The following is a 57,671-nucleotide window of genomic DNA, read 5'->3' as shown; positions in this document are numbered from 1 at the left end:
GTGGTGTTATTGAATATTAAACATCGCCTCTTCCCTGTGAAAAAAAATGCACCACCGAGTGCGTTATCATCCTTAAACATGTTGTTGTCGTGGATCATCACCTTTCACTTCGTGTGTTTTGCGTGGATATTTTTCCGCAGTCAAACGGTGGGTGATGCTTTAGTGTTAATCCAGCAACTCTTTAGTGCGGGGGCTTGGGCGTCATTGCAATCTGAAGGCTTAACGCTCTTTATGTTCTGGGGACTTTTCTTACTTTATCCTTGCTTTGTGACCTTAAAGGATATTGTGGCTCGTCTGGAGAAAAGAGTACCGTGGTATGTTTATCCGCTACCCCTTGCATTGATCCTCACGATTATTTTTATGCTGTCTCCTGATGGAGTGCCAGGATTTATCTATGCCAGCTTTTGATTTCGGCTCAAACTTAAAAAAGACAGCAAAAGTTGCCTTAATGGTGCTGTTCAGTACCTTTTTGCTAATTTGGCTAAACCAAACATCACTAGAGCGCTTTTGGCAACAACAGTATCATCGCCCTGCTCCTTGGTCAGGCTTATCCCATTACTATACTTGGCAAGTCGGAGGGCAACTGCGCGATGGCGTATTTGTTGCGATAGAAAGCTATGGGGATTATCTACAGGTTCATCACCCTGATAATCAAGCAAAACCTATAGTGCAAACTTCAGCGCCAGAGCAACTTCCTGAAGGCTTTGCGGTTGGCTTACATTTTTTTAATGGGTATACACGACCTGCGTCTCAATTAACGCAACGCTTTCCACAATTACTGCAACGTAAGCAAGCTATGAATGGATTACCTTACCATTCCGTTACTGACGTCTCTGATGCCGCATTAGAAGCCTTAAAACCTATCGTCCAAAAAACAGAAATTATCTTATCACCAGAAGATAAAGTGTTATTTGCGGGCGATTCAATGATGCAAGGTGTTGCACCATTACTTAAGCGCCAACTGCAAACGGATTACAACATCAGCAGTATCGATTTAAGTAAACAAAGTACAGGACTGGCCTATCCACGCTTTTTCAATTGGCCACAAACCATTGCGACACGCTTAGCCAGTGATGACACAATTAAATTACTGGTGGTTTTTTTAGGTCCTAACGATCCTTGGGATATGCCACCTGATGGCGGTGGGCGTTACTTAAAATTTGCCAGCGAAGCCTGGGAATCGACTTATCGTACACGTATAGCAAGCATTATCGAAAACGCCAGGCAGAATAATGTCACGGTTATTTGGGTTGGGCCACCCAATATGCGCAAGCAGAAGCTATCAGAAGGTATGACATATCTGGATAAACTTTATCGTGAAGAAGCAGAAAAAATGGGTGAAATTTACCTTTCTGTCAATGATATGTTTAAATATGAAAAAGATATTTATTCTGATTATATGGGCGATGGCAGCAGTCGTGTTAAATTAAGAGCGGGTGATGGCATTCATTTTAGCTTAAAAGGTCAGCAAATTATTGCTCAACACGTATTCTCACGCATTCATCTTCAAGAAGAAATGAAAGAAGATAATGCAGTCGATGATGTAAAAGATAAAAACACGGTTATTGTAAATGAAACAACTCACGCACATCCTTGAGCGTAAAACCTTAGTTGGTAGCTCAATCATACTGGCCTTGGTGTCACTTTTAGTGGCTTGTACCCAAGATGCAAAGAAAACAGTGACGTTCCCCACTCCCTCAGTGTTACCCGCTGATGGTTCAAGACAACTTTATAACTATCACGATCCTCACTTTGCTGGCTTTGTTAAAAAATTACAGCAAGGCCGTCAAACCGTGCATATTGTTCAGTTAGGTGATTCTCATACTGCAGCGGATTTTTTCAGTGGTAAGTTACGTGAACGTTTTCAAACTGACTACGGTAATGGAGGAATTGGTTTTATTCCTCCCACTAATATCGCAGGCCAACGTATTGCTAACGTACAGTATCAGAGTGATAAGAAAGCATGGACACTGATTTCAAGCAGAAAAGATAGCGATCCTGATTTCCCATTAGGGGGGTTTATTAGTGAACCTCTCGCTAAATGGGCAAAATTACAGTTATCTGAGAAACCGGTTACTCAGCAACATTATCAATTACAGGCACTTTATAAAGCCCCAACTGCGGCACAAATGAATGTACAATCATCAACAAATAAAATCCTTTCACTGTCGCAAACTCAAGGTAAATGGCAGTTTTCAAACCCGACAGCCATAACATTTCCTGTCAGTATTACTGTCAGCAAAAACCAGCCTGTTAAATTAGGCGGTTGGTTAATTAGCAACCAACAACCGGGTGTCATGCTATCCTCATTAGGCATTAATGGTGCCACAATTAATATGATGGATAAATGGGGCTCACAATGGACTGAAACATTAGGCCAATTAAATCCTGATATGGTGATTTTGGCTTATGGTACTAATGAGGCGTTTAATGATACTTTTGATTTAAGTGCTTATCGCCAACAGCTTACTGATAAAATTCACCAAATTCGTCAACAAGCCCCCAATAGTACGATTTTATTAATCGGGCCTTCTGATTCAATCAAGAATAAAGAAGCGCCTGATTGCCGTTCACAACAGCCTCAATGGCTTAGTGATATTATCAGAATTCAAAAAGAAGTGGCTCAGCAAGAGAAGACCCTTTTTTGGGATTGGCGCGATTATATGGGGGGGGAATGTTCCATAAAAACGTGGGCCATTAATGATTTAGCAAGACCTGACGGTGTTCATCTTTCTCGTGAGGGATATGAAAGTAGTGCTAATACACTTTATAGTCAACTCACTACATTAATGAATAAAAGTTAAAGTCGGATATACCTGATCCACAAAAAGGAGCTGATGGCTCCTTTTTGGTTTTTAAATTAATGCGTAAATGAGTTCAATAAAACATCTACATACTTAATCACGTCAACGCTCGCTTGTTCCATTCGCTCAATATATTGCGTTACTGCGTCTTGATTGCCATCTATATTCGCCCTTAGTGCCAAACGCCCACATTCATGAACTAACTTATGAGGTTCTTCTAAGCGACGAAAGGCATCAGAGCCCGTAAATTTCCGACCATCACCTTGATAATACCATTTACCTAAACGGCACTCGGTGTGTTGATTAACACAGTGTTCATCATCATTATTGAGTAAATGGATATAAATAGCTTCCTTCCATAAAACATGATCCAATTTGACCGTATTAAAAAATTGTTGCATTGAGATAAAGGTAAAAATATATTTAAGCTCATGAGCTTGCTCTGATAATGACGTTAGATCTTGATGCCCTTCTTCAACCAGTTTTTTAACGAGTTGAACTTGCTCTTGGTTTTTTTCTGTCGTTTCTTTAACCGGAATAAAACGAGCACCTAAATTATTATTAATGGTTGCTATAGAAGAGGCTTGCTGCTGAATTTCTAATGACAACTTTTTCATCTCTTGGGCTAATACTGAGAACCCCGCCCCTTCACGTCCTATATGCCCTGCTTCAATGGCTGAATTAATAGATAAAAGATTCGCCTGACTGGAAAGCCTATCAATATTACTGGCACTGTCTTTAATTTTCTTTAACCAGCTTGAGAAGTTTTCTATCTCTTCTCGGTTATGCGTAAAATGTTTATCAACTTCATTGAGAAATTGAGCTAACGACCGAGAATTATCCAACATCTTGCTAAAAAGATGCTCCATTTCATCCAGCAAATTTAGCTTGTCTTGTAACTTATTGCTTGATGCTAAAATCGAATCACGAATAAGAGTGATCGTGTGGATATTACAATCCGTGTGTTTAATAAAAAGTGAATTATAGTCAACCATAAAATAACAATCCTAGCCTGCCCATTAATCGAGGATCCTCTAGATTAATGAGAAACAGCGCTTTTTCTGTCATATTTTAAGGGCATTTATAGCAATGAAAAAAAACGCGTCAAAAAGACGCGCTAATTATTTGAAAAATAAAGCTTAAATTTTATAGAAAAGCGAAGAAAATCATACCGACGATCGCGCCTGTTGTGCCAAGGATAGTTTCCATCAGTGACCACGTTTTTAAGGTTTGCACTTCAGTCGCACCCGTAAATTTACCAAATAACCAGAAACCCGAGTCATTAACATGGCTAAGGATAATAGAGCCACCCGCAATACAGACAGATAATGCGGCCATTTGAGCACCACTGTAACCCAACTCATTAATAACTGGTAAAACCAAGCCTACAGCAGTTAAACAAGCCACAGTAGCTGAACCTTGAATAACACGTACCGCGCCGGCAAGAATAAAACACGCGATAGCAATTGGCATGCCCGCACCAATTAAAGCATTACCTAAAGCAGGGCCAACCCCTGAATCCACCAGCACTTGTTTAAAGACACCGCCCGCCCCTGTTACTAATAAGATAATACCTGCGGGTTGGATTGCGGCGGAACAGATTTCCATCACCTTCTCTTTACTCATACCGCGACGGATAGCTAAACCATAAATAGCCACTAAACAAGCGACAAGAATAGCAATAAAGGGATGCCCTACAAATTCAAGAATATTGTATAGTTGAGAACCTTCCTCAACAAAACGTGCACCAATGGTTTTGCATCCCACTAACACTAAAGGTAATAACACAAGGGCAAGACTAAAACCAAAAGAAGGCATTTTGCTTTGACCTAAACTCGGTTCAGCCAAATCTTTAGGTAATTCTAACGTAACATAACGGCTAATAAAGTTACCGAAGATAGGGCCAGCTAATAACATGCCCGGAATTGCCGCACATAAACCAATTAAAATCATCCACCCAAAATCAGCATTCATTTGGTCAGCTAATAACATCGGTGTTGGCCCCGGTAATAAGAAAGCAGCAGCACCCGCAACACCTGCAAATAACGGGATTGCCATTTTCACCACATTGCCCCCAGTACGACGGGCAACGGCAAACACAACACCAATTAACAAGACAACGGCAACATCAAAAAATAGTGGTAATGCACAGATTAAACCTGCGATACCTAATGCATAATTTGCACGTTTCTCACCAAAGTATTTTAATAATCGGACTGCAATTTGGTCTAGTGCGCCAGTTTCATGTAGCACCTTACCAAACATTGCCCCCAGTGCGACAACGATAGAAAGGAAGCCAAGTGTTCCTCCCATTCCGTTTTGCATGGTTTGCGTAATTTGCTCTAATGGCATACCAGAAAAAATACCCGCGCCAATAGCCACAATCATTAAGGCAATAAACGCATGTAAACGGGCATACATAACAAAAAAGAGTAATAATAAAACAGAGCCAACCGCAGTTAGCACAAGGGTTAATGTACTCATACCGTTTCCCCTTCAAAAGTCCCTTGAGTGACTGAATTTATCTTATTAATTGCACTTTCAATCACATCATCAAGTGGCATTGAAATATCAATTTCATACACATCGTTTTCAGCTTTTGTTGGCGCTTCTAAGGTTTCAAATTGAGTCACTAACATTTGAGGTTTAAAGAAGTGTCCTTTACGTGCTTTTAAGCGACTTTCAATTAACGCATAGTCACCTTTTAGATATAAAAAGTGCAGGCATTGATTGCCTTCTCTTAACCTATCTCGGTACTGTTTTTTCAATGCAGAACAAACGATTAGCGAAATACCGTTGGTTCTTTGCATGGCAAATGCCGCATCGTTTAAAGCGTGTAGCCAAGGTTTACGATCATCATCATTTAAAGCGTGGCCTGATGCCATTTTAGTAATATTTGAGCGAGGATGAAGGAAATCGCCGTCTAAAAATGCCGCACCCGTACGTTGTGCCACACCACTTGCGACCGCTGATTTACCGCTACCTGATACCCCCATTAAGATAAAAACATGGTGTAGGGATTGGGTATCGTTCATAGAATGCTCCTTTAAGACCAATAGTCAGTCTTTTTTGTAATGTTACCCGTAACTGTTACGGGTAACATATCCGAAGTGGTAAGGTAAATACAACAACCAAGATCAATTAAGAAGTGAAAATGTGAAGCGACTCTCAAATGAAAGTAAGATGATCTACAAACTGACAACAAAATATTTGGTTAACAACCCAATTTCTAATTACTAATACACCGTAAACACAAGCAGTATGGCAAGAAAAAATAGAGGACTATCATAATAAAAAGCCCTACTGTTAATCACTTAACAATAGGGCTATTAAGATAGTAAATCACTGATGCTAAAATATTATTTTATTAAATACTTTCACCAGTGATAATCCGAAAGCCAACATCAATCACTTGGCCTTTGGCTATTTTACCTTTCATTCGTTTAAGCAATAAATCGGCAGCCTGTTGTCCCATTTCATCACGTGGTGTAAAAATACTGGCAAGGCGAGGTGTCATCACTTGCCCCACATCGTGACCATGGAAACCTGAAATAGCAATATCATTGGGGACTGAAATCCCCACACGCTGACATTCAAAAATAGCCCCAATCGCAATATCATCATTCGTGCAATAAAGTCCATCTAAATCAGGGTATTGCTGACGAGCCGCATAAAGTAGCTCCGCCCCTAAAGAATAAGATGAACTCTTGGGTGTCATTACACTGCCTGTTGGTAACCCCGCCTGTTGCATCGCTTTTTCATAGCCGTTTAAACGCATTAAGGTTCGCTCATCCTGCCTTGCACCAAGATAAATGATGCGTTTACAGCCACGTTTGATCATTTCACTGACCATTTGTTGTGAAGCGTCAACGTTGTCTAATCCCACTGCCGAATCAAAACAAGGCGAAACGCTATCCATAATTTCTACCACAGGAATACCGGCAGTTTCTAACATTTTTATTGTTTTTGGTGTATGCGTTCTTTCAGCAAGAATAAGTCCATCAATATTATAAGAAAGTAATGACAGTAGACGCTCTTCTTCTTTTTCTGCTCGATAACCATAGTGTGCCAACATGGTTTGATAACCGTATTTATCAGTCACTGATTCAATACCACGAATAACTTCTGCAAACACTTGGTTGGTCAAAGAAGGCAGTAATACCCCAATCGCATGACTGGTTGAATTAGATAAAATATCAGGAGCGCGGTTAGGAATGTAATTAAGACTCTCTAATTCACGCGCAATTTTTTCTCGTAAAGCTTCAGAGACTTGTTCTGGGTTACGCAAAAAACGACTAACGGTCATTTTGGTGACACCAACACGTGAAGCTACATCCTGTAATGAGGGGCGTTTTTTCTTCATTTTATATCGCAACTGTCCAAAAACATTCGTATTAATACGCGCTTTATTTTTCCAATAACGCTGATTATAGCCTTACGTTATACACTATTTCGAATAAAGTTTTTCAGATGTGTACTTAGATTTGATTTTGACTGATGATCCCTTGACTTAAGCCAAAGGAAATATAGTATTCTTCGCTATATAATAAATGAAACAACGATACTAATATAAAACAATAAGCAGTGTGAACTTATGGCTATCCACAGACGACAATTTCTAACTTACTTCACCACGATTGCAGCATTATCTGCACTTCCACATTCGGTAAGAGCCGCAATAACTTCACGTATTGCGGCACAATTTGGTCACATTCCGGCATCCACGGCAATTCATCGGGTGATTAGTGCAGGCCCCCCTACAGACCAACTATTACTGGCATTAGCGCCTGAAAAATTATTAGGTTTTTCATCACTTAACTTAGAAAAAAGTCCCTTATTTGCCGATGATTTACGTAAATTACCGCGTTTAGGCCGCTTATCAGGGAGAGGAAGCACACTTTCTTTAGAAGCATTAATGACGCTAGAACCCGATATTATTATTGATAGTGGCAATGTAGATGAAACCTATCGCTCATTAGCAAAACGCGTTTCTGATCAAACCGGTGTCCCTTATGTGCTAATTGATGGCACATTAAAAGATAGCCCTGCACAGTTACGCCAAACAGGAGCTTTACTAGGGGTTGCAGAAAGAGCTGAAACGCTGGCACTGATTGCTGAGCAATATCTTAGTGAGGCCGCCTTGTTTGCTTCTGAGCAAAAAACAAACTCACGTTTTTATCTTGCTCGGGGTGCAAAAGGATTACAAACAGGTGCGAGGGGCTCTATTCACACCGAAGCAATTGAAATCTTAGGCTTTGAAAATGTGGTTGATGTACCAGATTTCACCGGATTAACGGATGTTTCACCAGAACAACTGTTGATGTGGAACCCTGAAATTATCATCACACAAGATGAAAATGCCTATCAGCAAATTACACAAGCCCCTGTGTGGCAAAGTATTCAAGCCGTTAAAAATAACAAAGTGTTACTGTTTAAAGGCTTACCATTCGGCTGGTTAGATGGTCCTCCGGGTATTAATCGTTTAATAGGAATGCGCCGTTTACAGAGCCATTTTGACACTCGAATAGAAAAACAGGCAGCACAAGATCTGCAAAATTACTTTGCTCATTTTTACCACACGCAATTAAGTGCTGAACAATGTCAGCCATTGCTGGAGTATTCATGAGTCAATCAGCCCGTATCACACTTTTATTGGCGTTATTTTCAATCACCGCCTTAATCGCCATCACAAGTGGTAAGTATTCACTTACTACCAATGAACTGTGGATGCTAGTGAGTAATAAATTAACGGGTAATGTGGAATACAGTCGAACGGAGACTGTCTTTTGGCAAATAAGATTTCCCCGTGTTCTGGCAGCAATCTTAATTGGTGGAGGATTGGCGATTGCAGGTGCAGCTTATCAAGGTATGTTTCGCAATCCCTTAGTATCACCTGATATTCTTGGGGTTTCATCTGGTGCGGGTGTAGGCGCTGTTTTAGGTATTTTTCTTGGGCAATCCATGTTGTCGATTCAACTTTTTGCCTTTGCGGGAGGGTTAGCGACCGTTGCCCTAGTTTACTTTATTGCAAAACTTGCGAAACAGCACGACCCAGTACTTTCTCTTGTGTTAGTGGGTATTGCTATCAGTGCATTATGCGGCTCCGCAATTTCATTAATGAAAATATTAGCTGACCCTTATACTCAATTACCTTCCATCACTTTTTGGCTTTTGGGGGGACTTTCAACAATCACCGCTTCAGATTTATTTTCTGTTGCACCTTTAATGTTAATTGGCTTTATTCCACTGATTTTATTGCGCTGGCGTATGAATATACTCAGCCTATCTGATGAAGAAGCGAGAGCATTAGGACTAAATGTCGAAGTTACACGGCTTATCTTTATTTTGTCAGCCACATTAATCACTGCCAGTGCAGTTTCTATCGCGGGTATTATTGGGTGGCTGGGCTTAATTGTCCCTCATATTGCAAGATTGTTAGTGGGTGCCAACTTCAGTCAACAGCTCCCTGTTTCCTTGCTTGTAGGTGCCATTATGTTGTTAATCACTGACACATTAGCTCGTACAATCGCCAATATTGAACTCCCATTAGGTATTTTAACCTCTGCCATTGGTGCGCCATTTTTCTTAATGCTGTTACTCCGAACAAGGAAAAGTGGATGATAGTTGCACAAGCAAGCCAACTCACTATTGGTTATAGAGGCAAAGCGCTCATTAAAAACCTTTCCTTTAATATCGAACAAGGGCAGATCATCTGTTTATTAGGTGCCAATGGTTGTGGTAAAACCACCTTGATGCGAACGCTATTAGGGCTAATACCGTGTATTGATGGTGAGATTAATATTGCGGGTAAAACACTAAGTGAGTGGTCACCAACAGAGCTTGCTAAAGTGGTGGCGTATGTTCCTCAAGCCACACATATCCCCTTTTCTTTTAATGTCATTGATATGGTTGTCATGGGACGAGGGGCACATCTCTCCTTTTTCTCTATGCCTAGCTCGCAAGATAAAGCAATGGCAATGGAAACCTTAGAAATGCTCTCACTTTCTCATCTTGCTCACCGAACTTTTGATACCTTAAGTGGCGGTGAAAAACAGATGGTCTTGATTGCACGCGCTTTAGTGCAACAACCTAAGTTGCTGATCATGGATGAACCTGCAGCTAGCCTTGATTTTGGTAATCAAATCAAACTACTTACCCAAGTTAAGTCACTAAAAACGTTAGGGATCAGTGTGTTTATGTCTACACATCACCCTCAACATGCCGCCTCTTTGGCGGATGAGGTTATGTTACTGACACCCCATAGCCCTGTTTTGCAAAGCAGTCCTGACGTTTTGCTGACACCCACTAATTTAGCGCACCTTTATGGTGTACAACCAACCGATATTCAGGCGCATTTTCACGCCTACTCTGATAATAAAAATGACCATAGGCAAGAATATGAACACAATTGAAACCACCGATTTTGCTGAACTTTATAAAAACCACATGATACAGGCTGAAAGAACCAAGAAAGAGCCAGAACATTGGGATAAACGTGCTGAAAAAATGGCAGAAACCTGTGCTAATCCTAACGATCCTTATCTAATAAAATTTCGTGAAATGATGGATTTTACTGGTGCTGAAACCCTATTAGATGTGGGTTGTGGCCCTGGCTCGATTAGTATTCATGTAGCAGACAAATTCAAAAAAACCATTGGTATTGATTACAGCACAGGCATGTTAGCCGTTGCTAAACGCAGAGCCGAACACACGGGCATCCATCACGCTGAGTTTATCACTTGCTCATGGGAAGATAGCTGGGATGCAATCCCTCGCTGTGATATTGCGGTGGCTTCACGCTCGACGTTAGTGATGGATTTAAAAGCAGCACTCTTAAAGCTGAATCGCCACGCAAAATTACGTGTTTATACGACTCATACAGTTTCTCCAACCTTTGTTGATCAACGTATTATCCGCTTATTAGGTCGTGATGTTCCGACGCTTCCAACATACATTTATGCTGTGAATATGCTTAACCAAATGGGTATTCACCCTAAAGTGGATTATATCCGTAGCCGTAATTGCCAGAGTAATTTCAATAGCCTTGAACACTTTATTGAGGGTATTAACTTCTCTGTAGGGCCTTTAAGCGAAGACGAAATTGCACGCCTAACAACTTACTATCATGAAAGCATTAAAAAGGGGGTTTCACTGATTTCGCCTACTCGTGATTGGGCAATGGTTTCTTGGGATGTCGTCCCTGAAAGTGAGTTAACCCTATGATTTATTACCCTGATGCCTTTCTTGATAATTTATTAATGGAAGATATCCAGTATGGTGATCTCACTAGTCGCGCGCTAAATATTAGTCACCAATTGGGCATAATGACCTTTACTCGCCGTGAAGCGGGTTGTGTCAGTGGGATCACGCTAGGTTGCCGTTTATTAGAAAAGTTAGGATTAGGCGTAAAAGCACACTTACAAGAGGGTGATTTTGCCAATGCAGGTGATTGCTTAATCACCGCAGAAGGTCGTGCCGATGCCCTGCACCAAGGCTGGAAAGTGGTACAAAACGTCCTTGAGTGGAGCTGTGGCGTCAGTGATTATATGGCAAGCATGTTAGAAATTTATCACCGCTATCAACCCAAAGGGCAAATTGCGTGCACACGTAAAAATATCCCTAATACCAAATTGCTGGCAACACAAGCCATACTGGCTGGCGGTGGCGTTATCCATCGCCAAGGCTGTTCTGAAACGATTTTACTCTTTGCTAATCATCGCCACTTTTTATTAGAACCAAACAATTGGGCACAACACGTTAAGCAGTTACGTCAAGCCGCACCGGAAAAATGCATTGTTGTTGAGGCGGATGATATTGAACAAGCAAGAGAAGCGTTAAAAGCACAGCCTGATATTTTACAGCTAGATAAATTCTCGGTTGAAGATATTGCACAGTTACAACGAGAAGCGCCCCACATTGCGCCTCATTGCCACTTATCTGTGGCTGGTGGGATTAACCTCAATACTATCGAGAAATACGCACAAACAGGCATTAGTTTAATGGTAACGTCGTCACCTTATTACGCACCGCCAACGGATATTAAAGTGCGTCTTTATCCAAAAATTAAATAAAAATAGCTAGTTACGAGCAAGTGAGTATTTACATATTTAATCAACAATAAACAAAATTAACACCGCTCTATGTAAGGAAAGTGTTGTCATGGCATAGAGGAATATCTTTGCAGGGCTTCACTTATTTGGGTTCGTTGCTTTGTTTAATAACAAGACCGAGTGCTTACTGAAGGGTAAGTACTCTTTTTATTTATTTTACGCTTATCGTTATATAAATAATTATATATTGATTATAAATTGAGATTGGAATGATGAAATTAAAACCTCTATGCTACTGTCTATCTTTTGCTCTACTGCCAAGTATTGCACTTGCTGACTCCACTTATGGGCAATCAACGCCTGACTTATTAACGGTTTGGAGTAGCCCGATTGCGGCAAATCCAGATGTGTTAACGCAAGCACAAATGCTTGAACAAAATAAAGTCAATGCCGCACAAGCTATTGCAACATTACCCGGTGTTGTGATGCAAAAATCAGGTAACCGTAATGAATACACCATTAAAGTGCGTGGATTTGATAGCCGCCAAGTGCCTGTCTTCTTTGATGGTATTCCAACGTATGTCCCTTACGATGGTAACTTAGACTTAGCGCGTTTTACCACTAACGATCTAGCCAGTATTGAAGTCAATAAAGGTTATACCTCATTACTACAAGGCCCTAACTTAATGGGTGGCGCAATTAATATCACTACTGCGACGCCGAAAAAACCATTAGAAGGAAGCATTGCTTACTCTCAAGGTTTTGCTCGTGGTGCTGATTATGCCCATAACATGAGTGCCCGTTTAGGAGCACGCAATGATCTAGGCTTTATTCAAATCAGTGGTAGCCAATTAAAACAACGTTTTACTCCAATTCCTGGTGCGGATGAAAATAATGCAGCTGCGGGTACTCATGGACGTCGTGATAATTCAGCAACTGATGATAAACGTGGCATGATCAAAGTCGGTTGGACGCCACGCGCTTCTGACGAATATACTCTGACTTATGTAAAACAAGACGGTGAAAAAAATAGCCCACCAAATACTTCTGCTAATGCAAAAGGTAAATATAAATATTGGGCATGGCCGGATTACAACAAGGAGAGTTATTACTATAGTGGTATCACTCAAATTACTGATGGTATTAATCTGCAAAGCCGTGCATATCACGATAAGTTCGAAAATACTCTCTATATGTACCCTAAAAAAGGCAATACCGCGGACTATAGTCACTATGACGATTACAGCACCGGTGCTGCATTACAGTTAGGTATCGATACACGTGAAAGTGATCTCCTCTCTTTTGCCGCTCACTGGAAAGATGACGTTCACCGTTCTCAAAAAGAGAAAAATGGTGATTGGATGCGTTATAAAGACAGAACATGGTCTTTAGCGACAGAATATCAATGGGCAGCAACAAATGATCTCGATTTAGTGGGTGCAATTAGCTACGACTGGCGCGATAGCGTTGATACTGACAAAGGCGCTGATGATAACAAACAAACCGCCTTCAACTGGGAAATGATGGCGAAATATTCATTAGCTAATAATGATAACGTTCGTTTCTCTGTGTCTGATCGTAGCCGCTTCCCGACACAAAAAGAGCGTTACACCACTGAAAAACCCAAAGATGGCTCAAAAGGGATCATCAATCCAGATTTAGATCCTGAACGCGCATTATCTTTTGACTTAACCTATGAAGGACACATTACGGATAAATGGGGTTATCAAACCAGTATTTATTATAACCGTGTTAGTGATGCAATTATGGCGCACACGGTTTATCGTAATGGTATGCCCTTCTTCCAAAATCAAAATAGCGGACGCGTTGATTATGTTGGTCTTGATTTAGGAACTAAAGGTAATGTGACAGATTGGTTAGAGCTTGGCTTAAACTACAGCTATATCCATAGCGATCCTAAACAAATTGAACATATTGAAGGTTTACCAAAACATAAAGCTTATCTGTGGATGACGTTTATTCCTGTTGAACAACTGCGCTTTACCATTATGGAAGAAGCTCAAGGCTGGACTTATAACCGTATTGATGAAGATGACAAACTAGCGGGTTATGCTAAAACTGATCTTCGTTTAGATTATGACGTTGGTTATGGTATTTCTGCTAATGCTTCTATTAATAACCTATTTGATAAATCTTATGAGTACACTCAAGGTTATATGGAAGATGGCCGTAATTACTGGCTAGGTATTGAATATAAATTTTAATTATAGACTCTAATTTAAATTATTATTTATAAAATTAAGAGCTGATATTGATACTCTATCAGCTCTTTTCTATCCCTAAAATAAGCTTATTTTCCATAATATCACTCTATATAAAATCAAAAACGAAGAAATCCTTTCGCCATTTCTAATAATGTATTCATTGTACTACTCACTATTTTAACGAAATTATCATAATTACTGTTTGCTGAACTGTATTTTTTAGAAAGCTCATCAAGGTTAGTATTAACTTTTTTTTCTAATGCATCTAAAGATTTCTTGAATAAATCAAATTCCGTTTGTAATATATCACCTTTATTTTTAGTTCTCTTGCTTAGCTCTTGCATAAATTTATCAAAATCAGAAAAATCAATTTTTGCAATAAAGACAACATCGATATTAGGTTCAATCGATTGTTCATTCCTGCTTGAACTTATACCATTTAATTCCTTTAATAATTTATCAATTGAATTTAATGCTGCTTCTGTATTTTCTTTATTATTATAATAGATTTCGGTTCCATTTATTGTTCTAAGATAACTTCCATTATCATGATGTTCTAAAAAAACTCTAAGATACAATAAAGATTCATCTGGTAATAAAGAGTCATATTTATCTTTAATTTTATTAATTTCGTCATAGAATGATTTAAAATCCACATTAATATATCCATCTTTACTTCCTGCTTTTGTATATTGATTTAATGCAGATAAAGCCTCTCGTAGATCATTAACATAATTCATATACTTAGAAAAGATATCCTTTAAAACATCTAAATAGTCACTTTTTCCCGCAGTAATAGATTGTTTTACATCATTAAAGAGATCATGTAATGAATCCGTTGGATAGCCATTGTTTGGCTGGGTATTTTTTATAGCTTGAGAGACGATATTAATTTCATTTAGACTATTTTTTTGACTAATATAGTTTTTTACATATTGTTCATCTAGATAAAAATCTTTTTCTTTTTGAGATAAATTTTCTAATTTTTTATTTCCTTGTGGATCGTTAAGAAAAATATATTGATACTCTTTTTTTACATCCTCTAATAAGAAACGAGAACTATTTAAAAACTCACCTTGATTATATTCTATTATATTAGATGATTGAGATTTTAAGTTTATTTTATTATTACATTGAGAAGTATTAGAATCAATAACAGTAGCCATAACATTAACCTTTTATATTAATTAAATAAAACAAGTCGTTTTAAACAAGAATTTAAAATTACATATTGTGTTAGCATTGTTAGGGAATTCTCTAAAAAAATTAATTTTAAATATATAAAATTTAGAATCGCAAAAAACCTTTTGCCATTTCTAATAAGGTGTTTATTGTACTGCTCACTATTTTCACAAAATTATCATAATTACTGTTTGCTGAACTGTATTTTTTAGAGAGCTCATCTAAATTAGTATTTAGCTTCTTTTCTAAGGCATCAAGTAATTTTTTAAACAGATCAAACTCTGTTTGTAGTATGTTACTCAGTAATTTTTCATTGTTTTCCTCTCTCCATTTCTTCACTTTTTTATCAGCATCATGTTCATGCGCTTCATCTCTTATTTCTCTTAGTTTTCCTGTAGAAATTTTATAAAAGAAATCTTTTTTAAGATTATTTATATAATCACGTCTTTTTTGTTGTAATTCTTCTTCTGTGATCTTTTTTTCTTTCGATTCTTTTTCTTTTATTTTATCTGAAAACTTATCAAGATCGTCGAAATTAATAGAACCTATAAAATCAAATTTAATACTTCCCTCTGATGAATGATCTTCTTTTTTTATTGTGATCCCTTTTATATCTGTTAATAGTTTCTCTATTGCATGCAATGCGCTATCAATTTGGTGTTCATTTTTATAATATATTTGATGGTTATCAATTTTTCTAATATAACTACCCTCGCTTTTAGTTTCAAATAAGGCTTGAATATGAAAAAAATTTTTATCTCCTAATTTTTCATTATATTCTTTTTTAACATTCTCTAATTTTTTTCTAAAGTTATGATAATCAACTAAGATGTACCCTTCTTTTTTACCTGCTTTAGTATATTGACTTATTGATGTTATTGCTGTTCTTACGTCCCTGACATAATCCATATAATTGGAGAAAATAGATTTCAGTACATCCAAATAATCATTTTTACCCACAATAATGGTTTGTTTTACTTCATAAAAAAATTCACTTAATGAATCCGTAAGATACCCTTGATTAGAAAGAGTATCTTTTATTATCGGTGCTAATTTATTTATAGAGTCTAAACATTTTTTATTACCAATCATATTGGTAGCATATTTTTCAGAAAGAGAAATAGAGATTTCTCTTTCTGATTTTTCTTTTAAATTATTACAATCAATCCAGTTTTCAAGATCAAAATTTTTATATTCTCTTCTTATATTAATAAGTAAATCTTCCATATTATCTAAAATTTGTTTTTCATTTTTAGATTTGGAAACTACATCATTAGGTGAAGAATATGATTTCGAATAATTTGCTATATTAGACATCCCTGAATCAATAGCCTTAAACATAAATTATCCTCTGACATTTGCACCAATAGAAGATGCTACATCTTGCTGAGCATGAATAATCGCCTCTATAGCTTGTAATAGTGCTTTTATAACTTCTGTCATTTCACGTTGAATATCATTATTATTATTAATAACGTGATTATTTGCACTTCCTCGTGCCTCTAATACTTTTTGCTCGCCATCAAGCCTAATGCCATCAGCTTGCAAACTTTGATCTGCAATTCTTGCTAAAGGATCTGCCGTAGAGGATATTAAATTACCTTTGATAATTGTAGGGTTAGAATGTCCAATAAGATCTTTCCCCATACCTTTAATAGAAACAAAAGCGCCCATACCATTAATTGCCATTGAAAGGCCTGCACTAGTAATTGCCGCACCTATCATAATATTTGCTTTTTTATTAAGATTATCTTTTATTTGATCTGCCATATTTAACTCAACATTCATCAGCATCACCCCCATTTCTCTAGATGCTTCAAACTTCTTAATCATGGCTTCTAAATATTTTATAATCAGGTTAATTAGCTTCATCATATCATCAGATATAAAATTAAACGTACCTAAGCTTTCAGTTTTTCTATTATCATAAATATCGCTATCATGATCAATTTCAAGCTCTTTTAGAATTAATTTTAAGTTGGGTGTTTTTATTTCTGGCTCTGTTAAATTAGGCTTGATATTATTTTTTGTTTTTTCTATAAATTCTTTTATTCTAGGTTCAATATCTTTATTTGATTTATTATCATCTATAATACTTTCACTTTTCCCAATCTCATTAAATTCAACTTTAAATTTATTAAATGAATTAATGTTATTATTTATTTCCCAGCTCATATAAACACCTCACTAAAATAGATTTTATTAAATAGATATATTTCTTATCATGTCCGATTTTGCTTTACTGCTTACAGTAGATTGTTCACTCATATTTTTTAATATTTCAGTTATGGTATCAATATTTTCATGGTAACTTTCCATGATTTTATCCATTAGTTTCTGAATAAGATTTAATATGGCTTCTAGTTTTTTACTATCCGCTATAGATTGTAAAATTTTTGCAGAAATGACACTGCTATAAATATTGACAGCATTTGTTGCAGTAGAATTAATTAGTTTCGATGTAACAACTGTTCTATTTAACATCACTCCTGCTTTTTTGCTTAGGTCTTTTGCTAATAATTTATTAATTTTCTCCATGGCTTCTTCTAATGCTTGAACAACAATCTCTTTAATCATTTTTCCAAGCATCGCTTCAAGATAATCATGTAATACTCTTTTTAGTGTATCCCTAACTTGTTGATTAAATATCTTATTGGCAACATTTGAAATTCCTTTTGCCGCAGGCCCAATAACAAAACTCAATGCAATTGCGGCGACAAATAAAGCCACTGTCACTAAAATTTTCAGTGCCATTTTAAGCTTATCTTGTATTGCCGCTTTCATTTCATCGACAATTTTTTTATCTATTCCCAGCCCTTTTAATCCATCAATAGTGCTGTTAATCATATCAGCCAAGAAATCAACAAGAGCATCTACTGCCTTCATAATTGCTTCTGATACAGGCGACATAATTTCATCCATAAATGATTTATTATGTATGGCTTGATAGACTTCATCAGCAACTGTTAATGCCACATCAGCGACAAATAATACGACAGCAACCGCCATTAATGCCATTGAAGCACCTGCCGTAAAAATAGAGGCAATACCTGCCACTAATGCTAATAATCCCCCTAATATTTTTAATCCAATTCCTGCCCAAAATTGAATTTCTTCCTGTTTTTTAATTTGTGCTTTCTGATCTTCAATCTTATCTTTTAATGATTTTTCAGTAACTTTTTGCATTTCTTCAAAAAGACTTTGCTCATTTTCAGAACGTTGTAACATCACTTTTAACGTTAATTCTCGTGTTTTAGCTAATAAAAAAGTAAGTAACGCCATGCCAGATAGTGAATCTGACATTATTTCAAGTTCTAACCCACTTTGGGAAAGAGTCAATGCTCTATAGGTTTCTTTTATTTGTTCTAATTTATCTTTGATTGATTTATTGTCTTCTTTATTTATTAATGCTTTTAATTCATACCTATGTGAAGTGATTTTATTTATCTTATCGTCACTCATAGAGACGTTAGGCATATATTTAAAAGCATTATCAAAAAAATTAGATAATTGACTATATAATTTATCTAAATCATCTAATGACATTGTTGAGAGGTCATCAGGTAAATTTAAAAATGGAAACGTTTTTTCAAGTAACGTTTCCATATCTTCTTTCGATTTAATTTCCCCAGAGAGTAATTCTTTAATTAATGAATTAGGAATATTATTGTTTTTTAAAAAACTTTCAATTTCAGGTTCTGTTTTAAAATTTTTATCTTTTATCTGATTATAAACTTCCATCCAGTAATCAGTATAAGCATCTTTAGTATTTTTAAATTCATCTAAAACTGAATTAATTTGTCCTTTTAAACCATCGATGCCTTTAGATAGCTTATCTAATTTATCAAGATAATAATCCAGTTTATCTGGATCTTTAATGTTATCTAAAACATTCTGATGGATAACATTTTGATAAGATAATTGTAAAAATAGAAAATCATAATCTTTATTTGATTTTTTATTTTCCGAAGAAGTAGGTGCTGACGATATTGATGGCAATGGCTTCTTTAATGAGAGATTTAAATTATTACCTATTTCTTGATCATAAAGATGTTTCTCATTAGCCAGAATGTTGATTTTTTTATCTTCATTATAAGTTGTATCAAATTTAGTCTTTTTTATTTCATTTTTATCATTAATGAATAATTCATTTCTATTCTTTATATGCTGTTGAGTAGCAACCTTTATTTTATATTGCGTATCATCTTGAATATTGATTTTTTTGTTATTTTTCTTCTGTTCAATAGGAACACGAAGAGAAGGTCCAATAAAATTATTTTCTTTATCTTTACGTTGTGATGATACAAGGTACTCACTCGCAGAATTAATTCGTTGTGCTTGCTGTACAGTATCTTTAGTTACTTTATCCACTTCCTTAGAAGCTAAAGAAGTGGATAATGTTATATTCTCATGATTAATTTTAATCATACTGTTCTTCCTTATCTTTATTAAGAACAACAAGAGGGATATCTTTTAATGATTCTAAATAAACATTAGCTCTCTCTTTTATTGATTGATCATTGATATTTTTTGAAACTTGATCAAAACAATATTTTGCTTTTTCTTTATCGCCCAATGACAAATTACATTGTCCTGCATAGAAAACAGGTCGATAATCATTTTTGGCATTTAAATAAGCTAATGCATAAAGATCAATTGCAGCTTGATACTGTTTTTTTAATTGTTTAACTGCGGCCAGACCCATAATGTAATCAACATTATAAAAGTCATAAAGGCACAAAAATTTGAAAATTGCTTCTGCTTCATCCAGCTTACCTTTTTGGTAAAAGTCGTAAGCAAATGAATAAATTCCCTCCATAAACCCTTCTGGGATAGTGCCCTCATCCTTGAGTGAAGCTCCGTTTTGAGCAATAGAAACAATATAACTTGCTAATTGTTCAAGTTCTTTTTCTGACATTTTTTCATATAATGACATAATGTTAATCCTTTCATCTATGATGAATAATTAATAATGAAATCGTAAGTTAATTATTACTTAATTACTTTAATAAAACACACGCCTATTTTTATTAAAATAAATAGATGTTTTTTATAATTTAAATAATTATATAGTCATAATAATTATCACTGAAATGTATAATCCATTTCTTCTCTAAGTAATCCTTCAATTTCTATCTTTTTAAGCCAAATAAGAATATCCATAATATCTAATAAGTCTTGATCTATAATTACATCAAACAAATGATATTTATGGTGAATTTTTCTCGCAAGTTCAGGATAACGAATTACTGGTGTTCCCACTTTTTTTGCATAAGCTTTCACTGCCAATGCTTTGTCATTAATACAATTCAACGAGACTAACGGCATAATCCCATTATCAGGATCAAAATAAATACCAATGGCTACATGTGTGGGATTCACAATGACAGCAGAAGAATCTCTGATCACTTTTTTCATTGGCTCATCAAGTAATTCTTGGTGAAGTTGTTTACGTGTTGATTTTATTTCAGGATCACCTTCCATGTTCTTATTTTCTTGCTTAACTTCGTGTTTCTCCATCATCATGTCTTTCATAAAAATAAAGAAATCAGCAATAATGTTTAAAATAAGAATAGGTATTGAAAGAACAAAAAATATGAATATAAAACCAACAACAAGTGAACACCATTTATCAATAACAACATTTAAATTAGAACGGTATAATATAAATATTTCATGACCATGTAAAATAATAAAAACATAACAAGTAACTAAAAATATAACTATAAATAATAATGTTTTAAATAAATCTTTAATTGTTCTTATGCTAAATATTTTTTTAAAACCAGAAATTGGATTAATATGGTTAAGATCAATTTTAATTGCTTCAGTAGCAAGCTTAAAACGAGAGCTAAATAAAGAAGGAATAGCACCAGATAAAAAAGTCACAGCAAGTATTGGTAAAACAATATCAAAAAATAATGTTGATATAACATTAACATAACTTTTCAAATTGATATTTGTCGGATGAAGTAAAAGAGATTGATAAAATTGGCTAAATTCATCTAAATCAACTTGATGAAATAAGTACATAACACCAATAAGGTAGACAAGCCCTGATGTTAGCTCTTTGCTCTTAAAACTTTGTCCTTTTTTTGCAGAGTCATCAAGTTTTTTCTGGGTGGGTTTCTCTGTTTTTTCAGCCATGATAAATGCTCATAAAAATGCTATAAAAGTATCTATGATTAAAAAATGCATAAAGCTCTGTCGTCATTGCAGGGGCAAAGAAAAGAAGCAGTGATATAAAGGCAATAATACCTTTTATACACAATGACAATGAGAAAGCATTTAATTGAGGACAAAATAGTGAGTAAACGCCTAATGCCACTTCACTTAAAAACATAATGATCAGTACAGGTGACACTAAAACAATTGCGGCATAAATCATGTCGTTTAACCAATGACCAATAAATGAATAGCCAATTTCTTTGTTAAAATACCCGATAGGAAATACATCATAGCTCTCTTTTATCGTACTCATTAATAAGGTTAAACCCCCAGTTGATAAAAAATAAGCCGCACAAAATAGTCCCGTTAATGAAGCAAATTCAGAAGATTCAATTCCGGTGGTTGGATTGATAGTATCACCAATACTTGCCCCTCGTTGATTATCAATAAACTCGCCAAATGCCGAAGCAATCCAAAAAGGGGTGGCAAAAAGGAGTCCAATTAAAATACCAAGTGCTAATTCACTTAATAGTATGATTTCCCATAAATTTCTTATTTCATCAGTAATTACAATGCTTGGTTTTATTCCCATAGCAATATAAAAAATAATAATATATTTTAATAATTGGCTATTAAGCACTCGACTGTTTAAGAATGGAATAAAAAGAAAAGTAGGAAATAATCTTGCAACAAGTAGAAAAAGATCAACTAAATAAACCTGTATATACTCTGGCAGTATTAACATGTTATTTATCCTGCCAATCCTAGCGCCATCATTTCTTTGGCATAGACTAATATTTTATCCCCCATCCATCCCATGGTAACTAATAAACAAACAAAGACACCCACAAGTTTTACACCAAAAGGTAATGTTTGCTCTTGAATCTGAGTAATGGTTTGTAATAACCCAATAGCTAATCCAATAAATGTCGCTATTGCTATAGGTGCAGCTGAAAGTAATATTACCAAATAAATAGCTTTATTGGCTGCATAAACCATATCCATCACCTTACCGCCATGAGATCGAGATATTGATTAATTAATCCTTTAGCCAATAGAGTCCAACCATCCATAGCAATAAATAATATTAATTTTAAAGGTACTGATAATGTAATTGGGCTCATCATCATCATACCCAAAGCTAACAAAATACAAGAAACAACTAAATCAATAACAATAAAAGGAAGATAAAGATAAAAACCAATAATAAAGGCAGACTTTATTTCACTTAATGCATATGCAGGTAATAACGATAATAAAGAACTTTCTATATTTTCCTTATCACCATAGCTATCTGGCCGATTTCCTTGAGCTTGTTCAAAAAAATCTAATAATTCAGGTTCAGAATATTTGTATAAATACCGTTTATACTCACCCAATGCATCATCAGAGAATCGCTCAAAAGAATCTGGTGATGTAATATCAACCGGATTTTCAATAAGATATTGATAGGTATTTTTTGCTATAGGTGTCATCACAAACAATGCCATCATTAATGCAATAGCATTGAGTACCATGTTAGAAGGAACTTGCTGAACCCCCAAAGCATTACGCGTCATAACAAGCACAATAGAAAATTTTAAGTAGCAGGTTCCTGCCGCAATAATAAAAGGGGCTAATGTGGCTAAAGCTAATGTTAAAATAAGTGTTGTTGAGCTTTCCATAGACTTAATCTTGCTGTAAATAGGAATGTTGAATTTCTACAGCTAATCGCTCATCGACTTTAATAAGTTCCCCTTGAGCAATAGCAACACCATTAGCCACTAAGGTGATATGTCGTAACGCATTATCCGGTAAATTAATTTGTTGCCCTGGTGACAACGCTTCAATTTGTTCGAGAGGTAATGCCTGACTTGCAAGTAAAAAAGAAATAGTAATAGGAATAGCTTTAATCGCCTTCAATTCTATATTTTCTTGTAATGTTATATCTTCTGTTGATTCTTCTTTTATTATTTCATTGGTAAATAATTTTTCATCTAAAACCACGGCATTTTCTCCTTCTTGCCACTGATAACGCATCCATTTTTTTTCACCAATAATAAGTGAAAAATCAATGCTATCAATTAGCATTATATCGCCCAAAGAGACTGTTTTTAATAATGAAAGTGACAGAGTACTATTACCAAGTTGAAACTGAGCTATCGCATTAATTTTATTTTTTGGTGACAATGTCCATCTATAATATTTTTTAAAAGAACAAATAAATATGTTACCTATTGTCGTATTAACCACTGGATAGCTAACTTTTTCTTGTTCTCCTAAACAGATATTATCTATTGTTAATGGCATCGGATCTTTCGAAAAAGGAAACAATAATTGTGAACATTTCTGTGAAAAAAGAATATGAAGGTAAGCTTCTGGAACGCGCTCCCAATCAATTTTTTTTTCAGAATATAGCATGTCCATTACTTGATTAACTGAAACAAGCCCTGTAAATGAACCTACTGTATTTTGACCTTTTATCTTAAAATAATAGGCCGAAGAAATTGGTAATTGAGATAAATATAATGAAGATAGAATTCTCATTGAATCACTCTCTTTATCATCATTAATATTATTTTTAAGGTCTAACATTCTCATTTTTCATCTTCGTTATTATCAGAATGATCAATTTTATTAATATGCCAACGAGTATTGTCATTTTCTAATGAAAGAGATAACCGTCCTTGATATTGATTAAAATTTTCTAAAGAGGATTGATAAACTCGCCCAGTAGAAGCAATCAGTTGGATCTTTCTATCTGTATCAAAATTCATTTTTATTTGATGAAGTTCACTTCCCCATTTTTTAAAAACATAAGTCATACTAGGGGGTTGAGTCAGTGTTGAAATGTGTTTATGCAATAGACTTAATGCTGGTATATCAATAAGCGTTTTATTAAATAACAATTCTGGTATTGTTTTTTGATACTCTGGCTTGATACTGTTAAAAATAGATATATCAGTTATCTCTTCTTTTATTTTTTCTTTATGCCCTTTTTCTATATTAACATTTTGTTTTTTAAGATTAAAAAATAGATCTTTATTATCTATTTTTTGACTATTTGAATATTTTCCATTTATTATTAAATCATGTTCAATATTTATAGAACTATTTTCACTATTTGATTTTCTCTTCACTTTTTTTAATAATAATTTATTTTCAACGATACTCTCTACTCTTTTATAAGGATCGTTTTTATTTACTTTTCTATTCTCATCACTCTCTAAAATTTTACTGTCTTGATATTTTCTCTCTATTTTTTCTACTCTAGGATTAACCTTATTATCTTTCCTTATCGTACCTAACTCATTTATCTTTATATCATCCCCCCCCCTAATATCATGAATATTAATATTTTTCCCATCATCTAGTTGAAAGCCTTTTGTTAGCTTTAATTTATTTTCAGTAGAAATGGATATTTTTTGACTTCCGTTATTAGAGAGTGATTTTCTTTCTATTTTATCCTTATTTACGTGGTGACAAATTTGTGAATATATTTTTCTTTGAGTTAACAACAACCCTTCTATATTTAAGCAGTCATATTCTTCATCTTTATCCTTTTTATCTTTTGATTTTATTTTTAGATTATGTTTTGAATCAATATTTTTATCATGTTCAAGATTATAAAAATCGGCTAATTTTTGTTTTATCTTACTGACATCCTCAGTTAATAAATCATTTTTCTCAATATTTGATAACCCTACATTAGCAGAAAGTAGTAATGATTTTTTAGAAAAAATAGTTTTATTTTCACTATTTTGATCACTCGTTAAAATTTTATTCAATCTAAAATCATCCATCTTTATGGATATCATACAATACTATCTCCTGTATTTCATTTTGCTCTAATCTTTCAAGGTATAACTCTTTTTCTAATGTTTTTCTTTCAAGATAAAGCTTTATTTTATTTTGTTTTTTGACAGCAACTTCTCTTTCTTTTTGTAGAATTAAACTGTTTTTTTTTAATTTTTCTAATTGATATTCAATTTCCTTTATTTGAGTAATCGAAGTATTCAATAAAGCTAAAATAATTGCTTGTTTACGCTTTTGTTGGTTTAAAGACAGTCTTGAATAAGTTCCTACCTTTTCATATGAAGGGATCTCTTTTTCTAAAGCTGAGGCTAATAATACGTGTTCTTCCTTCTTATTTTCTGCCTCTTTTATTAATTTTTGACATTTTTGTTGTTTTCTTTCTATTCTTTGTTGACGCTTAGCGATAGTATTTATCAATATTTGTTGATTAAGAGGTAAGCGCATTAAGTTGATTCAATGTTTGTTGAAATTCGGATTTTTCTTTGAATGACTGAATAAGAAAACTGTCTATTGCCGATTTTTTATTTACCGCAATATCATTTAATTCATTTTCACCTACACGATATTCACCCAATTCTTGTAATAATTTAATGTCTTGTAAGCGCATCAATATTTGCCTTATTTTTAATGCTGCCTTTTGATGCTCAATATCCGTAATTTGTTGAAAAATTCGGCTCACACTGCCTAAGATATCAATTGCAGGGTAATGGCCTGAAGCCGCTATTTTTCGTGAAAGGTAAATATGCCCATCAAGAATAGAACGAATTTCTTCACCTATCGCATCTGGCTCATCATCACTTTCAAGCAAAATAGTATAAAACGCTGTAATTGAACCTTTATGAGTTACCCCAGGTCTTTCTAAAATAGCGGGTAATTTATCAAAGACAGAAGCAGGATAGCCTTTACGAACAGGCAGTTCTCCTGCTGTAAAAGCAACATCCCTTAACGCGCGGCAATAACGTGTCATTGAATCAATAAATAACACAACATTTTTGCCTTGCTCTCTGAAATATTCAGCAACCGTAGTGGCAACTAATGCGGCATTACAGCGTTCTATCGCAGGTTGATCCGACGTTGAACAAATTAATACCGTTTTTTCGCATCGTTTGTCTTTTTTTAACTCTTCGACAAACTCTGTTACTTCACGACCTCTTTCACCAATGAGGCCAATAACAAAAATATCAGCCTGAGAGAAGCGAATAAACATATTCATCAACATTGTTTTACCCGTCCCTGCACTGGCGAAGATCCCCATTCGTTGGCCCAATCCACAACTTAATAATCCATCAACAGCACGAACACCTGATTCAAATCTCGTTGTAATAGGCCGTCGTTCACTAAATGAGGGAGGATGACCATCAATAGGTAAATATGAATAAAAATTTTCTTCTACCCCTTTTTTATTACTAAAACGCAATAAATAATTACCTTTAATATCAATCATACTCCCGAGAACGTTAGGGCTTAAAGCAACTGAGAAAGCATTACCTGTTGGTACTACGATTATTTGCAAAGAATAACCTTGGGAACTCCCCATCATACTTAAAATTGTAATACCATTACGAAAACCTATTACAATGGCTTCGCCAATAATTTGGCCATTAATAATGGAATCTTTTAATAAACAAATTTCTCCAATAAATACATCACGCAACATAACCTCAAGAATATTACCTTGTATTCGTATAGGGTTAGCCGCGTGATGAAATATTGAAAATACGTTATTCATTATTTAACCGATAAACTGTTGATGAATACTATTCATCATTTGAAAATATTCATCTATCGCTTTAGCCATGGATTCGCCGTTTTGTAAAGCCATAGGCATAAATGAAGCCCGCAGTTCTAACTCAGATTCGACTTTCACCAAAGCCGGTTGACCTGGATAAAAGCTTTCTGATTGGTTATTAATACTATTTATTAATAATGAAGCACTACATTGTGATAATAAATTTTCATTATATTCACCTAATACAGACCAAATCATAGGAACTTCATCAACTACTAATAAATTTATATCAGGCATATCACCCAAACTAATTTTTATTGTTGAATGGTTATCAACAGATTTTCCTTCTGAAAATAAATCATTCCGACCAATTACATTCATAGCATCCATAATTAAACTTGCTAGATCAAAAGACATAATCTCTCCTAAATAGATTGTAGAACGTTAATTTCAATATCTGATGTAATTTCATCATAAGACAACACAGATAATTGTGGATATTGTGTTTCTATTAGTTTCTTAACAAACCGCCTTATATCTATTGCGGTTAAAAAAACATAATCTTCAATATATTTAATTTCATCAATAGCTGTAGATATTTTCTCTATTATCATATCAAGCTCAGCCGGTTCTAAATTTAAAAATGTTCCAGAAGAACTTTGTCTTATTCCACCACGAATTATCTCTTCTACGTTATGAGATAAAATAATTACATTAAATTTTCCATCATTTGAAAAAAAATAACTAATATAACGTGAAAGTAAAGATCGAATATGTTCTGTTAAAAGGATAGGATCTTTTTCTTTACTTCCCCATTGTACTAATCCACCTATAATTGTTTTTATATTTCTAATCGGAATTTTTTCTTGAACGAGGCGTTGTAAAACATCATTGATCCGTTGGATAGAAACTTGTCTATAACACTCTTTTAAAAGTTCTGGTGAATTTTCTTCTATTTTATCAAGTATATTTTTTGTTTCTTGTATTCCAAGAAACTCAACAATGTTTAATGTTATCAAGTTGGAAAATTTTCTATAAAAATAAGCTTCTGATAATTCTAATTTGTAACCTAGCAATTCTAATTTTTCTTTATAACTTTGATTGACCCAATAATATTTATTATCACCATCTTGAGTTTCTATTACTTTAAAATCTAAAGAAAAAAATTCATCAGTAGGATTTTTAATATGAACAAATGGAAAAGGACAATCAAACTCATCAGCCTTAACTTCATTTATTAAAATGATAATTTTGTTATCCTCAATTCTATCTGAATAGTGAATAACAATATCTGGAAGTAATACACCATATTGTAAGATAAATTCTTTTTTTAACCATTTATCAAAAACTAACTTTGTTAAATAACCTTTTTTCTTAGCAGAGATAGTAATAATTAAAGGTAATGTTTCTGCTTGAGATAACGTAATATTTTCTGTTAATAAGCTATTTTCATTTTCTAACTCATTTTTATTAGAAAATAGATTTGAAATAATCCCTTTTTTACCGTCAGGATCTGAAGACTCGCCTTCACTTTCATCTTTCCCATGTTCTAGGGAGCTTTCTTTTTTCTTATTATTCCATTGTTTTTTAAAGAAATATCCACCTAGAATTATAGATAATATAAGAAAAACAGGGGTTGGAAATCCAGGTAAAAAGCCAATAACAAAAGCAAGAATAGCAGTCACTAAAATAGCAAAATCTTGAGCGAGTAACTCATTCATAATACTAAAACCGAGATTATTATTCTCGCCACCAACACGAGTTACAATAAAACCGGCACTAATAGAAATTAGTAATGCAGGAATTTGAGCAACAAGCCCATCACCAATTGTTAAAAGTGTATAAGTATGTAACGCCTGTGTAATTGAGAGATCCATTTGCGCCATGCCAACAGAAATTCCTCCGATTAAATTAACAAAAATAATCACAATACCAGCAATTGCATCACCTTTAATAAACTTCATTGCACCATCAAAAGAGCCATATAATTGGCTTTCCTGCCCTAATTCTTTTCTTCTAATTTTCACTTCTTCGTTATTAATAATGCCTGATTTTAAGTCAGCATCGATACTCATTTGTTTTCCCGGCATTCCATCCAAAGAAAAACGAGCAGCAACCTCTGCAACCCGCTCTGAGCCTTTAGTAATAACTAAAAATTGCACGATAGTAACAATAGAAAAAACAACAAAACCAACGACTAAGTTTTCACCGATAACAAACTCACCAAACGAGGTAATTATCTCACCTGCATCTGCATCTAATAAGATTAATCGGCTGGTACTAATAGAAAGAGCAAGCCTAAAAAGTGTCGTAATCAGTAATAGTGCAGGAAAGGTCATAAAGTTCAATATACGAGTAATATAAAATGAACTCATAAAAATAAGTAAAGAAATAGTAATATTGAGTCCAATAAGAAAGTCTACAATATAGGTTGGCAACGGTATAATTAACATCATAATAACCAAGATCATAACCGATAATACGATTAACTCTGGTCTATTTTTTATTGCCAAAAGAAATCTATAAATCATAGAAATTATCCATAAATATTTTTTGTTTATTTTCTTTGTTGATATTGTTCTAATCTAAGATAATTATCTATAAATTTTTGTATAATTATTTGACACTCATCTCTAAAATCATAAGATAAATATAATGTTTCAGGATATTGATTAAACATTGTTTTTAATCCTTGTAATATTTTCATTTTTATATTGACTAAATAATGAGCCCATTCATCCACCAAAAGAGATATTAAATATTTTTCCATATCCTCTGGAAATGTCATTCCATAAAAAATCAATTGATAAAGATCCTTTTCGGTTATTGTATTTTTTAATTCTTCTTTATCTAATTTATTTATGTTTGTCTCTATAAAACTATATAAAACACGTAGCTTATTAACTCGTTCAAGAAAATAACCAAATTCATAACTTTGAGCACAACTTGGTGCCAATGATTGCATATCACAAATTAAGCTTTGGGTTAAAAAGCTTAAAATAATAGTACATTGTTTAATATCATATTCTTCTATCCACATTTTAAAAAAATAGATAGGTTCGAGATCAAGATTAATATAACTACGATAAAGGCTTCTTAATGTCGATGCATCGAGAGAAAGTAATTTTGCAAATGTTTTGGCTTGCAGCGCAATATTAATACCTGCTTTTATTTGCTTTCCATTCTCGCCTTCAAGTAAACGATTTATCTCATTTTCAATGCCAGCATCTAATTGTGCCCCTAATTTTTTCTTCCTGAGTAATTCTCGTAAAACCATCACAAGATCACTTTCATCAGGGAACATTTTACGTAAATATTGGAGCAATTCTTGCAAACTTCGTCCTGATTTTCTAAATAACATCATGACTTTATCAAGTTTTCTATCAGCCCCCTCTTCTGCAATATATAATACCCCCTCTCCTCTATTTGTTTTTTTATCTAATGATTGCCCGAACCGTTGAGAAAACAGAGTGGCAACCATAGACATATCATCAGATATTTCTATTAATTGATTTTGATAGTTTTGGTTTTCAGTTACTTTAGGTTGTTTATATTCTGTTTCTTGCTGGTTTTTTTTACCAATATTATTATTTACTAAGTTTGTAGTAGAGGTATTAATTGGCCCAATCATGATATCACCCCATAAAGGCCTGAAGTTGTTTCAATGCCTGAGATGTTTTTTTATCAATCGGCTCAAATGGATTTTCAGTTAAAGATCCTAAAGACTCACTCTCTGCTTTTTCTAATAAACGAGGCTGCAACATAAAAATACGGATCATTTTTTTATTATTGTCAGACTGATAACTAAATGCTCGACCAATAAAAGGTATCGCACTTAAAAAAGGAACTTTACTTTCAGCTGTCACATTATCTTCGCGTGTATATCCACCGATTAATAAGCTTCCACCTTCCGAAACACGAGCAACCGTACTAATATTTGTGCGGTTAATAACGGGTAATTTTTCAACACTTTCATCATTACCGTTATCCTCTTTTTTTTCTGCACCATCTTCAAGATTAATGATCATCTCAATATCTTTATTTGAGTTACCAATACGAGGTAATACACTAATCATCGTGCCAAATGTTGTTGATTCTAATGAAGCGACACGCTCACCTTTTATTTGTGTATAAAAGGTCGTGTTATTATCAAAAATAGCAGGGGTATTTTCTTGTGTTAACAAAATAGGGCGAGACACCATTTGTGCTTCGCCATCCTCACTCAATGCTTTAATTTTACCTAAAAAGTTAAAACCAGATGCTGCACTTAAACTTGCTGTATTAAAAAAGAATGTATTCTTACCAGAACCATAACTTGCCTGCCAATTAACACCCAAACTATCGGCTTTACTTTTGGAAATATCGATTATCCATAATGACAATTCAACTTGTCTTTTAGGTTTATCTAATTGAGCAATAAGTGAACCAATCAGCGCTAAACCTTCTCGACTCGTTTTGACTAAAAGGCTATTTGAACCTGGCAGTGGTACTAATTCGACGTCATATTGCCCTATTTTAGTTATAACTGGGGTATTAGCTTCTTGATAACTATTTATCACATCATCATCTTGCTGTTCGCTGTTATTCTCTTCTCCCTTCAGAGAACCCATGGATGTTTTTTTTATTCCATCAGTGGTCATAAACAACTGTTGTAACACAGAGGTAATACCCGGTAAAACGACCTTTTCATCACGTAGAGAGTAAGTTCTATCTTGTACAAAAGTATTTTTTAATGGGAATATTTGTACAAATTTATCACCATAGCGAGAACTTCCTGTCGGTATTTGGCTATTGATATTCTCATTAATTTGCTCTTGTACATCATTATCCAAAAACTCAGCGGCGGCTGTAACTAATTTGATATAAATAGGGGGGCCAGAGATATAAAAAGTACGTTGATCACGCCCTGCACGTAATGGATAACGTGAGTCATACAACCCCACATCTTGTAAGTATTCTTTAAGCGCTGTGATGCCTATATTACTTACCTGAAACAGCTCTTGTGAAATTTCACTACTTTCATAAATATAAATAGCTTTTCCATCATTGAAATAAAGTAATGACAGCCGTTTCACCATTAATTCAAAGGCATCTTCGGGTGAAGAAAGATCAAAATTGCCAGTTATCCTCTCCTTTTTGACGGCATTACTCAGAATAAATGGTTTGTTTAATTTATCTGACAACACAAAAAAGAATTGCTCAACTCGAGTATCAACGGCAATAAACATATCGGGTTTTTTCACCTGATGTGTATAAATGACTTTCCCTTCTGTTGCCTGTACTTGTAAAGCAATGCTGTAACACAATATTAGCCCAACAATACAATAAATTTTATTTCTTATTTTCATAGAGATGATTACCAATTCGGCGAAATTCTGTCGGTGTAATACCAAATAATGTCTTAATTTCATTAGAAAAATGAGACGCTGAACTAAATCCATTATCGACTGCAATTTGTGTTAATGATTCATCTGTTGATAGTGTGGTTAAAATTGAAGACGCGGCACGCCATGAACGTAGCTGACTTTTTCCACAATTACCTAAATAACGTTTACAGAGTCGTCTAAAATGCGTACCTGATACGCCATATCGTTCTCCAATCTGCGCAATATTGCTTTTCTTCTCATCTAAATAACTAATGAGATGCAAAATAAGCCAATAGCTTTCACTGTGTCTTATCGTGACGAAAAGCGCATCTAATTGACTTTCTGTTTTTATGGCTTCATTAATTAATACATATTCGAATGATTTATTTGTATCTTCTATATAAAAAATCTGTTGATTAATATCAAATTCAGATCCTATTGCTGTCATTTTTGAAAAATCACGAGCATAATCAATGAATGCTAATAATCTAGCACAGATAAAAAAGGATCTTTTTTCAATACGCCATGATTGGTTTTCAGACTGAAAAATAACATCTTCATTTTTAGAGTTATAAATAAACGCTTTTCCTTTTATGATTTTAGTTGTTTTTTCATCATATATCTTTACTGGGTAATCATCCTTTAATGGAACACAAAAAAACAATGAATTCCCCATTAATATATTTTTATCACCACTTATTTTTATATCATTTATTAACATAGTTAATACCTTATTATGTATTCATTCATTAATTAAATAAATTTCAGAAACTGTTAGTCAGTGTATTTTAATATTTTAGCCTTATATGATATTACAATAATATCACCTATAATTAACTATAAAGATGAATAGTGAAAATTTTCTGTTTATTATTTAAAAAATCATAATAATATATTAACACTTATTATCAAATAAAAAACATGTACTTTTTTTTAAAAGAAATTTTATTATTAATTCATTAAACTACATTTATCTCATGAATTAATAAAATTTTTATTAGGCTAACTCTAATGCTGTATTATATTTATATTCTTAGTGGTCCATTAAAAAACACTATATTGCCATTAGCTCCTAACCATTATGTCTTCTTTCTGTATAATAATGAGTATAGTGAAATAGAAAAAAACGATGATAAAACAACTATTTATATTCCTTGCAATAAAAATGAAGATAAAAAAAAGCTCTCTATTATACTTAATGAAGAGAACAGAGAAAATAATAAATATAAAATTGAAAGCAGTGTAATCCCCAAAGAGATTGGTAAAGAATATCCTTTACCCATTAACAAACCAATTTATCTTAATGATATTCCAGCATTTTTAATCAGTGACAAGAGTGATTTACCCTTTCATTCTCTTGATTTTAAACAAAGGAAGAAGAGAAAAACAATAACTAAAAGAAACCTAATATCATTATTTTTAATATTTCTATTATTTATTGCTTTATTTTTATATATAGAGATGCCAATAGAAAAAAAAGAAGCCTCTATTGTATCAAAAAGTTTAAATTTTAAAGGATTTAAAGGAAATAATGGGTATTATTGCATTTATGATGATTTATACCCTAAAGTAAGAATAAAAAATGAATTAGAAACCAATAACCTCTATATTGATATAGAAAAAATAAAATCACTATCTATTGAAAACAATAAGAAAATCACACATATAACGCTCAAAGATAAAAATAAACCTATAATTACTTTTCTCTATCATAATGAAAATGAAAGGTTAAAAATTATAGATAATATCAATAATGTTTTTTCAAAAGATTGCCAACCCATTATTAAAGAAGTATCAATACCTTATATTATTAAGGATATAAATAAATTTGAGTTTACACAAACTATTGGTTATACCATTGAGGAGAAAAACAATGGAGTCATGTTTATTTTTGATGATGAGATTAATAATAAAAATAAAATGATGCTTGATAGTTATATAAAAAAACAAACTGCTATTTTTGGAAGAAAATTTATCTCTTATCGTGAAAATAGACAGGTTCCTATACTGAAAAACAAAGCAATCTTACAAGAAGATCGTGGATACATTTTTCTTGACAGCCAACATCGTTATTTTCCTCAAGGATAATAATGATATTACTATTTTAGACTCAATCTTAAAGGAATAAATTATGCCAGCTTATCCTGTTGCTGATGATGTCAGTTCTATCGATAAAATTGATGATTATTTTCAAGAACCCGTTAAAAACCAAAGTGACGCATTAAAAGCCGCATTAGATGCCTTAAAAGCTGATACCTCTAATGCAGCGGCCTTAGCCGATTATCAAGCAAAACTCGCTGAATACAATATTACCCGTAATGCACAATCGACCTCGATTAAAGTCGTTAAAGATTTAGCAATGAGCATTATTGGAAATATGCGTTAGTTCTTATTTAATGGAGAATGTATATGGCGATTATGCCCGTTGTTCCTGTTCATTTAGCAATATTGCCAAATGAAAAAAGTACAAGTGATGAAAACATGTCGGCAATGCTGATAAACAGCATTTCCAGTGGTTTTCAATATGAAAAACAGATCCAAGACAAGTTAACCACATTAGGTAAACTGAGTGATATTCAAAGTTATACTGAGCTACAAACAACACTGAACGACTACACAATTACGATGAATTTAGCGAGTACCTTGGCAAGAAAATCCCTAAATATTGTTGAAACCTTACTTAAGGCTCAATAGTAATGAAAACGCGATATCTTTTACTGGTATTATTATTGGGTCTGATTCCGTTATTGAGTGGTTGTAAAGATCAATCACTACTTACTAATTTAGATCAAAGACAAACAACCGAAATTCAAGCCATTTTACAAAAACATCAAATAACCAGTACACGTACTGCATTAGGCAAAGGGTTATTTGATGTTGCTGTCAAAAAAGAAGATATGGGTATTGCGATTCAAATTTTAGAGGAGTATCAATTACCCACACTTTCTCGTATTGAAGTTACTCAACTGTTTCCCTCCGATGCATTAGTTTCATCACCTCAAGCCGAAAAAGCACGATTAATTTCAGCGATTGAGCAACGCTTAGAGCAATCATTGCTCACGATTGACCACATTATTGATGCAAGAGTACATATTAGTTATCAGTTATCCCCGACTGAACGTGTTATTCCACCTCCTCATGCTTCAGCGTTAGTTTTTTATGAAGATAGCCAACTCGATAATGATCAGCTCAGTGAAGATATTCGTGCTTTTCTTCATAATGCCTTTAACGATATGGATGAAAATAATATTACTGTTTTACTCTACCCTAGAAATATCAATAAATTCAATGTATTAAATAATCAAACTCATTCAGGTAATCCTCATTTATTCCTAACTCCTTGGCTACTTCTCGGTTTATTCTGTCTGTTTGTTATTGCTATTATTACAGCTTTTTTCATCATTTATCGACGTAAAAAAATACACGCTGTGGAGAGTAATGATGAATCCAACACCTGAGCAGTTTGAACTAATTTCTAGTGTGATGTATGAACCATTAAGTTACATTCATACAGATTACAGCGTCTTGGCCTCAAAAGAAGATAATACCGTATGGCAAAAATTAGCTAATCGTGAATTAATTCAGCAATACCAATTTATTAATAAACTCGACTGTAATATTGATCATGTGGTAGAGAAAATTTTCACACATTGGGAATTACTTCCTCGCTGTGCTTTATTCCTTGGTTATTTCTATTCTCGACAAGCACTTCTATTATCAGACAATTACTACCAGCTTGAGCCACCTTTAAAATCATTTTTATCTCTTTACCCTGTCATAAATATTGATAAAGAGACAACACTTTCATTAAAAGATATCGAACCAATAAGCATTGGTTATCAATTATTGTTTAATTTTATCACTTCAATTTCAATGGCACTTTCTCAGCGTTTTACATTACTTTTTGCGCCACAATCATCAACTATTGTCTTACCTAAATCGCTAATATTATCTCGTTCACTTTTTCTTCTGGTATTAGATTATGCTGCGCTCACTGCCTGAAAACCTCTTAACATATACCCTTGAAGGTATATTGATCCGCGCTCGCTATGTCCGACAGTTTGATAAGATCCACAAAGCTGAAATAGCCGCCAAACACGCAACAAAAAAAATGCTCCGAGATTTTACTGACAAATTAGAAGTGCATCATAAGGAGGTAATAAATCATGCATATAGTGATGGATTACAGGCATTGCTAGGCGATATCTTAAGGTTTTCTGCGCAGTACCAAGAAAAATTAACGCAATATGAGTTTAAACAACGAGAGCAAATAACGACAACGCTTGCTCAGCTTTTTGAATCACCCGAAATACAAAGTAAACTGGTACAACGTTTACTTGCAACGACGCCTTCTGAAAAAAAAATAACATTAGAAATTCCAGCGACATTACATCGCTATCTCGAAAAAGAACTTAATAATCCCAATATTGAATTGATAACGCATAACAGCAAAAAAATCGCGCTTCATGCAGGCGATCAAGTCACCTTTTTTGATCCAGCACTTTTAATAAATGATCTAAAAAATCAATTTCACTCGCCTTTTTCTGAACGCGGTAAAACTGTTTTTACTCAAGAAATTAAAGAAACTCTCATTAAATTTATTAATACGTTTGATGTATTGGAAGATATTCCCTCACAATTAGAGATGCCAAGCGAGGATAATCATGAAGATTGATGCCTTAAAACCACCAGCGGTATCTGAACCGCAATCTCATTCATCGACCTCAAAGCGCTTTACGAATCAAAAGGGAGATCCTTTAATGACGACATTAAACCCGACTTTTTATCAACATTTAAAAACGTCCCGCATTGATAATGCTAAAGACGTATTGGCGTTATTAAATCAGTTTGATGTCAAAAATGAGGGTAATCAAACCTTAAAAGAAAAACGTCAAGTTACACTATTAATCTATGCTCGACAGGAAAGTGAATTAGAAAATAGCGAGAATAAAGATGTTATTAATCAGGCATTAATTTCACTTCTTTCTTATCAAGGTTTTTATCATCAATTTACGCTCGATTTATTAGGTATAACTGATAACCAAGAAACCTACGAAGGCTTTTTTAAACCTGATAGTGCATCATTTACATTTTAATTATAGGATCTGAGGCCCAGCCCCTTTTTCACCTAAAATATCATCAGGATTACGTAACGGACAATCACTCAATGATAAACAGCCACAACCAATGCAGTGATCCAGCCCATTACGTAACCGTTTAAGTCTACGAATGCGTTCATCTAGTCGCACTTTCCAATCTGTTGATATTTCGTGCCATTGTTCTGCTGTTAATTTACTATTTGGCGGATATTTTCCCAATATTTCCTGAATTTCTTTTAACGGAATACCCGTACTTTGCGCTGCTTTGATAATGGCCACATAGCGCAATACAACAGGTGGGTAACGGCGCTGATTACCTGCACTTCGATAGCTTTCAATTAACCCTTTTTCCTCATAAAAATGAAGCGTTGAAATCGCAACACCACTGCGTTTTGCCACTTCACCTACCGTAAGTGCTCTATTGAAATCTATTTTTTCTTTTTTCATCTTTTCCTCTTGACCTCAACTTAACCTGAGGTTTTATAGTCCTCTCCTCAAATTAAGTCAAGCCAGTGGGATGCTGGCTTCTGTTTTTAAGATTGTTGAGGTCAGATGAATGCCAAATTCAATTGCACGTATTCTCGAAAGTCGCTCTTTATGGTTTATCGCCAGATTACTTATTCTTGTTTTATTTCTTTCTTCTGGCTTTGCCAAAGTTTTTGATTACAAGAATAGTTTGGCTGAAATGCGTGCAGCGGGATTGGATCCAGATTGGTTCTTTAATATTGCCACAGCGATCGTCTTATTTTGTGGCTCACTTTTAGTGCTTTTTGATCGCTATCTATGGCTAGGTGCTGGCGCTTTAGCTGTCTTTTTATTTTTAACTATTGTGATTGTTCATACCTTTTGGGATATGACGGGAGATAAAGCCATGCTGTCGATGTTTTTTGCAGTAGAACATTTAGCAGTTATTGGTGGATTAATAACCACAGCAATGGCAAGTCATTTCAGAGCGTTATGGCGAAAAAATAACGCATAAAACCATAAAAATAGAAAAACATTCACTATGGGATCAACAATAATATGAATAAAAAACTTACTCTTACTGTGTGTGCCTCACTCTTTTTACTCAGTGCAGGTGCAATGGTTTATGCAACAACGTCATCTGATGAAGATGCCACACAGCAATTTGCTTATCCTCCCACTAAAGTGGCATTAGCCACCGTACAATCATCAAAATTACCTAACAATATGCAAGGTGTTGGTGAATTAGAAGCAGCACGCCAAGTTTATTTAGCTGCTGAAACCAATGGTCGTATTGCCGTAATTAATTTTGAGTCAGGACAAACGGTTAAAGCCGGTCAAGTTTTAGCTAAGTTAAATGATGAACCCGAACAAGCGGAATTATTACGTTTACAAGCACAATTAACTAACGCGGATAAACTCTACTCCCGTACAAGACAGCTTTATAGTAAAAATGTCGCAGCCGCTGCGCAATTAGACAGTACATTATCTGAGCGCGATATGATTGCCGCATCCATTCGTGAAGTGAAAGCGCGAATTGCACAGAAAGCAATAAAAGCGCCTTTTGATGGTATTGTCGGGATAAAACTTGTTCATGAAGGACAGTACCTTACTGCCGGTGAACGTGTGGCATCTTTAGTCGATGCGAGTCATTTAAAACTCAACTTTTCACTTGATGAGCAAGCTGCTCCCAAAATTTCCACAAAACAGCCCATTAATATCGAAGTTGATGCTTACCCAGATATGGTCTTTACCGGTTCTATTAATGCTGTCGATCCTCTTATTGGTCCTTCTCGTACTGTACAAGTACAAGCTGTTTTACCGAATACCGATAACAAATTAAAAGCGGGCATGTTTGCTCGTGTTCAAGTTACTTCTCCAGACAGTCCTATGGTGCTAACCGTACCAGAAACCGCAGTCACTTATACTGCTTATGGAGATACCGTGTTTGTAGCGCAGTCTGACAATCAAAAAAACCTTATCGCTAAGCGTGTCTCTGTGAAAGTTGGATTGCGCTACAACGGCCTGATTGAGATAAAAGAAGGCTTAGCCCTTGGTGATCACATTGTCTCGTCCGGTCAAATTAAATTAAGTGATGGCATCTCAATTGAGCCTATTGAGCAAGACACGTTAACCCTAGCTCAATCTGCGACAACGAAACCATAACGGGAGTTAATGATGAAGTTTACCGATATTTTTGTTCGGCGACCTGTTTTGGCATTAGTTGTTAGCACGCTGATCCTTTTACTGGGCGCATTTGCGTTCAGTAAACTGCCTATTCGCCAATATCCAATGCTACAAAACTCAACAATCACGATTGCAACAGATTATCCTGGCGCTTCGTCTGAGCTTATGCAGGGATTTGTTACTCAACCCATTACACAAGCCGTTTCCTCTGTTGAAGGCGTTGATTATATTTCCTCATCTTCGGTACAGGGTAGAAGCTTAGTCACTGTAAGGATGGAGCTAAACCGTGACCCTACTCAAGCCTTAACACAAGTGATGGCGAAGGTTAATCAGGTGCGTTATAAGCTACCTGAACAAGCGTATGATCCCGTAATTGAGCTTTCATCAGGTGAATCTACGGCGGTGGCTTATGTGGGTTTTTCAAGTGAACAACTTTCTATTCCTGAGCTAACAGACTATCTTTCTCGCGTTGTTGAACCGATGTTTTCATCCATTAATGGCGTTGCTAAGGTGCAAGTCTTTGGTGGACAACAACTAGCCATGCGCTTGTGGTTAGATACCGATAAGCTAGCAGGGCGTAACTTAACAGCCAGTGATGTCGCTGATGCGGTACGCCGTAATAACTACCAAGCTGCGCCTGGCAAAGTTGAAGGTGAGTTTGTTATTGCTAACGTTTATGTGAACACCGATTTAACTAATGTCGAAGAATTTAAAGACATGGTTATCAGTAATGATGGCAATAATCTCATACGTCTACGAGATATTGGTACTGTTGAGCTTGGTGCGGCCGCAACAGAAACCAGCGGTATTATGAACGGTAAAAAAGCCGTATTTTTAGGTTTATTTCCGACACCGACAGGGAATCCATTAGTCATTGTCGATGGTATTCGCGACCATCTTGCTGATATTCAAAAAACATTACCTCCCAGCGTCGAAGTGGAGCTTGCGTTTGAAACCTCACGTTTTATCAAAGCCTCGATTAACCAAGTGGTACAAACGTTAATTGAAGCGATTTTAATTGTTATCGCAGTGATTTATCTCTGTTTAGGATCATTCCGTTCCGTTCTTATTCCTGTGCTTGCCATTCCGTTATCAATGTTAGGTGCTGCCGGATTAATGCTTGCTTTTGGTTTTAGTATTAACTTACTCACCTTACTCGCAATGGTTTTAGCCATTGGGCTTGTAGTGGATGATGCCATTGTTGTGGTTGAAAACGTCCATCGACATATTGAAGAAGGCTTATCTCCGGTTCAAGCCGCATTAGTGGGTGCTAGAGAAGTTGCTGGCCCTGTTATTGCAATGACAATTACATTAGCCGCTGTTTATGCCCCGATTGGTTTAATGGCGGGATTAACAGGCGCATTATTTAAAGAATTTGCCATAACGCTGGCAGGTAGTGTGATTGTGTCTGGAATTGTGGCATTAACCTTATCACCGGTGATGAGCTCATTAATGCTAAAGCCGAAAGAAAATGAAGGCAAAATGGCTAAAATGGCAGAATTTGTCTTTGATAAGATGGCACTCTACTATGGTTATGTGCTTAATTTTTCTTTAGCTAATCGTTGGTTAACCGTTATTTTTGCCCTAGCCGTATTTATTAGCTTGCCGTTTTTATATGGTCAAACAAAACAAGAATTGGCGCCTTCAGAAGATCAAGCCAGTGTTTTAACTGCCGTAAAAGCACCACAACATGCAAATCTTGCCTATGCTGAACGCTTTAATCAGAAGCTTGATGATATTTATATGAGCCTACCTGAAACAGACAGCACATGGATAATTAACGGTACTGATGGCCCGTCAGCTAGCTTTGGTGGTGTTAACTTTGATGGTTGGAATTTACGTGATCGCAACGCAGATCAAATTCAAGCTGACTTACAAAACCGCGTCAATAATGTTGAGGGAACGAGTATTTTTGCTTTCCAATTAGCCTCTTTACCCGGCTCTGTGGGTGGATTACCTGTGCAAATGGTATTACGCAGTCCATTAGGTTATCCCGTTTTATTTGAAACGATGGAGCAAATCAAGCAACAAGCCAGAGAAAGCGGTCTGTTTGTCGTGGTAGACAGTGATTTAGATTACAACAACCCCGTTGTTCAAGTAGCCATAGACCGAGCTAAAGCCAATAGTTTAGGTATTCGTATGCAAGATATTGGTGAATCACTCTCACTATTAGTGGGTGAGCACTATATTAACCGCTTTGGTATGGATGGTCGCTCTTATGACGTTATTCCACAAAGTGTACGACATCAGCGCTTAACACCCGCAGCGCTTGCAGGGCACTATATTCGCACTCAAGATAATGTCTTGATCCCATTATCGACTGTTGTGAATATTACAACGCAAGTTGAACCTAATAAACTGACTCAGTTTAATCAACAAAACGCCGCTATCTTCCAAGCGATCCCCGCACCTGGTGTCACGATGGGGCAAGCCGTTGCATTTCTTGAAACCGTAGCAGATTCGTTACCCGCTGGCTTTAGCCATGATTGGCAATCCGACTCTCGCCAATTTACTCAAGAAGGAAATACCTTAGTCTTTGCCTTTATTGCCGCGCTTATCATTATTTACTTAGTGTTAGCTGCGCAATATGAAAGCTTAGTCGACCCTTTGATTATCTTAATTACCGTACCGTTATCAATTTGTGGTGCATTAGTCCCATTAGCGTTAGGTATGGTGACACTCAATATCTATACCCAAATTGGTTTAGTCACGTTGATAGGACTGATTAGTAAGCACGGAATTTTAATGGTGGAATTTGCCAATGAGTTGCAAATTCATAAAAATCTAAACCGTCGCGATGCCATTATTGAAGCGGCAAAAATTCGCTTACGCCCTGTTTTAATGACAACAGCAGCAATGGTTATTGGCCTTATTCCCCTATTATTTGCCAGTGGTGCAGGCGCTAATAGTCGCTATGGATTAGGGCTAATTATTGTATCAGGTATGTTAGTCGGCACGCTATTTACCCTGTTTGTGTTGCCCACAATGTACAGTTTCTTAGCCAGAAACCATCAAATCAGCGCCCAAACTGAGCGACAAAAACAGTTGCAGCAAGTCCGTGAGCAGTAAATCTAAAAACAAAAAGCAATTATAAGTAGTCATATCGTAAAACCCATCCCCATTGTGAATGCAATGGGGATTTTATTTATTAATGGGAATACTTTGAAAAATAAACCCTATCTTGCTACTCTGACGAGTATTGAAATATAAGCTGTAGCTTATTACCCTAAAAATAAGCTATAACTTATATGAGGTGAACTGTGTGGAATGTATTATTTACAAATAATTTCGATTCTTGGTTATTAGAACAAAGCAGCGAGTTACAAGAACGAATTTTAGCAGCCTTACAGAATCTAGCTGTTTATGGACCTAGGTTACCAAGGCCACATGCTGATAACATCAAAGGCTCAAAATATCCCAATATGAAAGAGCTCCGGATACAACACACAGGAAAACCTATACGAATATTTTTTGCGTTTGATCCAACTAGAAACGCTATTGTGCTATGTGCAGGAAATAAAACTAACAATAAGAAATTTTATCAAACGATGATCCATATAGCGGATCGCGAATTTACCTCATATCTATTATCAATGAGAAAAGACAATGAAAACACTTCAACAAGCTATCGCTGAACGTTCTCCTGAAAGCCAAGAACGTATAAAAAAAATGGCTGATGAATTGATACTAGAAACAGGGCTACAAATCTTAAGAGAAGAATTAAATATTTCACAAAAAGAATTGGCTACTCATCTAGGAATTACTCAACCCGCAATTACCCAAATAGAACAAAGAGGTAATGATCTAAAACTGACAACATTAAAACGCTATGTTGAAGCTTTAGGCGGTAAACTTAGCTTAACGATTGAATTACCTACTGGTGAAGATCGTGTATTTCACCTGTAAATTTATAGAAATAATAAGCAGTCATATCGTAAAACCCCATCCCCATTGTGAATGCAATGGGGATTTTATTTATAGCCATTTTTGAACAACCATTATCTCATTTTAATATCATCATTGAGCAAAGGGATATTATTATTTATTGCATATTTAACGAGTTCAGCAATTTGTTCTGGTTGATAAAGTGCACTAACACTGCGTTTTTCTCTTAGATCAGAGATGATATTTTCTAAGCTTTTTCCTTTTGTATTTCCTGTTTCTAGCATTTTAATCATTTCTATTAAAGCAATAAATTCCCCTGTTCTTCCTAACCCGGCAAGGCAATGGACAACTATATTTTCTTTCGTTGGCTTTATTTTTAAATTGCCACCAATAACATCAATTGTATTTCTTAATTTAGTTGCATCTATTCCTGTATGATCTTTCCAATCATAAACATGCACAAATTTTATATTTTTAGTTTCATTACTACTATTCTTAGCCATGGATTGAACATAAGCTTTACAAGACAAAGTCGGTTTATCTTTATCTCCTTCCCTTACCATCCATTTTTCAGTCAGTTTTGTTTTTATATCATCTAACCCTAAATTTTCTTTAAAATATTTAAACCCTTCATTTTCAAAATCACCTCTATTATATTCACGACCAAGCTTAGAGAGATCTTTTTTAATATCATCATTCGATGCTAAAACATAAACTGTATCTATATCATTATCAAATAGCATATTGAAATAATTATTTAAATTCTCTTTGTTATTCAATGGATATTGAGATGCAATAGTCATATTAGGTGAATTATAAGAGCTAACATTATTTGCAGGTAATACTACCTCACCTATTTTGATTAAAGTCTCTTTACGATATTCTAGTTGATTGCTATATCTAGAATTTTCAACTGATTGATAATCATTGTAGTTATATTTTAAACAATTTAGATTATTAAATAACTTTGTAGCTTTTTCATTATATTTATCTGTATTAATACATTTTTTAACAGCCTCTAAAAAATTCTTTCTGTTTTCACTTAACTTTATATCTTCATTAGATTGAGAAATATTAAATTTAGGTATATTTAGAACTGCACGATTATGTCTAGAAGGTAAATTATTATTAGTTCCTATGTTCTCTACTTTTTCTAGTAATATAGAAAATTCTAAAATACTGGCAGATGAACTATATATTGGTGAGCCAATTGGTGGTTTAGGTGGTAATACAGGTAACGCTGAAATACGAGCAAAAGGAGTATATATTGGTGAGCCTGCTGGCGGTTTAGGTAGTAATATTGGCTTAGTTTCTTTACTTGTATTTTCAATACGGATTATATCAGATTGAATATTCCCTTTTCCCTCATTATATGTTTTTGATAAGTTTACAACTGTCGAGGACGGCGCATTTTGGTTAACAGGTGATAAAATCATAACTATTTCCTTAAAAATAAAAACCGTATTATCTTGTTAGGAAATGAGTGGATATATAAAAAAATCACCCTTATAAAAGGGAGTTTATTTTAAACAAACGAAATACCGATAGTGTTTAATCACCTATCGGTATTTTAATTAAAAAGGTCAAATCACGATCTAATTTATAAAGTTAGCTTACATGGTAGAGAATGTATTCATAATTATCCCACCAGAGATAATTAATGCCATCGAAAATATGGCTGGTAAGTCTGGTTTTTGCTTATATAACACCATAGCTACTAGCGTCACACCCACAATACCAAATCCACACCACAATGAATAAGCAACGCCAACAGGGATATATCCCATTGCGCGCGTTAATGCGAAATAACAAATACAGTAAGCCGCAATAACTAAAACAGAAGGGGCTAATTTACTAAAGCCATTGGTTTTTTTAATCATTGATGTACCAGTGATTTCAGAACCAATAGACAACGCCAGCCATAAGAATCCGGTAAACATAATTGTTATCCTTATTTATTCTAATAAAGTACTTATTTATTAAAAATAGATTTATTATAAAATAGATTTATTTATTCACTGACGAGGCAGTTTGTTTAATATTCAGCGTTTCCGTTGTCTCTTCTTCCTCTTCTTCAGAGCCCATTTTCGAGAAGAGATTCATGATCACAATACCACTGGCAATAACCGCCATCCCTATCATTGCTGCCGTATCAGGCTGTTGACCATAAAAGAACATACCTAAAGAAGACACGACTAAAATCCCTGTGCCTGACCATGTTGCATAAGCTAAGCCCACTGGAATATTTTTTACTGCACGTGATAATGAGTAATAACAAATAACATAAAGAACAACAATTAAACCTAATAATAATGTTTTGGTTGTACCTTCACTATTATCAAACATTTTTAAGGTAGAGGTTGCTGAGGTTTCTGAAATAATAACCGCCAGCATCCAAAGCCATGATTTAGCTTTTGGTGACATAATAAGACTCCTGAGTTATCAGATATAATTTAATATTAATTTTTTAAGCTTTTTAAATATTCAATAGCAGAATCCGTCAATTTATCTTGTGATAAACGATATTCTCCAGGCTTATTCATTACTTCGTTTAACGTAATATAGCGATTATTATTCTCTTTTTTTATTTCAGGATGACATTCAGATTTTACTTTAAGACTAATATCATTATTAACTAAATAACTTTCTATTTCATTGATGGAATAGAAAAAAACACCTAATGATGTTAATCGATTAATATTTTCCTGAATAAGCAGGTTGTACTCTTTATTTTTATTTACACCTAAAATCTCATTTAATTCACTTTCTGGTTGGCAAAAATAGGGTAATGCCATAACAGGGATATTTTGAGCCAGTGCAGAATGAATTAACTGTCCTTCTTCACTGATAAATAATCCATTAATAATTTCACCCATCAGCTTTTTATCGAAATAGGGAACAAACAAAACACGATAAGAAGATAAGGTATTAATATCAAACTCATCTACTTTATACATATCGCCTAGATGACGCCATTTCGACAAATCATGGCACGTTTGCGCTGGTGTTGTGACAAAAAGAGAAAATCGAATATGAGAAAAAGTGTTGATACGTTGATAAATTTCATCTTGATATCCTGGTGCAGGGGTAAGTGCTAACAACACCGACTTTTTCATTCTTCTTTCTATTTCAGTAACAATCCTTTCGATTAACTGATTGTCCATTACGTCACCTCATTACTTTAGCTGACAATAAATACACTATCATTATTACGAAGCCCAGCGGCATTGGCTTCATCCGTATCAATATGAAATTCCAGTGAAAATTTCTCACTAACACGAACAACGACTTCATCAAAAATCAAGCTACGCTCACCTTCTGTTTTTACATGCACCTTTTGTCCATTGGTGACGTTTAACATTCTGGCGTCAATTTCACTCATATGAATATGGCGTTGAGCGCAAATCACTTGCTCTTTTAATTCAACATGACCTGCAGGCCCCATTAAAACCGCATTGCCAGAACCCGCTAAATCCCCCGATTCACGCACAGGTGCTTTTACACCTAATGCAAAACAGTCAGCTTTTGAAATTTCTAATTGGCTTTGTGGACGAACCGGTCCTAAAACACGAACTTTACTGATCGAGCCTTTAGATCCCACGACAATCACACACTCTTTTGCTGCAAATTGACCTGGTTGTTTAAGATCTTTAAAGGGAGTGAGTTGGTAGCCCTTACCAAATAACGCTTCAACATCTTGCTGTGAAAGATGCACATGACGATTAGAGATACCAACCGGGATTGCCATTCCTTGACTCTCTCTCAACATCACACCATGAGCAGGTAAGCGAGAGAGAATTTTTCCCATGAGTTGTTGATTAATCATTGTTTTTTACCTTTACGACCTTCTGGCTTGATCTCTTTTTTACTGTTTTGTGCTTTATCTGTCACTGCTTGAGTTTCAGAAGCCACGTTATGCGCTAGAGGATCAGCGATATCTTTTGCAATCTCACCGTTATCAGCAACTTTTTCTTCTACTTTTTCAGCCATATTTGTAGCGGTTGTTTCAATAACAACTGTTTGAGTTTCTGTCATAACGGGCGGTACGGCTTTAGCCATTATTGGCGCTTTCTTCTGATGTTTAACTGTCAGTAATTTTGCAATAACGCTCGGTTCGGGTCTTGCAATCACCAACGAACCAATCACTAATTCTTTCTGACTAACAACTTCAACACCATGATCAATCGCCGTTTTTACTGCACTGATTTCACCTTGAAAACAGACTGATACCAACCCAGAACCTACTTTTCGGTACCCGATAATTTCTACATTTGCCGCTTTACAGGCTGCATCTGCGGCTTGAATTGCGGCAGTTAACCCTCGCGTTTCAATTACACCTAAACTGTTCATCTTTATCTCCTACTTAGTGACGGACAAGACGGATATCGAAATCAAACGTCTTAAAGAAGGTTTCCAAACTGTCTAACTCTTCTGGCGTATAACTTGGATCGTTCTTCATTGGATAGATCATTTCCAATTTTTCGTATTTATTACGTCCAAATTGGTGATAAGGAAGAATATCAATACGCTGAATATGGCCGCGTTTTGATAGCGCCATGGCGTAATGGATCGCCTCTGTTATCGCATCATAAGAGTCGTTATAACCGCGAACTAAAGGCATACGGATCACTACGTTTGCACCCAGTTCCATCAATCTTTCTAGATTACGACGGACATTCTCATTACCGACCCCAAACAACGCTTTATGCTGATTGGTATCAATGTGTTTGATATCAATAAGAAATTGATCAACGACTTCCGCTAATTTTTCATAATTCGCCACGTTCGTGGTTGCTTGTGTCTCTACAGCGGTATTGATCATCATCTTTTTACATTCTCGTAAAAGCGCAACCGCAAAATCAGTTTGTAAACTCATTTCACCGCCACCGATTGTGACGCCGCCACCTGAAGAGATGTAAAAATCATAATCTTGCATGATGATTTTCATTAACTCAGAGACAGAAACATCTTTTCCCATAATATCAAGAGCATCTGAGATACAGACTTCTTCACATTTACGACAACCAATACAATCAACAGCGCGATCAACACGATGAACTTGTTTACCGCTTTCATTGGTTGTCATGTAATGCACACCCGCCGGACAAACATCAACACATTTACCGCAATCCACACATTTGTCGTGAGAGTACATCACTTGAAATTCACTGCTGAGACCTTCTGGATTTGAACACCAAGGGCAGCGGATATTACAGCCTTTCAAGAAAACGAGAGTACGAATACCATCACCATCATAAATAGAGTATTTCTGGATATTAAATATCCGCCCTCTTATTTCTGCCGCCGTCTCCATCTTTACGCCTCCAAATCTGCATCAAACATCCTTGTTCGATAAATTTAATTCTTATTTTGTCGATAAGAAGGGACAGCACGGCCATCCCTATTACAGTAATTAGAATTTTTCAATCACTGTACGACTGATAATTTCATCCTGAACTTCTTTACATAATTCAACGAAGTAAGCACTGTAGCCAGCAACACGAACGATTAAATCGCGGTATTTTTCAGGCTCAAGTTGGGCTTTTTTCAGCACTTCATTATCAACATAGCTAAATTGCATTTGGCCATTGCCCAGAATGGACGCGGTTCTTAGTAAGGTAATTAAACCTTGGCGACCTTCATTGGTGTCTAACAAACCTTTCAGGAATTTGAAGTTATGAACCATACCAATGTTCATGGTTTCAACATTCATCTTACTGATTGATTTGATAATCGCAGTTGGGCCATGTTTATCTGCGCCCTGTGTTGGGCTGATACCATCTGACAATGGTTTCCATGCTAAGCGACCATTTGGTGTAGCTGCGGTTAACTCACCAATTGGGGTATTGTTAGAGATAGATAACGTACCGTGGCTCAGTGTGGAGTAGAGCATTTTGTATTTACGGCATTCACGCTCTGTCCATTCCGTAATATCCAGTGCATATTGGTCAACAATGTCATCATCATTACCAAATTTTGGTGCATTTAAGCAGTCACGCAGTAACTCTTCATGCCCTTCGTAATTCGCTAATAACGCATCACGGATTTGCTCTAAGGTGTATTTTTTATCTTCATAAACTAATTTACGAATAGCCGCCATTGAATCGACATAAGTTGCTAATCCAGAGAAAATCAGACCTGGACCATGATTGACCATTGCCCCACCAGCAGTAACGTCTTTACCTTGTTCCATACAGCCTTCAACCAACAGCGACATTAATGGTTTGGGTGCAACATCACGGTGAACACGTTGGCTTATCACAGTACCGATTGCCGATAAGCGAACAATGTGTGCCACTTGCTCTTTTACCGCACGGTCGAAATCTTCATAAGTCCGTAAATCACGTAAATCACCGGTATCTAAACCTTGGTAGCTATCAAACAGCACCATACGACCACGGTTTAATACAAACTCAATCGCAATAGGCCATTGGGTATAACCTGTTGATGTCCATTGATAAATACGACCTGATTTTTGTGGTTCAACACAGCCCATCAAACAGTAATCACGGGCATCTTCAAAATCAAAACCTTTACGTAACATCATCTTGATATGAGAATCATCGAAGTGACACGCAGGGAAGCCCATACCGGCTTTTACGACATCAACAATTTTTTCCATATACTGCGGTGATGATTGGTTATGAATACGACAGGCAAGTGAAGGTTGATACACTTTCACAAAGCGCACAGCATCCATAATGAGGTAAGTTAAGTCGTTACACGCATCACCGCCTGAGCGTTTTTGCCCTCCAACCGTTAAGTTGATAAACGGTTGATACCCTGCAAAATACTTCGCCCCTAGTTCACTCGACATCCACATTAATTCAGCACATTTAATGATAAAGGCTTGCATCATTTCCAGTGCTTGTTCGCGGGTTAATACCCCCGTTTTGATGTCGTTTTCATACATTGGGAAGCAATATTGGTCTAAACGACCTAAAGAAAGGCCAGTTTGGTTCTCTTCAACTTCAAACAGTGACTCTACTGTCCAAATACTTTGCAGCGCTTCTTGCAGTGTTTTAGGTGGATTAGCAGGTACATTTTCATTGACTTGGGCAATAGTCAGTAGCTCTTCACGACGTTGAGGATTGCTTTCTTTAGAGGCTAATTCACGCGCATGTTCAGCAATACGGCGACCATAAGCAATCACACCTTCACAGCTTTCAATCGATGCTTTATAAAAATAGATACGGTCAATATCAGCCGGATTTTCCATGCTTAGCTCAGCGAGTTTAGCTTGAGCATCCGCTTTAATGCCGTTCATACCTTTAGTAAATAACAGCACGTCATAACCAGGGCAAGTATCACCACCACCATTGATTTGGTGATAGGAAAGGTCACTGACAAAGGTTTCACCACTGAATTCCCACACACCTGCTTCGCGATATTGTGCTTCGCAGATTTCATCCAGAGAACGACCTTCCCAGAAAGGAACTAACTCCTCACGGATTACTTTTTTATCTTCTTCAGAGATAACAAAAGGATCTTGTGGACGTGTGCTCATGGTATCCAGTTCATCACGAACCCAACGCCATGCGATATCAGGAGAGAACGCACCAGCCCGCGGTTTTCCACAAGGATGACCCACAATTAATTCTTCATCTTGAATTAAGATAGGGGCGGTTTCACACGCACAACGGAAGGCTTTAGCACGCAGTAAAATAGGCGGTAAACCTGGGTTATTACGCACAATTTCAGTGAATGCTAATGCTCTGTAAATAGAGACACTCGGGCGTGCTTCTAAATAACGGTTACGTAAACGTTGTAATCGAGGCGTTAAACCTTCCATCACGTTAAATTCACCCGTCTCTGCGGTTGGTGAAACAACGTGTGCTGAAGGCGCTGCGTATTGAGGTTGTGAATTCATTTGACCGTTGTATAAACGGACTTGCAGTGAACTGTGCAATGTTGACAAATTAGTACGTGCTGACAGCAACATTTCTGATAATTCGTTAATGCTGACACGCGGATCGTTGATATCAACACCCTGAGTCATTGCATCAAACATGGGGTAACCATCAACTTCTTTAGTTGCACGCACTTCTGAAAGCTCAGCTAATTTTAGCCATACACTTTCAACAATTTCATACGCTTGCGCCTGTGTTAAGCGACCTTGGTCAATATCACGTTGATAGAATGGATAAAGCGCTTTATCAAATCCCATTGGATTAATAGCATAGCTACCATTTTCCAGATGTACGATTAATTGCAGTAAATAGAAAACTTGGACGGCTTCTTTAAACGTTTCTGCGGGTTTTGCAGGTACTTTACGTAATGTTGCCGCGTTATCTAATAATTCCGCTTTACGGTATGGATTACTTTCCATTGCAGCCAAGTTTTCTGCTTTTGCCGATAGAATTTGCGCAAAATAGAGGGCAGCATCACATGCATAAATAGCCGATTTACAGAAGTTCGCCTCATCCATACTGCTACGATTTACGGCACTCCCAATGCTTCTAATTCTGTCTTCAAGTTGTGCTTTAATCGCCAAGAAACCTTGATTAACCACCAGCATATAATCTGGTGATGCAACACTGTTATTAATGCTTAAGAAACGATAAATAGAGTCACTGCGCACTTCTTCTTCAGTATGGAAAATGGCGCCGCGTAGCGTTGATGATTGACTACCAATAATCAGCTCATCTTGTGCGATATGGCTTGGAAAATGGCGGATAAACTCATAAAAACGTTGTGCGGGTTTAATCGCTTGAGGAACGCCTGCAATACTGTTGTCTAAAGAATCAAAAATGGTCGCACGCTCTGTAATGATTGAGCTATTGCGTGAAACTAAACGTTCTGCCAGCATTTTTACGCGTGGCGTCAAAGAATATTTGGCCATGTGAGGCTCTCCTGATGTTCTTTACTTGACCTAATCGGTATTTATTCGGTTGAGCATTAACTGTGTGATACACCGGCAAATGCCTGACGATACAATGTTTCTAATTGGTGTGTGTTCACGTCACGTGGATTTGTCGGCGTACAGCTATCTCGTAAAGCCTGTCCGACCATTTCCGTTAAACGGGCATAAAAGTCCGCTTCACTGACACCGGTATCGCGAATACTCTTCGGCATACCCATTTCATCTTTCAATACATTAATGGCGACGATTAAACTGGTTACCCCTTCTCTTACAGTGTTAGCTGGAAGTCCTAAGCTTTGAGCAAGATAGGCGTAACGTTTTGCTGCTTCACTATTACAATCACCATGAAGATTGGCATTAAAGGCGACAACATGTGTCATCAATAACGCATTTGCACGACCGTGAGGAACATGGAAGACACCACCTAATGCGTGGGCAAGACTGTGAGTAATTCCCAAAGAAGCGTTAGTAAAAGCCATCCCTGCAATACACGATGCGTTATGCATTTTTTCACGAGCCAGTAAGTTGTCTCCTTGATGATGGCAATCAATCAAATGACCAAATACTAACTTGACGGCTTTCTCTGCCATCGCATCAGAAAAATCAGACGCAGCTTTAGAAACATACGCTTCTAGTGCATGGCAAAGCACATCCATTCCCGTATCAGCTGTAATTGCGGGTGGTACTGATTTCACCAACTCAGGATCGAGAATGGCAACATCAGGCAACATAAATTCATCAACCAAAACCAGTTTTTCACTGTGTGACTTAATCACAGAAAAAGAGGTCACTTCCGAACCTGTGCCACTGGTGGTTGGGATCGCAATAAATTGCGGTTTTGTTCTGTTACTCTCTTTACGGGTATGCCAGAGGGAGTACATAACGGCTTTCGCGGCATCTATCACCGACCCACCACCGAGTGCGATAACCAAATCTGGATAATGGGCATCCATGATTTTCATACCACTGACAATGGCTGAAATATCAGGATCTGACGCAACATCATCGTAAACTTGGAACTCGATACCCTGTTGCAATAACTTGTTGGTAACTTTATTTGCAAAGCCAAACTTCACCATTGCTTTATCTGTCACCACAAATGCGCGGCGGGCAGTTAACCCAGAGAGAAAATCCAGTGCATTGGTGCCAAACTGAATTTTGGGTTTTATCAGAAACTCACTCATGTCGTTATTACTCCTTGCTGTCTCGATAAACCTTCTCAACAATGGCAACCACTGACATCGCTTTATAACGATCTTTGTTCAGTGCGAAGTATTCTTCAGCCAACACAACATCGTTGATACCTGCACCGACACTGTCCACTGCAACATATGTTTTGTTTTTCAGTGGCTTAAGCTCATCATCTAAAGTGGCAATCATTAATAAATTGCTCCCTTTCAGTTCTGGGCTTTTTTGTGTCGCGACTACGTGTCCGATTACCTTTGCGAGGATCATGGTTTATATCGCCTTATATCAATGAGTTATTTACTCAGACGTCCGAGAACTTCCTTGATAATGCGTTCCACGTTTTCTTCGGTAATATCACCTTGTTCAATCACTTGTTGCGCACAAGCACTTACCGTCGTTGCATAAGGAGACGCTCCGAAGCGATCATCACCTTGAGTTTGACGTTGTGCAGTTGCACATTCAGCATGAACAGGCGTTAAAGAAGGTGAACGAAAACGATCATCATCAAGAATGCTGGTCTGGTGATTTGCACTAGAAACAGAGCAAGCAGAAACAGCAGGTTGAGCCGCTTCTTGTGCTAAAGGACAAGGTTGTTTCAACTCTTCAACGGTACGTACGCCATAACCTACTTTACGAATATTCAGTAAATTCATTGGGCCTACGTTGTCAGAGCTAGAACCGCCACCTACCGCACCACAACCTAACGTTAACGCAGGTGTGATATTAGTGGTTGCACCAATACCGCCTAATGCCGCAGGAGTATTAATCAAAATACGGTTAACCGGTTTTTCTAAAGAGAACTGACGGATAACATCTTCATTTTGAGTATGAATAACTAAAGTGTGACCTAAGCCTTCGTTAGTCAGTAATTGCACCACGCGATCGCACGCTGATTTCCAATCTTCTTCGATATACATTCCTAAGATTGGGCATAATTTTTCACGTGAATACGGATTTTTCGGTGAAACGGTATCTTGTAATGCGATTAATACACGCGTATTTGCTGGCACACTAAAACCTGCACGCTGACTTAAATAAATCGCATCTTTACCCACTACAGCGGGGTTAATTGTGCCGTTAGCACGCAGTAACATTGAAGCCACTTTGGTTGCTTCTTCGTCATTCATAAAGTAAGCACCTTGCGCTAATAGCTCACGGTGAACTTCGTTATAAATGCAACGTTCAACGATAATGGATTGCTCTGATGCACAGATAACCCCATTGTCGAATGTTTTACTGGTGATGATATCGCTCACTGCTTTTTTGATATCTGCACTGCGTTCAATAAAGGCAGGGCCATTACCTGGGCCACCACTGATGGTTGGCGTACCTGATGCATAAGCAGCACGCACCATACCTTCGCCACCAGTCGCTAAAATTAATGACACATCTTTGCTGTGCATTAATTCTTTTGTTGCTTCCAGTGTCAGTAATGTCACACCATCAACAATACCTGCGGGTGCTCCAGCCTCTAAAGCCGCTTTTTTAACAATTTCTAACGCACGGAAACTGCACTGTTTTGCATTGGGATGCGGAGAGAAAATAATTGCATTACCCGCTTTCAGTGCAATTAGGGTTTTATAGATAATGGTTGAGGTTGGGTTAGTTGAAGGGACTAACGCCGTGATAACACCTAAAGGCACGCCAACATCCATGACTTTTTTCACTTTATCGTCATTGATAATGCCAACGGTCTTCATGTCTTTCATATGTTCGTACACACGCAATGACGCGAAGGTATTTTTCAGAACTTTGTCTTCCCACTTACCAAAGCCTGTCTCTTCGTTTGCCATTTTTGCCAGCTCCTCGGCATGACGAGCGGCTTCAAATGCAATGTGTTTTACAATACTGTCGATTTTTTCCTGCGAAAATTTAGCATAAACAAGTTGTGCATTTTTCGCGTTACAAACTAGCTCACGAGCCAGTTGTCTGGATTGCAAATCTTTATCTAATGCAACCATGTCTTCCCCCATACAGGAGTTAAAAAATTTAGCTGAATAACTTATTTCTTTGCTTTACAGCGCGCCTAAATAATTAGGCTTTATGCTGTTGGGCGATTTTCTCGATATCGTTATGCGGTCTTGCAATAACACGAGAAGTCACGACGGTGCCGATACGTTTTGCTGCTTCAACACCCGACTCAACCGCTGCATTCACTGCACCGACATCGCCTTTCACCATGGCTGTCACTAAACCAGAACCGACATTTTCATAACCAATCAGTTCTACATTGGCTGCTTTGCACATTGCATCAGCAGCTTCAATGCAAGCGACAAGACCTTTGGTTTCAACTAGACCTAGTGCTTCTTTCATATTTATTTCCTTCGTTATTCAGTCACTTTGTACTGGGCAACGATTTTTTGAATATCGTTATGTGGACGAGCGATAACTAATGAAGTCACGACAGTACCAACACGTTGAGCCGCTTCTAAGCCAGATTCCACAGCAGCTTTAACAGCACCGACATCACCTTTCACCATGGCGGTCACTAAACCAGACCCCACATTTTCGTAGCCGATCAACTCAACATTTGCCGCTTTACACATCGCGTCTGCCGCTTCAATACAAGCCACCAGCCCTTGAGTTTCAATAAGTCCTAATGCATCACCCATACGTTCTCCTAAGGCAAAAACTATGCCTTGTGTTTGATAACAATCTTGTTGATGTCATTGTGAGGACGAGCAATCACGAGCGATGTAACAACTTCACCCACGCGTTGTGCTGACTCCACACCTGAATCCACTGCAGCTTTCACTGCGCCTACGTCGCCTTTCACCATCGCAGTCACGAGACCTGAACCCACATTCTCATAGCCAATAAGTTCAACGTTCGCGGCTTTACACATAGCGTCAGCGGCTTCAATACATGCCACCAGACCTTTGGTTTCGATCAGACCTAATGCATCACCCATTTTCATTTCCTCCGAGAAGCCGTTTAACGGTTTACGTTTGCCCATTGTGTCTGCGTGGTGATTTTTTAAACGCAGACGTTGGTTTCAAAATCACTATAACGCGCAAAAAACAAAACAAAATATAAATCCATGATAGTGATATATATAGAATTTAATTCTGATATTTAGTGTTTTTTATCGCTCTATTTATTTAACCATGCTGTTTATTTACTTTTTTCATCGTTATAAATTTATCAATTTCCACAAAAAATAGATTAGAAAATAGGCGAATTAACTTTGTTAGAAGGATGTTGAAAAGGTGCAAAAAGCCAGTATGTATCGATGGGAAAGATGTGCGGAATATCACTGATAATTCAACGTGAGATCAATAATTGAAAAAGTCTAAATCAAGTCTATATACAAATTGTGCTATTTTTTTATTGATAACGTATTTATTTACTCTACCTCCTTACAACAGGTATAAAAAAGTGAAAAAAATCACGCTTTATCTAACACCTATACATGAGGCCTACGCGAATAATAAAGCGGGAGAAGTATCATTTACTGGAAAGGCACAAATCGACGGCTGAGCGTTTATGCTTATTTAAGGAAAGTTTTCAGTCTATACAACAAAGGAGGGTAAAAGAGAGAGTAATAACACAATGACAATAAGAATAAGCAAAAGGAATTGAGTGTAATCAATTAGGTCTTAAGATAATGAAAAAGGTGGAAGCAGACGTACCACCTTATAAAAACAAGATCAGATAATCAGGACAGTTAATCGAATTTACTACCTGGTTTTAAAGTACAAATATAGAGGGGGGAATTGAGTGAGCTTAATAACAATGTTTTCTCATTAAGCTTTTGCGCATTAATAAAGAGTCCGTCATGGCTGTCTGACATTTCACGCATAAAATAGTCAAAAATAACATCTGGAGATTCATCAATTGATGAGGCACTTGATTCCCACTGACTAACAAAATAGTGACGTTCAGTAGGTGAAACACGTTTGGTTGTATAATTAAATTTCACATAGCGTTGTAAATATAACCACCCTGCTTTTGAGGTGGTATAGCCTTCAACAACAATCGACCCTTTACCATTAGCACCAAATGAAAAATGAATATTGCTATTTACATTTTCATCTTCCATATTCTCAAAACGCATAATACCTTTGGTTGAGCAAACCATCACACCTTCATTTTTGATAGTAAGTAATCTTGTAGCTGCATAAGTGGCGACCAAGATAAAAATCAGGGCCGATAAAAAACATAAA

Annotated in this window: 59 protein-coding genes (2 of these 59 cut by a window edge); 21 read left to right on the top strand and 38 right to left on the bottom strand. The window is 36.0% G+C overall.

Annotated features, from left to right (window positions below):
- The 3 genes in view from INT04_RS07665 to INT04_RS07655 are tightly spaced (each overlapping or abutting the next) and all read left to right on the top strand, a layout consistent with a single transcriptional unit that may run on beyond the window.
- Positions 1-408: the end of an MBOAT family O-acyltransferase gene (locus INT04_RS07665; protein ID WP_193015561.1), read on the top strand. Its footprint begins 1,011 nt before the window's first position; the window shows 408 of its 1,419 coding nt (coding positions 1,012-1,419); its start codon lies off the left edge, out of view; it ends in the stop codon at positions 406-408.
- Positions 395-1,597: a DUF459 domain-containing protein gene (locus INT04_RS07660; RefSeq protein WP_193015560.1), complete on the top strand. Its 1,203-nt coding sequence runs from the start codon at positions 395-397 to the stop codon at positions 1,595-1,597. The genes INT04_RS07665 and INT04_RS07660 overlap by 14 nt, the downstream gene beginning before the upstream one ends.
- The gene (locus INT04_RS07655; protein ID WP_193015559.1) at positions 1,572-2,804 is read left to right on the top strand and encodes an SGNH/GDSL hydrolase family protein; all 1,233 of its coding nucleotides are present in this window, start codon (positions 1,572-1,574) and stop codon (positions 2,802-2,804) included. The genes INT04_RS07660 and INT04_RS07655 overlap by 26 nt, the downstream gene beginning before the upstream one ends.
- A gap of 56 nt (positions 2,805-2,860) precedes the next feature.
- Here the strand turns inward: INT04_RS07655 and INT04_RS07650 are convergent, their stop codons facing one another.
- The 4 genes from INT04_RS07650 to gntR form a co-directional block, all read right to left on the bottom strand.
- Positions 2,861-3,799, bottom strand: a complete 939-nt coding sequence (locus INT04_RS07650; RefSeq protein WP_193015558.1) for a methyl-accepting chemotaxis protein — start codon at positions 3,797-3,799, stop codon at positions 2,861-2,863.
- Positions 3,800-3,950: 151 nt separating this feature from the next.
- Entirely contained in the window at positions 3,951-5,288 is a 1,338-nt protein-coding gene (gene gntU, locus INT04_RS07645) for a gluconate transporter (RefSeq protein ID WP_193015557.1), read from the bottom strand.
- Positions 5,285-5,839 carry a gluconokinase gene (gene gntK, locus INT04_RS07640; RefSeq protein WP_193015556.1) on the bottom strand — a complete coding sequence of 185 codons (555 nt, stop codon included), beginning with the start codon at positions 5,837-5,839 and terminating at the stop codon, positions 5,285-5,287. Before gntK ends, gntU begins: the two co-directional genes overlap by 4 nt.
- A gap of 332 nt (positions 5,840-6,171) precedes the next feature.
- Positions 6,172-7,167 carry a gluconate operon transcriptional repressor GntR gene (gene gntR, locus INT04_RS07635; RefSeq protein WP_193015555.1) on the bottom strand — a complete coding sequence of 332 codons (996 nt, stop codon included), beginning with the start codon at positions 7,165-7,167 and terminating at the stop codon, positions 6,172-6,174.
- A gap of 231 nt (positions 7,168-7,398) precedes the next feature.
- Here gntR and INT04_RS07630 point away from each other — a divergent pair, with 231 nt between their 5' ends.
- The 6 genes from INT04_RS07630 (at position 7,399) to INT04_RS07605 (ending at position 14,079) form a co-directional block, all read left to right on the top strand.
- Complete coding sequence (locus INT04_RS07630; protein ID WP_193015554.1) at positions 7,399-8,430, top strand: iron ABC transporter substrate-binding protein; 1,032 nt, start codon at positions 7,399-7,401, stop codon at positions 8,428-8,430.
- A complete protein-coding gene (locus INT04_RS07625) occupies positions 8,427-9,425 on the top strand; it encodes a FecCD family ABC transporter permease (protein ID WP_193015553.1) in 999 nt (332 codons plus the stop codon). Before INT04_RS07630 ends, INT04_RS07625 begins: the two co-directional genes overlap by 4 nt.
- Positions 9,422-10,216, top strand: coding sequence for an ABC transporter ATP-binding protein (locus INT04_RS07620; RefSeq protein ID WP_193015552.1), 795 nt, complete (start codon positions 9,422-9,424; stop codon positions 10,214-10,216). Before INT04_RS07625 ends, INT04_RS07620 begins: the two co-directional genes overlap by 4 nt.
- Positions 10,203-11,027 (top strand): class I SAM-dependent methyltransferase, encoded by an 825-nt coding sequence (locus INT04_RS07615; protein ID WP_193015551.1) that lies wholly within the window; start codon positions 10,203-10,205, stop codon positions 11,025-11,027. Before INT04_RS07620 ends, INT04_RS07615 begins: the two co-directional genes overlap by 14 nt.
- The gene (modD, locus tag INT04_RS07610; protein ID WP_193015550.1) at positions 11,024-11,875 is read left to right on the top strand and encodes a ModD protein; all 852 of its coding nucleotides are present in this window, start codon (positions 11,024-11,026) and stop codon (positions 11,873-11,875) included. The genes INT04_RS07615 and modD overlap by 4 nt, the downstream gene beginning before the upstream one ends.
- Before the next feature lie 251 nt (positions 11,876-12,126).
- Positions 12,127-14,079 (top strand): TonB-dependent receptor plug domain-containing protein, encoded by a 1,953-nt coding sequence (locus tag INT04_RS07605; protein ID WP_193015631.1) that lies wholly within the window; start codon positions 12,127-12,129, stop codon positions 14,077-14,079.
- A 116-nt stretch (positions 14,080-14,195) separates the two neighbouring features.
- Here INT04_RS07605 and INT04_RS07600 read toward each other — a convergent pair whose 3' ends face one another.
- From INT04_RS07600 to INT04_RS07515, 18 genes are all read right to left on the bottom strand, one after another.
- Positions 14,196-15,245, bottom strand: coding sequence for an IpaD/SipD/SspD family type III secretion system needle tip protein (locus tag INT04_RS07600; protein ID WP_193015549.1), 1,050 nt, complete (start codon positions 15,243-15,245; stop codon positions 14,196-14,198).
- Positions 15,246-15,366: 121 nt separating this feature from the next.
- Complete coding sequence (locus INT04_RS19335; protein WP_226894022.1) at positions 15,367-16,602, bottom strand: IpaD/SipD/SspD family type III secretion system needle tip protein; 1,236 nt, start codon at positions 16,600-16,602, stop codon at positions 15,367-15,369.
- 3 nt (positions 16,603-16,605) lie between these two features.
- Positions 16,606-17,436, bottom strand: a complete 831-nt coding sequence (locus tag INT04_RS07590; protein ID WP_193015548.1) for a type III secretion protein — start codon at positions 17,434-17,436, stop codon at positions 16,606-16,608.
- A gap of 27 nt (positions 17,437-17,463) precedes the next feature.
- Entirely contained in the window at positions 17,464-19,689 is a 2,226-nt protein-coding gene (gene sctE, locus INT04_RS07585; protein WP_193015547.1) for a type III secretion system translocon subunit SctE, read from the bottom strand.
- Entirely contained in the window at positions 19,682-20,197 is a 516-nt protein-coding gene (sicA, locus tag INT04_RS07580) for a type III secretion system translocator chaperone SicA (protein WP_193015546.1), read from the bottom strand. Before sicA ends, sctE begins: the two co-directional genes overlap by 8 nt.
- 149 nt (positions 20,198-20,346) lie before the next feature.
- The gene (locus tag INT04_RS07575; protein ID WP_193015545.1) at positions 20,347-21,408 is read right to left on the bottom strand and encodes an EscU/YscU/HrcU family type III secretion system export apparatus switch protein; all 1,062 of its coding nucleotides are present in this window, start codon (positions 21,406-21,408) and stop codon (positions 20,347-20,349) included.
- Positions 21,401-22,174: a type III secretion system export apparatus subunit SctT gene (gene sctT, locus INT04_RS07570; RefSeq protein WP_193015544.1), complete on the bottom strand. Its 774-nt coding sequence runs from the start codon at positions 22,172-22,174 to the stop codon at positions 21,401-21,403. Before sctT ends, INT04_RS07575 begins: the two co-directional genes overlap by 8 nt.
- A gap of 5 nt (positions 22,175-22,179) precedes the next feature.
- Positions 22,180-22,434, bottom strand: coding sequence for a type III secretion system export apparatus subunit SctS (gene sctS, locus INT04_RS07565; RefSeq protein WP_226894021.1), 255 nt, complete (start codon positions 22,432-22,434; stop codon positions 22,180-22,182).
- Positions 22,434-23,093: an EscR/YscR/HrcR family type III secretion system export apparatus protein gene (locus INT04_RS07560; protein WP_193015542.1), complete on the bottom strand. Its 660-nt coding sequence runs from the start codon at positions 23,091-23,093 to the stop codon at positions 22,434-22,436. The genes sctS and INT04_RS07560 overlap by 1 nt, the downstream gene beginning before the upstream one ends.
- A gap of 4 nt (positions 23,094-23,097) precedes the next feature.
- The gene (locus tag INT04_RS07555; protein ID WP_193015541.1) at positions 23,098-24,009 is read right to left on the bottom strand and encodes a FliM/FliN family flagellar motor switch protein; all 912 of its coding nucleotides are present in this window, start codon (positions 24,007-24,009) and stop codon (positions 23,098-23,100) included.
- Complete coding sequence (locus INT04_RS07550) at positions 24,006-25,226, bottom strand: hypothetical protein (protein ID WP_193015540.1); 1,221 nt, start codon at positions 25,224-25,226, stop codon at positions 24,006-24,008. The genes INT04_RS07555 and INT04_RS07550 overlap by 4 nt, the downstream gene beginning before the upstream one ends.
- Positions 25,204-25,668 carry a type III secretion protein gene (locus tag INT04_RS07545; RefSeq protein WP_193015539.1) on the bottom strand — a complete coding sequence of 155 codons (465 nt, stop codon included), beginning with the start codon at positions 25,666-25,668 and terminating at the stop codon, positions 25,204-25,206. Before INT04_RS07545 ends, INT04_RS07550 begins: the two co-directional genes overlap by 23 nt.
- On the bottom strand, positions 25,652-26,953 hold the full coding sequence (gene sctN / locus INT04_RS07540) for a type III secretion system ATPase SctN (protein WP_193015538.1): 1,302 nt from the start codon (positions 26,951-26,953) through the stop codon (positions 25,652-25,654). Before sctN ends, INT04_RS07545 begins: the two co-directional genes overlap by 17 nt.
- Positions 26,954-26,956: 3 nt before the next feature.
- Entirely contained in the window at positions 26,957-27,370 is a 414-nt protein-coding gene (locus INT04_RS07535; protein WP_193015537.1) for a type III secretion protein, read from the bottom strand.
- An 8-nt stretch (positions 27,371-27,378) separates the two neighbouring features.
- Entirely contained in the window at positions 27,379-29,484 is a 2,106-nt protein-coding gene (locus INT04_RS07530; RefSeq protein WP_193015536.1) for an EscV/YscV/HrcV family type III secretion system export apparatus protein, read from the bottom strand.
- A 26-nt stretch (positions 29,485-29,510) separates the two neighbouring features.
- Positions 29,511-30,584 (bottom strand): type III secretion system gatekeeper subunit SctW, encoded by a 1,074-nt coding sequence (gene sctW, locus INT04_RS07525; RefSeq protein ID WP_193015535.1) that lies wholly within the window; start codon positions 30,582-30,584, stop codon positions 29,511-29,513.
- A 4-nt stretch (positions 30,585-30,588) separates the two neighbouring features.
- Entirely contained in the window at positions 30,589-32,301 is a 1,713-nt protein-coding gene (gene sctC / locus INT04_RS07520) for a type III secretion system outer membrane ring subunit SctC (RefSeq protein WP_193015534.1), read from the bottom strand.
- Positions 32,285-33,040: a helix-turn-helix domain-containing protein gene (locus INT04_RS07515; RefSeq protein WP_193015533.1), complete on the bottom strand. Its 756-nt coding sequence runs from the start codon at positions 33,038-33,040 to the stop codon at positions 32,285-32,287. Before INT04_RS07515 ends, sctC begins: the two co-directional genes overlap by 17 nt.
- 290 nt (positions 33,041-33,330) lie before the next feature.
- On the opposite strand from INT04_RS07515, the gene INT04_RS07510 reads away from it, so the two are divergent.
- Genes INT04_RS07510 through INT04_RS07480 form a run of 7 tightly spaced genes read left to right on the top strand, consistent with a single transcriptional unit; the run spans position 33,331 to position 37,415 of the window.
- Positions 33,331-34,407, top strand: coding sequence for a hypothetical protein (locus tag INT04_RS07510; RefSeq protein ID WP_193015532.1), 1,077 nt, complete (start codon positions 33,331-33,333; stop codon positions 34,405-34,407).
- Between the two features lie 43 nt (positions 34,408-34,450).
- Positions 34,451-34,705 carry a type III secretion system needle filament subunit SctF gene (gene sctF, locus INT04_RS07505; protein ID WP_193015531.1) on the top strand — a complete coding sequence of 85 codons (255 nt, stop codon included), beginning with the start codon at positions 34,451-34,453 and terminating at the stop codon, positions 34,703-34,705.
- Between the two features lie 23 nt (positions 34,706-34,728).
- The gene (sctI, locus tag INT04_RS07500) at positions 34,729-35,013 is read left to right on the top strand and encodes a type III secretion system inner rod subunit SctI (protein WP_193015530.1); all 285 of its coding nucleotides are present in this window, start codon (positions 34,729-34,731) and stop codon (positions 35,011-35,013) included.
- 2 nt (positions 35,014-35,015) lie between these two features.
- Entirely contained in the window at positions 35,016-35,777 is a 762-nt protein-coding gene (sctJ, locus tag INT04_RS07495) for a type III secretion system inner membrane ring lipoprotein SctJ (RefSeq protein WP_193015529.1), read from the top strand.
- On the top strand, positions 35,758-36,321 hold the full coding sequence (locus INT04_RS07490; RefSeq protein ID WP_193015528.1) for a type III secretion protein: 564 nt from the start codon (positions 35,758-35,760) through the stop codon (positions 36,319-36,321). Before sctJ ends, INT04_RS07490 begins: the two co-directional genes overlap by 20 nt.
- Positions 36,302-36,994: a type III secretion protein gene (locus INT04_RS07485; protein ID WP_193015527.1), complete on the top strand. Its 693-nt coding sequence runs from the start codon at positions 36,302-36,304 to the stop codon at positions 36,992-36,994. The genes INT04_RS07490 and INT04_RS07485 overlap by 20 nt, the downstream gene beginning before the upstream one ends.
- Positions 36,984-37,415 (top strand): hypothetical protein, encoded by a 432-nt coding sequence (locus INT04_RS07480; RefSeq protein ID WP_193015526.1) that lies wholly within the window; start codon positions 36,984-36,986, stop codon positions 37,413-37,415. The genes INT04_RS07485 and INT04_RS07480 overlap by 11 nt, the downstream gene beginning before the upstream one ends.
- Here INT04_RS07480 and soxR read toward each other — a convergent pair whose 3' ends face one another.
- Positions 37,416-37,865 carry a redox-sensitive transcriptional activator SoxR gene (soxR, locus tag INT04_RS07475; protein ID WP_006536309.1) on the bottom strand — a complete coding sequence of 150 codons (450 nt, stop codon included), beginning with the start codon at positions 37,863-37,865 and terminating at the stop codon, positions 37,416-37,418. It abuts the gene before it with no gap.
- Positions 37,866-37,974: 109 nt separating this feature from the next.
- Here soxR and INT04_RS07470 point away from each other — a divergent pair, with 109 nt between their 5' ends.
- The 5 genes from INT04_RS07470 (at position 37,975) to INT04_RS07450 (ending at position 43,475) form a co-directional block, all read left to right on the top strand.
- Complete coding sequence (locus tag INT04_RS07470; protein ID WP_193015525.1) at positions 37,975-38,397, top strand: DoxX family protein; 423 nt, start codon at positions 37,975-37,977, stop codon at positions 38,395-38,397.
- 44 nt (positions 38,398-38,441) lie between these two features.
- Positions 38,442-39,548: an efflux RND transporter periplasmic adaptor subunit gene (locus INT04_RS07465; protein WP_193015524.1), complete on the top strand. Its 1,107-nt coding sequence runs from the start codon at positions 38,442-38,444 to the stop codon at positions 39,546-39,548.
- A gap of 12 nt (positions 39,549-39,560) precedes the next feature.
- On the top strand, positions 39,561-42,638 hold the full coding sequence (locus INT04_RS07460; RefSeq protein WP_193015523.1) for a MexW/MexI family multidrug efflux RND transporter permease subunit: 3,078 nt from the start codon (positions 39,561-39,563) through the stop codon (positions 42,636-42,638).
- 191 nt (positions 42,639-42,829) lie between these two features.
- Positions 42,830-43,204, top strand: a complete 375-nt coding sequence (locus INT04_RS07455) for a type II toxin-antitoxin system RelE/ParE family toxin (RefSeq protein WP_193015522.1) — start codon at positions 42,830-42,832, stop codon at positions 43,202-43,204.
- Positions 43,176-43,475: a helix-turn-helix domain-containing protein gene (locus INT04_RS07450; protein WP_193015521.1), complete on the top strand. Its 300-nt coding sequence runs from the start codon at positions 43,176-43,178 to the stop codon at positions 43,473-43,475. Before INT04_RS07455 ends, INT04_RS07450 begins: the two co-directional genes overlap by 29 nt.
- A gap of 92 nt (positions 43,476-43,567) precedes the next feature.
- Here the strand turns inward: INT04_RS07450 and INT04_RS07445 are convergent, their stop codons facing one another.
- The 15 genes from INT04_RS07445 to INT04_RS07375 all read right to left on the bottom strand — a co-directional run.
- A complete protein-coding gene (locus tag INT04_RS07445) occupies positions 43,568-44,890 on the bottom strand; it encodes a protein-tyrosine phosphatase family protein (RefSeq protein ID WP_193015520.1) in 1,323 nt (440 codons plus the stop codon).
- Between the two features lie 177 nt (positions 44,891-45,067).
- Entirely contained in the window at positions 45,068-45,394 is a 327-nt protein-coding gene (locus INT04_RS07440; protein ID WP_109408420.1) for a DMT family transporter, read from the bottom strand.
- A gap of 67 nt (positions 45,395-45,461) precedes the next feature.
- Positions 45,462-45,878, bottom strand: coding sequence for a DMT family transporter (locus INT04_RS07435; RefSeq protein WP_193015519.1), 417 nt, complete (start codon positions 45,876-45,878; stop codon positions 45,462-45,464).
- Between the two features lie 35 nt (positions 45,879-45,913).
- Complete coding sequence (locus INT04_RS07430; protein ID WP_193015518.1) at positions 45,914-46,618, bottom strand: hypothetical protein; 705 nt, start codon at positions 46,616-46,618, stop codon at positions 45,914-45,916.
- A gap of 17 nt (positions 46,619-46,635) precedes the next feature.
- Positions 46,636-47,280: a phosphate propanoyltransferase gene (locus tag INT04_RS07425; RefSeq protein WP_193015517.1), complete on the bottom strand. Its 645-nt coding sequence runs from the start codon at positions 47,278-47,280 to the stop codon at positions 46,636-46,638.
- On the bottom strand, positions 47,277-47,804 hold the full coding sequence (locus tag INT04_RS07420; protein ID WP_193015516.1) for a BMC domain-containing protein: 528 nt from the start codon (positions 47,802-47,804) through the stop codon (positions 47,277-47,279). Before INT04_RS07420 ends, INT04_RS07425 begins: the two co-directional genes overlap by 4 nt.
- Before the next feature lie 13 nt (positions 47,805-47,817).
- A complete protein-coding gene (gene cutD, locus INT04_RS07415) occupies positions 47,818-48,768 on the bottom strand; it encodes a choline TMA-lyase-activating enzyme (RefSeq protein ID WP_193015515.1) in 951 nt (316 codons plus the stop codon).
- Positions 48,769-48,867: 99 nt separating this feature from the next.
- Complete coding sequence (gene cutC, locus INT04_RS07410) at positions 48,868-52,296, bottom strand: choline trimethylamine-lyase (RefSeq protein WP_193015514.1); 3,429 nt, start codon at positions 52,294-52,296, stop codon at positions 48,868-48,870.
- A 56-nt stretch (positions 52,297-52,352) separates the two neighbouring features.
- On the bottom strand, positions 52,353-53,501 hold the full coding sequence (locus INT04_RS07405) for a 1-propanol dehydrogenase PduQ (protein WP_193015513.1): 1,149 nt from the start codon (positions 53,499-53,501) through the stop codon (positions 52,353-52,355).
- Positions 53,502-53,508: 7 nt separating this feature from the next.
- The gene (locus INT04_RS07400) at positions 53,509-53,772 is read right to left on the bottom strand and encodes a EutN/CcmL family microcompartment protein (protein ID WP_064721253.1); all 264 of its coding nucleotides are present in this window, start codon (positions 53,770-53,772) and stop codon (positions 53,509-53,511) included.
- Between the two features lie 26 nt (positions 53,773-53,798).
- Positions 53,799-55,466, bottom strand: a complete 1,668-nt coding sequence (locus INT04_RS07395; RefSeq protein ID WP_193015512.1) for an acetaldehyde dehydrogenase (acetylating) — start codon at positions 55,464-55,466, stop codon at positions 53,799-53,801.
- Positions 55,467-55,539: 73 nt separating this feature from the next.
- The gene (locus tag INT04_RS07390; RefSeq protein ID WP_006536328.1) at positions 55,540-55,818 is read right to left on the bottom strand and encodes a BMC domain-containing protein; all 279 of its coding nucleotides are present in this window, start codon (positions 55,816-55,818) and stop codon (positions 55,540-55,542) included.
- Between the two features lie 14 nt (positions 55,819-55,832).
- Positions 55,833-56,117, bottom strand: a complete 285-nt coding sequence (locus tag INT04_RS07385; protein WP_006536329.1) for a BMC domain-containing protein — start codon at positions 56,115-56,117, stop codon at positions 55,833-55,835.
- A gap of 20 nt (positions 56,118-56,137) precedes the next feature.
- Positions 56,138-56,416, bottom strand: a complete 279-nt coding sequence (locus tag INT04_RS07380) for a BMC domain-containing protein (RefSeq protein WP_004249182.1) — start codon at positions 56,414-56,416, stop codon at positions 56,138-56,140.
- Positions 56,417-57,172: 756 nt separating this feature from the next.
- Positions 57,173-57,671: the 3' portion of a FidL-like protein gene (locus INT04_RS07375; RefSeq protein WP_193015511.1), read on the bottom strand. The gene runs 20 nt beyond the window's last position; only the last 499 of its 519 coding nucleotides appear in the window; its start codon lies off the right edge, out of view; it ends in the stop codon at positions 57,173-57,175.

Source organism: Proteus sp. FME41 (genome assembly GCF_014897315.1).
GTDB lineage: Bacteria > Pseudomonadota > Gammaproteobacteria > Enterobacterales > Enterobacteriaceae > Proteus.
The sequence above is the reverse complement of the archived record's forward strand: the minus strand, read 5'-3'. Positions and strand labels throughout refer to the sequence as shown.

Excerpts from the sequence above, each read along its gene's own strand:
- INT04_RS07660 (WP_193015560.1), top strand. The coding sequence starts at position 395 with ATGCCAGCTTTTGATTTCGGCTCAAACTTAAAAAAGACAGCAAAAGTT.
- INT04_RS07655 (WP_193015559.1), top strand. The coding sequence starts at position 1,572 with ATGAAACAACTCACGCACATCCTTGAGCGTAAAACCTTAGTTGGTAGC.
- INT04_RS07650 (WP_193015558.1), bottom strand. The coding sequence starts at position 3,799 with ATGGTTGACTATAATTCACTTTTTATTAAACACACGGATTGTAATATC.
- gntU (WP_193015557.1), bottom strand. The coding sequence starts at position 5,288 with ATGAGTACATTAACCCTTGTGCTAACTGCGGTTGGCTCTGTTTTATTA.
- gntK (WP_193015556.1), bottom strand. The coding sequence starts at position 5,839 with ATGAACGATACCCAATCCCTACACCATGTTTTTATCTTAATGGGGGTA.
- gntR (WP_193015555.1), bottom strand. The coding sequence starts at position 7,167 with ATGAAGAAAAAACGCCCCTCATTACAGGATGTAGCTTCACGTGTTGGT.
- INT04_RS07630 (WP_193015554.1), top strand. The coding sequence starts at position 7,399 with ATGGCTATCCACAGACGACAATTTCTAACTTACTTCACCACGATTGCA.
- INT04_RS07625 (WP_193015553.1), top strand. The coding sequence starts at position 8,427 with ATGAGTCAATCAGCCCGTATCACACTTTTATTGGCGTTATTTTCAATC.
- INT04_RS07620 (WP_193015552.1), top strand. The coding sequence starts at position 9,422 with ATGATAGTTGCACAAGCAAGCCAACTCACTATTGGTTATAGAGGCAAA.
- INT04_RS07615 (WP_193015551.1), top strand. The coding sequence starts at position 10,203 with ATGAACACAATTGAAACCACCGATTTTGCTGAACTTTATAAAAACCAC.
- modD (WP_193015550.1), top strand. The coding sequence starts at position 11,024 with ATGATTTATTACCCTGATGCCTTTCTTGATAATTTATTAATGGAAGAT.
- INT04_RS07605 (WP_193015631.1), top strand. The coding sequence starts at position 12,127 with ATGAAATTAAAACCTCTATGCTACTGTCTATCTTTTGCTCTACTGCCA.
- INT04_RS07600 (WP_193015549.1), bottom strand. The coding sequence starts at position 15,245 with ATGGCTACTGTTATTGATTCTAATACTTCTCAATGTAATAATAAAATA.
- INT04_RS19335 (WP_226894022.1), bottom strand. The coding sequence starts at position 16,602 with ATGTTTAAGGCTATTGATTCAGGGATGTCTAATATAGCAAATTATTCG.
- INT04_RS07590 (WP_193015548.1), bottom strand. The coding sequence starts at position 17,436 with ATGAGCTGGGAAATAAATAATAACATTAATTCATTTAATAAATTTAAA.
- sctE (WP_193015547.1), bottom strand. The coding sequence starts at position 19,689 with ATGATTAAAATTAATCATGAGAATATAACATTATCCACTTCTTTAGCT.
- sicA (WP_193015546.1), bottom strand. The coding sequence starts at position 20,197 with ATGTCATTATATGAAAAAATGTCAGAAAAAGAACTTGAACAATTAGCA.
- INT04_RS07575 (WP_193015545.1), bottom strand. The coding sequence starts at position 21,408 with ATGGCTGAAAAAACAGAGAAACCCACCCAGAAAAAACTTGATGACTCT.
- sctT (WP_193015544.1), bottom strand. The coding sequence starts at position 22,174 with ATGTTAATACTGCCAGAGTATATACAGGTTTATTTAGTTGATCTTTTT.
- sctS (WP_226894021.1), bottom strand. The coding sequence starts at position 22,434 with ATGGATATGGTTTATGCAGCCAATAAAGCTATTTATTTGGTAATATTA.
- INT04_RS07560 (WP_193015542.1), bottom strand. The coding sequence starts at position 23,093 with ATGGAAAGCTCAACAACACTTATTTTAACATTAGCTTTAGCCACATTA.
- INT04_RS07555 (WP_193015541.1), bottom strand. The coding sequence starts at position 24,009 with ATGAGAATGTTAGACCTTAAAAATAATATTAATGATGATAAAGAGAGT.
- INT04_RS07550 (WP_193015540.1), bottom strand. The coding sequence starts at position 25,226 with ATGATATCCATAAAGATGGATGATTTTAGATTGAATAAAATTTTAACG.
- INT04_RS07545 (WP_193015539.1), bottom strand. The coding sequence starts at position 25,668 with ATGCGCTTACCTCTTAATCAACAAATATTGATAAATACTATCGCTAAG.
- sctN (WP_193015538.1), bottom strand. The coding sequence starts at position 26,953 with ATGAATAACGTATTTTCAATATTTCATCACGCGGCTAACCCTATACGA.
- INT04_RS07535 (WP_193015537.1), bottom strand. The coding sequence starts at position 27,370 with ATGTCTTTTGATCTAGCAAGTTTAATTATGGATGCTATGAATGTAATT.
- INT04_RS07530 (WP_193015536.1), bottom strand. The coding sequence starts at position 29,484 with ATGATTTATAGATTTCTTTTGGCAATAAAAAATAGACCAGAGTTAATC.
- sctW (WP_193015535.1), bottom strand. The coding sequence starts at position 30,584 with ATGATTGGGCCAATTAATACCTCTACTACAAACTTAGTAAATAATAAT.
- sctC (WP_193015534.1), bottom strand. The coding sequence starts at position 32,301 with ATGAAAATAAGAAATAAAATTTATTGTATTGTTGGGCTAATATTGTGT.
- INT04_RS07515 (WP_193015533.1), bottom strand. The coding sequence starts at position 33,040 with ATGTTAATAAATGATATAAAAATAAGTGGTGATAAAAATATATTAATG.
- INT04_RS07510 (WP_193015532.1), top strand. The coding sequence starts at position 33,331 with ATGCTGTATTATATTTATATTCTTAGTGGTCCATTAAAAAACACTATA.
- sctF (WP_193015531.1), top strand. The coding sequence starts at position 34,451 with ATGCCAGCTTATCCTGTTGCTGATGATGTCAGTTCTATCGATAAAATT.
- sctI (WP_193015530.1), top strand. The coding sequence starts at position 34,729 with ATGGCGATTATGCCCGTTGTTCCTGTTCATTTAGCAATATTGCCAAAT.
- sctJ (WP_193015529.1), top strand. The coding sequence starts at position 35,016 with ATGAAAACGCGATATCTTTTACTGGTATTATTATTGGGTCTGATTCCG.
- INT04_RS07490 (WP_193015528.1), top strand. The coding sequence starts at position 35,758 with ATGATGAATCCAACACCTGAGCAGTTTGAACTAATTTCTAGTGTGATG.
- INT04_RS07485 (WP_193015527.1), top strand. The coding sequence starts at position 36,302 with ATGCTGCGCTCACTGCCTGAAAACCTCTTAACATATACCCTTGAAGGT.
- INT04_RS07480 (WP_193015526.1), top strand. The coding sequence starts at position 36,984 with ATGAAGATTGATGCCTTAAAACCACCAGCGGTATCTGAACCGCAATCT.
- soxR (WP_006536309.1), bottom strand. The coding sequence starts at position 37,865 with ATGAAAAAAGAAAAAATAGATTTCAATAGAGCACTTACGGTAGGTGAA.
- INT04_RS07470 (WP_193015525.1), top strand. The coding sequence starts at position 37,975 with ATGCCAAATTCAATTGCACGTATTCTCGAAAGTCGCTCTTTATGGTTT.
- INT04_RS07465 (WP_193015524.1), top strand. The coding sequence starts at position 38,442 with ATGAATAAAAAACTTACTCTTACTGTGTGTGCCTCACTCTTTTTACTC.
- INT04_RS07460 (WP_193015523.1), top strand. The coding sequence starts at position 39,561 with ATGAAGTTTACCGATATTTTTGTTCGGCGACCTGTTTTGGCATTAGTT.
- INT04_RS07450 (WP_193015521.1), top strand. The coding sequence starts at position 43,176 with ATGAAAACACTTCAACAAGCTATCGCTGAACGTTCTCCTGAAAGCCAA.
- INT04_RS07445 (WP_193015520.1), bottom strand. The coding sequence starts at position 44,890 with ATGATTTTATCACCTGTTAACCAAAATGCGCCGTCCTCGACAGTTGTA.
- INT04_RS07440 (WP_109408420.1), bottom strand. The coding sequence starts at position 45,394 with ATGTTTACCGGATTCTTATGGCTGGCGTTGTCTATTGGTTCTGAAATC.
- INT04_RS07435 (WP_193015519.1), bottom strand. The coding sequence starts at position 45,878 with ATGTCACCAAAAGCTAAATCATGGCTTTGGATGCTGGCGGTTATTATT.
- INT04_RS07430 (WP_193015518.1), bottom strand. The coding sequence starts at position 46,618 with ATGGACAATCAGTTAATCGAAAGGATTGTTACTGAAATAGAAAGAAGA.
- INT04_RS07425 (WP_193015517.1), bottom strand. The coding sequence starts at position 47,280 with ATGATTAATCAACAACTCATGGGAAAAATTCTCTCTCGCTTACCTGCT.
- INT04_RS07420 (WP_193015516.1), bottom strand. The coding sequence starts at position 47,804 with ATGAACAGTTTAGGTGTAATTGAAACGCGAGGGTTAACTGCCGCAATT.
- cutD (WP_193015515.1), bottom strand. The coding sequence starts at position 48,768 with ATGGAGACGGCGGCAGAAATAAGAGGGCGGATATTTAATATCCAGAAA.
- cutC (WP_193015514.1), bottom strand. The coding sequence starts at position 52,296 with ATGGCCAAATATTCTTTGACGCCACGCGTAAAAATGCTGGCAGAACGT.
- INT04_RS07405 (WP_193015513.1), bottom strand. The coding sequence starts at position 53,501 with ATGAGTGAGTTTCTGATAAAACCCAAAATTCAGTTTGGCACCAATGCA.
- INT04_RS07400 (WP_064721253.1), bottom strand. The coding sequence starts at position 53,772 with ATGATCCTCGCAAAGGTAATCGGACACGTAGTCGCGACACAAAAAAGC.
- INT04_RS07395 (WP_193015512.1), bottom strand. The coding sequence starts at position 55,466 with ATGGTTGCATTAGATAAAGATTTGCAATCCAGACAACTGGCTCGTGAG.
- INT04_RS07390 (WP_006536328.1), bottom strand. The coding sequence starts at position 55,818 with ATGAAAGAAGCACTAGGTCTAGTTGAAACCAAAGGTCTTGTCGCTTGC.
- INT04_RS07385 (WP_006536329.1), bottom strand. The coding sequence starts at position 56,117 with ATGGGTGATGCATTAGGACTTATTGAAACTCAAGGGCTGGTGGCTTGT.
- INT04_RS07380 (WP_004249182.1), bottom strand. The coding sequence starts at position 56,416 with ATGGGTGATGCATTAGGTCTGATCGAAACCAAAGGTCTGGTGGCATGT.